At 44.1% G+C, this 57,671-nt stretch carries 54 protein-coding genes (1 of these 54 running past the window's edge); 24 read left to right on the forward strand and 30 right to left on the reverse strand.

Annotation, left to right across the window (positions count from 1 at the left end):
* Positions 1-91 precede the first annotated feature (91 nt).
* Positions 92-1,054, reverse strand: coding sequence for a radical SAM protein (locus tag ACUYLD_RS13565; RefSeq protein WP_061829785.1), 963 nt, complete (start codon positions 1,052-1,054; stop codon positions 92-94).
* 97 nt (positions 1,055-1,151) lie between these two features.
* Positions 1,152-1,880 carry a hypothetical protein gene (locus tag ACUYLD_RS13570; protein ID WP_446675278.1) on the reverse strand — a complete coding sequence of 243 codons (729 nt, stop codon included), beginning with the start codon at positions 1,878-1,880 and terminating at the stop codon, positions 1,152-1,154.
* Positions 1,881-2,091: 211 nt separating this feature from the next.
* Here ACUYLD_RS13570 and ACUYLD_RS13575 point away from each other — a divergent pair, with 211 nt between their 5' ends.
* Together ACUYLD_RS13575 and ACUYLD_RS13580 are read left to right on the forward strand one after the other, a co-directional pair.
* Positions 2,092-2,568 carry a DsrE/DsrF/DrsH-like family protein gene (locus tag ACUYLD_RS13575; RefSeq protein WP_023991039.1) on the forward strand — a complete coding sequence of 159 codons (477 nt, stop codon included), beginning with the start codon at positions 2,092-2,094 and terminating at the stop codon, positions 2,566-2,568.
* Positions 2,569-2,703: 135 nt separating this feature from the next.
* Positions 2,704-4,212, forward strand: coding sequence for an aminotransferase class V-fold PLP-dependent enzyme (locus ACUYLD_RS13580; RefSeq protein ID WP_446675279.1), 1,509 nt, complete (start codon positions 2,704-2,706; stop codon positions 4,210-4,212).
* A gap of 244 nt (positions 4,213-4,456) precedes the next feature.
* Here the strand turns inward: ACUYLD_RS13580 and ACUYLD_RS13585 are convergent, their stop codons facing one another.
* Positions 4,457-5,509 (reverse strand): LLM class flavin-dependent oxidoreductase, encoded by a 1,053-nt coding sequence (locus ACUYLD_RS13585; RefSeq protein ID WP_069012299.1) that lies wholly within the window; start codon positions 5,507-5,509, stop codon positions 4,457-4,459.
* A 250-nt stretch (positions 5,510-5,759) separates the two neighbouring features.
* Here ACUYLD_RS13585 and ACUYLD_RS13590 point away from each other — a divergent pair, with 250 nt between their 5' ends.
* Positions 5,760-6,515: an AIM24 family protein gene (locus ACUYLD_RS13590; protein ID WP_068939217.1), complete on the forward strand. Its 756-nt coding sequence runs from the start codon at positions 5,760-5,762 to the stop codon at positions 6,513-6,515.
* A 41-nt stretch (positions 6,516-6,556) separates the two neighbouring features.
* Here the strand turns inward: ACUYLD_RS13590 and ACUYLD_RS13595 are convergent, their stop codons facing one another.
* Complete coding sequence (locus ACUYLD_RS13595; RefSeq protein ID WP_013312677.1) at positions 6,557-6,895, reverse strand: zinc ribbon domain-containing protein YjdM; 339 nt, start codon at positions 6,893-6,895, stop codon at positions 6,557-6,559.
* Between the two features lie 293 nt (positions 6,896-7,188).
* Entirely contained in the window at positions 7,189-8,055 is an 867-nt protein-coding gene (locus ACUYLD_RS13600; protein WP_322159036.1) for an SDR family oxidoreductase, read from the reverse strand.
* A 138-nt stretch (positions 8,056-8,193) separates the two neighbouring features.
* On the opposite strand from ACUYLD_RS13600, the gene ACUYLD_RS13605 reads away from it, so the two are divergent.
* The gene (locus ACUYLD_RS13605; protein WP_446675280.1) at positions 8,194-9,084 is read left to right on the forward strand and encodes a diacylglycerol/lipid kinase family protein; all 891 of its coding nucleotides are present in this window, start codon (positions 8,194-8,196) and stop codon (positions 9,082-9,084) included.
* Positions 9,085-9,102: 18 nt separating this feature from the next.
* Here the strand turns inward: ACUYLD_RS13605 and ACUYLD_RS13610 are convergent, their stop codons facing one another.
* Positions 9,103-9,645 (reverse strand): hypothetical protein, encoded by a 543-nt coding sequence (locus ACUYLD_RS13610; protein WP_023991046.1) that lies wholly within the window; start codon positions 9,643-9,645, stop codon positions 9,103-9,105.
* A 95-nt stretch (positions 9,646-9,740) separates the two neighbouring features.
* Here ACUYLD_RS13610 and ACUYLD_RS13615 point away from each other — a divergent pair, with 95 nt between their 5' ends.
* Positions 9,741-10,655, forward strand: coding sequence for a phosphatidate cytidylyltransferase (locus tag ACUYLD_RS13615; RefSeq protein WP_446675281.1), 915 nt, complete (start codon positions 9,741-9,743; stop codon positions 10,653-10,655).
* Between the two features lie 116 nt (positions 10,656-10,771).
* A complete protein-coding gene (locus ACUYLD_RS13620) occupies positions 10,772-11,119 on the forward strand; it encodes a DUF3243 domain-containing protein (RefSeq protein WP_446675282.1) in 348 nt (115 codons plus the stop codon).
* A 75-nt stretch (positions 11,120-11,194) separates the two neighbouring features.
* Here the strand turns inward: ACUYLD_RS13620 and pdxR are convergent, their stop codons facing one another.
* On the reverse strand, positions 11,195-12,568 hold the full coding sequence (gene pdxR, locus ACUYLD_RS13625) for a MocR-like pyridoxine biosynthesis transcription factor PdxR (RefSeq protein WP_446675283.1): 1,374 nt from the start codon (positions 12,566-12,568) through the stop codon (positions 11,195-11,197).
* 109 nt (positions 12,569-12,677) lie between these two features.
* On the opposite strand from pdxR, the gene ACUYLD_RS13630 reads away from it, so the two are divergent.
* Entirely contained in the window at positions 12,678-13,577 is a 900-nt protein-coding gene (locus ACUYLD_RS13630) for a DMT family transporter (RefSeq protein ID WP_446675284.1), read from the forward strand.
* An 86-nt stretch (positions 13,578-13,663) separates the two neighbouring features.
* Here ACUYLD_RS13630 and ACUYLD_RS13635 read toward each other — a convergent pair whose 3' ends face one another.
* On the reverse strand, positions 13,664-15,643 hold the full coding sequence (locus tag ACUYLD_RS13635) for a fructose-specific PTS transporter subunit EIIC (RefSeq protein WP_446675285.1): 1,980 nt from the start codon (positions 15,641-15,643) through the stop codon (positions 13,664-13,666).
* 164 nt (positions 15,644-15,807) lie between these two features.
* The gene (locus ACUYLD_RS13640; protein ID WP_446675286.1) at positions 15,808-17,760 is read right to left on the reverse strand and encodes a BglG family transcription antiterminator; all 1,953 of its coding nucleotides are present in this window, start codon (positions 17,758-17,760) and stop codon (positions 15,808-15,810) included.
* Positions 17,761-17,910: 150 nt separating this feature from the next.
* Between ACUYLD_RS13640 and ACUYLD_RS13645 the strand changes: the two genes are divergently transcribed.
* The 3 genes from ACUYLD_RS13645 (at position 17,911) to ACUYLD_RS13655 (ending at position 20,065) form a co-directional block, all read left to right on the forward strand.
* Positions 17,911-18,639 carry an SDR family oxidoreductase gene (locus ACUYLD_RS13645; protein WP_446675287.1) on the forward strand — a complete coding sequence of 243 codons (729 nt, stop codon included), beginning with the start codon at positions 17,911-17,913 and terminating at the stop codon, positions 18,637-18,639.
* A 23-nt stretch (positions 18,640-18,662) separates the two neighbouring features.
* Positions 18,663-19,100 (forward strand): MerR family transcriptional regulator, encoded by a 438-nt coding sequence (locus tag ACUYLD_RS13650; protein ID WP_446675288.1) that lies wholly within the window; start codon positions 18,663-18,665, stop codon positions 19,098-19,100.
* An 89-nt stretch (positions 19,101-19,189) separates the two neighbouring features.
* Positions 19,190-20,065, forward strand: a complete 876-nt coding sequence (locus ACUYLD_RS13655) for a GNAT family N-acetyltransferase (protein WP_446675289.1) — start codon at positions 19,190-19,192, stop codon at positions 20,063-20,065.
* Positions 20,066-20,113: 48 nt separating this feature from the next.
* Here the strand turns inward: ACUYLD_RS13655 and ACUYLD_RS13660 are convergent, their stop codons facing one another.
* Positions 20,114-20,671 carry a GNAT family N-acetyltransferase gene (locus tag ACUYLD_RS13660; RefSeq protein ID WP_446675337.1) on the reverse strand — a complete coding sequence of 186 codons (558 nt, stop codon included), beginning with the start codon at positions 20,669-20,671 and terminating at the stop codon, positions 20,114-20,116.
* Positions 20,672-20,893: 222 nt separating this feature from the next.
* On the opposite strand from ACUYLD_RS13660, the gene ACUYLD_RS13665 reads away from it, so the two are divergent.
* Positions 20,894-22,024, forward strand: coding sequence for an RDD family protein (locus ACUYLD_RS13665; RefSeq protein WP_446675290.1), 1,131 nt, complete (start codon positions 20,894-20,896; stop codon positions 22,022-22,024).
* A 294-nt stretch (positions 22,025-22,318) separates the two neighbouring features.
* Positions 22,319-23,359 (forward strand): CdaR family transcriptional regulator, encoded by a 1,041-nt coding sequence (locus tag ACUYLD_RS13670; protein WP_081112444.1) that lies wholly within the window; start codon positions 22,319-22,321, stop codon positions 23,357-23,359.
* Between the two features lie 172 nt (positions 23,360-23,531).
* Here the strand turns inward: ACUYLD_RS13670 and ACUYLD_RS13675 are convergent, their stop codons facing one another.
* Entirely contained in the window at positions 23,532-24,677 is a 1,146-nt protein-coding gene (locus ACUYLD_RS13675) for a glycerate kinase (protein WP_446675291.1), read from the reverse strand.
* Positions 24,678-24,698: 21 nt separating this feature from the next.
* Positions 24,699-25,994 (reverse strand): GntP family permease, encoded by a 1,296-nt coding sequence (locus ACUYLD_RS13680; protein ID WP_254349815.1) that lies wholly within the window; start codon positions 25,992-25,994, stop codon positions 24,699-24,701.
* Positions 25,995-26,246: 252 nt separating this feature from the next.
* Between ACUYLD_RS13680 and ACUYLD_RS13685 the strand changes: the two genes are divergently transcribed.
* The 4 genes from ACUYLD_RS13685 (at position 26,247) to gnd (ending at position 31,393) form a co-directional block, all read left to right on the forward strand.
* Positions 26,247-26,978, forward strand: coding sequence for a GntR family transcriptional regulator (locus ACUYLD_RS13685; RefSeq protein ID WP_053326458.1), 732 nt, complete (start codon positions 26,247-26,249; stop codon positions 26,976-26,978).
* Complete coding sequence (gene gntK / locus ACUYLD_RS13690; RefSeq protein ID WP_446675292.1) at positions 26,971-28,530, forward strand: gluconokinase; 1,560 nt, start codon at positions 26,971-26,973, stop codon at positions 28,528-28,530. The genes ACUYLD_RS13685 and gntK overlap by 8 nt, the downstream gene beginning before the upstream one ends.
* Positions 28,531-28,535: 5 nt before the next feature.
* Positions 28,536-29,882: a GntP family permease gene (locus tag ACUYLD_RS13695; RefSeq protein ID WP_023991059.1), complete on the forward strand. Its 1,347-nt coding sequence runs from the start codon at positions 28,536-28,538 to the stop codon at positions 29,880-29,882.
* Between the two features lie 107 nt (positions 29,883-29,989).
* Entirely contained in the window at positions 29,990-31,393 is a 1,404-nt protein-coding gene (gene gnd / locus ACUYLD_RS13700) for a decarboxylating NADP(+)-dependent phosphogluconate dehydrogenase (RefSeq protein WP_446675293.1), read from the forward strand.
* A gap of 42 nt (positions 31,394-31,435) precedes the next feature.
* Here gnd and ACUYLD_RS13705 read toward each other — a convergent pair whose 3' ends face one another.
* The 4 genes from ACUYLD_RS13705 to ACUYLD_RS13720 all read right to left on the reverse strand — a co-directional run bounded on the left by ACUYLD_RS13705 (position 31,436) and on the right by ACUYLD_RS13720 (position 34,365).
* Positions 31,436-31,807: a DMT family transporter gene (locus ACUYLD_RS13705; protein WP_069290722.1), complete on the reverse strand. Its 372-nt coding sequence runs from the start codon at positions 31,805-31,807 to the stop codon at positions 31,436-31,438.
* Positions 31,807-32,358: a TetR/AcrR family transcriptional regulator gene (locus tag ACUYLD_RS13710; protein ID WP_446675294.1), complete on the reverse strand. Its 552-nt coding sequence runs from the start codon at positions 32,356-32,358 to the stop codon at positions 31,807-31,809. Before ACUYLD_RS13710 ends, ACUYLD_RS13705 begins: the two co-directional genes overlap by 1 nt.
* A 240-nt stretch (positions 32,359-32,598) precedes the next feature.
* Complete coding sequence (locus ACUYLD_RS13715; RefSeq protein WP_322159059.1) at positions 32,599-33,555, reverse strand: endo-1,4-beta-xylanase; 957 nt, start codon at positions 33,553-33,555, stop codon at positions 32,599-32,601.
* A gap of 399 nt (positions 33,556-33,954) precedes the next feature.
* Positions 33,955-34,365, reverse strand: coding sequence for a YjdF family protein (locus ACUYLD_RS13720; RefSeq protein ID WP_250267028.1), 411 nt, complete (start codon positions 34,363-34,365; stop codon positions 33,955-33,957).
* 314 nt (positions 34,366-34,679) lie between these two features.
* Between ACUYLD_RS13720 and ACUYLD_RS13725 the strand changes: the two genes are divergently transcribed.
* Positions 34,680-36,125: a DEAD/DEAH box helicase gene (locus tag ACUYLD_RS13725; protein WP_342419137.1), complete on the forward strand. Its 1,446-nt coding sequence runs from the start codon at positions 34,680-34,682 to the stop codon at positions 36,123-36,125.
* 63 nt (positions 36,126-36,188) lie between these two features.
* Here ACUYLD_RS13725 and ACUYLD_RS13730 read toward each other — a convergent pair whose 3' ends face one another.
* Entirely contained in the window at positions 36,189-36,701 is a 513-nt protein-coding gene (locus ACUYLD_RS13730; RefSeq protein ID WP_446675295.1) for a HEAT repeat domain-containing protein, read from the reverse strand.
* 253 nt (positions 36,702-36,954) lie between these two features.
* Between ACUYLD_RS13730 and ACUYLD_RS13735 the strand changes: the two genes are divergently transcribed.
* Both ACUYLD_RS13735 and ACUYLD_RS13740 read left to right on the forward strand, forming a co-directional pair.
* Positions 36,955-37,545, forward strand: a complete 591-nt coding sequence (locus ACUYLD_RS13735) for an RNA polymerase sigma factor (RefSeq protein WP_446675296.1) — start codon at positions 36,955-36,957, stop codon at positions 37,543-37,545.
* Complete coding sequence (locus ACUYLD_RS13740; protein WP_446675297.1) at positions 37,506-38,573, forward strand: DUF4367 domain-containing protein; 1,068 nt, start codon at positions 37,506-37,508, stop codon at positions 38,571-38,573. The genes ACUYLD_RS13735 and ACUYLD_RS13740 overlap by 40 nt, the downstream gene beginning before the upstream one ends.
* 91 nt (positions 38,574-38,664) lie before the next feature.
* On the opposite strand, the gene ACUYLD_RS13745 is transcribed toward ACUYLD_RS13740, so the two are convergent.
* Positions 38,665-39,240 (reverse strand): histidine phosphatase family protein, encoded by a 576-nt coding sequence (locus ACUYLD_RS13745; protein WP_348623968.1) that lies wholly within the window; start codon positions 39,238-39,240, stop codon positions 38,665-38,667.
* Positions 39,241-39,429: 189 nt separating this feature from the next.
* Here ACUYLD_RS13745 and ACUYLD_RS13750 point away from each other — a divergent pair, with 189 nt between their 5' ends.
* Together ACUYLD_RS13750 and ACUYLD_RS13755 are read left to right on the forward strand one after the other, a co-directional pair.
* Positions 39,430-39,921 (forward strand): MerR family transcriptional regulator, encoded by a 492-nt coding sequence (locus ACUYLD_RS13750; protein WP_446675298.1) that lies wholly within the window; start codon positions 39,430-39,432, stop codon positions 39,919-39,921.
* Between the two features lie 55 nt (positions 39,922-39,976).
* On the forward strand, positions 39,977-40,213 hold the full coding sequence (locus ACUYLD_RS13755) for a hypothetical protein (RefSeq protein ID WP_446675299.1): 237 nt from the start codon (positions 39,977-39,979) through the stop codon (positions 40,211-40,213).
* Positions 40,214-40,280: 67 nt separating this feature from the next.
* Here the strand turns inward: ACUYLD_RS13755 and ACUYLD_RS13760 are convergent, their stop codons facing one another.
* Positions 40,281-41,204, reverse strand: coding sequence for an AraC family transcriptional regulator N-terminal domain-containing protein (locus ACUYLD_RS13760; protein ID WP_446675300.1), 924 nt, complete (start codon positions 41,202-41,204; stop codon positions 40,281-40,283).
* A 185-nt stretch (positions 41,205-41,389) separates the two neighbouring features.
* Here ACUYLD_RS13760 and ACUYLD_RS13765 point away from each other — a divergent pair, with 185 nt between their 5' ends.
* Positions 41,390-42,136 carry an SDR family oxidoreductase gene (locus ACUYLD_RS13765; protein ID WP_061829749.1) on the forward strand — a complete coding sequence of 249 codons (747 nt, stop codon included), beginning with the start codon at positions 41,390-41,392 and terminating at the stop codon, positions 42,134-42,136.
* 60 nt (positions 42,137-42,196) lie between these two features.
* On the opposite strand, the gene ACUYLD_RS13770 is transcribed toward ACUYLD_RS13765, so the two are convergent.
* The 6 genes from ACUYLD_RS13770 to ACUYLD_RS13795 all read right to left on the reverse strand — a co-directional run bounded on the left by ACUYLD_RS13770 (position 42,197) and on the right by ACUYLD_RS13795 (position 49,117).
* Positions 42,197-42,337, reverse strand: a complete 141-nt coding sequence (locus ACUYLD_RS13770; protein WP_231109433.1) for a hypothetical protein — start codon at positions 42,335-42,337, stop codon at positions 42,197-42,199.
* Positions 42,338-42,557: 220 nt separating this feature from the next.
* Positions 42,558-44,057: a malate:quinone oxidoreductase gene (locus tag ACUYLD_RS13775; RefSeq protein WP_446675301.1), complete on the reverse strand. Its 1,500-nt coding sequence runs from the start codon at positions 44,055-44,057 to the stop codon at positions 42,558-42,560.
* A 360-nt stretch (positions 44,058-44,417) separates the two neighbouring features.
* Positions 44,418-45,203 carry a hypothetical protein gene (locus ACUYLD_RS13780; protein WP_446675302.1) on the reverse strand — a complete coding sequence of 262 codons (786 nt, stop codon included), beginning with the start codon at positions 45,201-45,203 and terminating at the stop codon, positions 44,418-44,420.
* Between the two features lie 144 nt (positions 45,204-45,347).
* Entirely contained in the window at positions 45,348-46,772 is a 1,425-nt protein-coding gene (gene araA, locus ACUYLD_RS13785; protein ID WP_446675338.1) for an L-arabinose isomerase, read from the reverse strand.
* A 34-nt stretch (positions 46,773-46,806) separates the two neighbouring features.
* A complete protein-coding gene (locus ACUYLD_RS13790; RefSeq protein ID WP_068939259.1) occupies positions 46,807-47,502 on the reverse strand; it encodes an L-ribulose-5-phosphate 4-epimerase in 696 nt (231 codons plus the stop codon).
* A 1-nt stretch (position 47,503) separates the two neighbouring features.
* On the reverse strand, positions 47,504-49,117 hold the full coding sequence (locus ACUYLD_RS13795) for a xylulokinase (RefSeq protein ID WP_446675303.1): 1,614 nt from the start codon (positions 49,115-49,117) through the stop codon (positions 47,504-47,506).
* A gap of 629 nt (positions 49,118-49,746) precedes the next feature.
* Between ACUYLD_RS13795 and ACUYLD_RS13800 the strand changes: the two genes are divergently transcribed.
* Together ACUYLD_RS13800 and ACUYLD_RS13805 are read left to right on the forward strand one after the other, a co-directional pair.
* Positions 49,747-50,835: a substrate-binding domain-containing protein gene (locus ACUYLD_RS13800; RefSeq protein ID WP_446675304.1), complete on the forward strand. Its 1,089-nt coding sequence runs from the start codon at positions 49,747-49,749 to the stop codon at positions 50,833-50,835.
* A 218-nt stretch (positions 50,836-51,053) separates the two neighbouring features.
* Positions 51,054-53,048 (forward strand): serine hydrolase, encoded by a 1,995-nt coding sequence (locus ACUYLD_RS13805; protein WP_446675305.1) that lies wholly within the window; start codon positions 51,054-51,056, stop codon positions 53,046-53,048.
* Between the two features lie 172 nt (positions 53,049-53,220).
* On the opposite strand, the gene ACUYLD_RS13810 is transcribed toward ACUYLD_RS13805, so the two are convergent.
* The 5 genes from ACUYLD_RS13810 to ACUYLD_RS13830 all read right to left on the reverse strand — a co-directional run.
* Positions 53,221-55,020, reverse strand: coding sequence for a response regulator (locus tag ACUYLD_RS13810; RefSeq protein WP_446675306.1), 1,800 nt, complete (start codon positions 55,018-55,020; stop codon positions 53,221-53,223).
* 100 nt (positions 55,021-55,120) lie between these two features.
* On the reverse strand, positions 55,121-55,708 hold the full coding sequence (locus tag ACUYLD_RS13815; protein ID WP_446675339.1) for a sensor domain-containing protein: 588 nt from the start codon (positions 55,706-55,708) through the stop codon (positions 55,121-55,123).
* Between the two features lie 272 nt (positions 55,709-55,980).
* On the reverse strand, positions 55,981-56,583 hold the full coding sequence (locus ACUYLD_RS13820) for a class I SAM-dependent methyltransferase (protein WP_254326347.1): 603 nt from the start codon (positions 56,581-56,583) through the stop codon (positions 55,981-55,983).
* A gap of 231 nt (positions 56,584-56,814) precedes the next feature.
* Positions 56,815-57,348 carry a YceI family protein gene (locus tag ACUYLD_RS13825; RefSeq protein WP_446675307.1) on the reverse strand — a complete coding sequence of 178 codons (534 nt, stop codon included), beginning with the start codon at positions 57,346-57,348 and terminating at the stop codon, positions 56,815-56,817.
* A 282-nt stretch (positions 57,349-57,630) separates the two neighbouring features.
* Positions 57,631-57,671: the final stretch of an SMI1/KNR4 family protein gene (locus ACUYLD_RS13830; RefSeq protein WP_446675308.1), read on the reverse strand. Its footprint extends 1,294 nt past the window's final position; only the last 41 of its 1,335 coding nucleotides appear in the window; the start codon falls outside the window, past its right edge; the stop codon is at positions 57,631-57,633.

Below are 57,671 nucleotides of genomic sequence, written 5' to 3' on the forward strand. Positions count from 1 at the left end.
TAATAAAGATTCATGGAGTTACATGAAGGACATCTACCATCCAACCTATTTGGATGGTAGATGCTCATAGCCTCACAATCTCAAATCATGTCTACTTGCTTCCTACAGGGAAAAGCGCATCATAGGCAGGACAAGGCAGTTTGTCGAGGAACTCCTGAAGCTGCTTCGGTTTATTTTTGTAAATATCCTTTAGGGATGTTCCATTATAAATATTGCCGATGACCACAGGATGGCATAGCTCACAGATCAGGATGTCCCCGTTCCCGTGAAGATGGAGCTGTTTTTTACCATCAACGCAGTTGGAAAAATAAACACCCGGCTGCTCCTTGAAGCCCAGTGCTTCTGCAAAACGGTCCATACAGGTGAAATACAACACAGTATCGTCCTTTTTATGTGCAATCAGGTCATGAACGGACCGAATGAGCGCTTCCTTGGTAGAAATAGCGTTCCAGTTCGTATGATCCATTACGATACTGTTTTGGATTTCATGGATGCGCACACCGAGTTCATATACCTTTTCACTAATGGCTGGCATGTTATTCTGCGTCTCTGCAAACAGCAACGTCTCCAGCACCGTTTCTAGCTTGGCTTCGGTACATAACCGAATATTCTGTACAATTTTCTCATACATGCGAGGATGTACATGATAATAGGCTGCATACTTATCGGCATCCGTGAAGTTGAAGGAGATATGAATATTGGAAAGTCCTGCATCACGCAGTTTCTCAATTCGTTCAGGGCTGAGCAAGCTGGCATTGGTATTGAGCTGGGTTGCGATGCCCTTGCTTGAACAGTGATTCACGATGTCCAGACAATCCTCATATTTCAAGGTCACTTCTCCCCCGGACAGTCGCACACGTTTTAACGTTGGAATGTCATCAATAATATCAATGACCTCTTTGCTGCTGATGCATTGCCCGTCGTTCCGCTGATACGCACAGCAGTAATCACACTTGAAGTTGCAATTGGAGGTAACCCCGACTTCCAGTCCCTCCAGCTCGTAGATGCCTGGCTTTTCCAGTTCAAGTGCTTTATATTTGTTGTCTATACTCACTTTCTCATGATCCTCCCGATCTCAGGCTTGTGTCTTGAATTCCCTTGAGATTATACAGATGGGAGCGGTTTGTAGATATGACATTGGTAACGGCGGGCTACTTGACAGAAGTAAGAAATTCTTTATCTACATACTTATAAGCCTCAAATAAACCTTGAGAGCCATAAGGTACATCTAATTCATGTCCATTCAAAGTAATATAGGATTGCCCTGTTACGGCTAACTCCTGATGAAAAGGATCTATCTTTTTAATGTTTTCTACATTTGTAAATGAAAAAACCCATGTCTCAGCATTCGTAGCCAAGTCACCCGCTGCAATGACTATCTCGTTAGTTCCATCATAATCAAAGTCGTAAACACTCGCTTGAAGCCTATAGCCTGCTTTCAATTCCCCAAACTCGTCAAAGGCTTCCGATTCTCCAGTTGAAGACAGGTCGAGCGGCCAACCTGTAGACTCGGAAGGGAATACCACCAACGTTTTCACCCCGTTAGGATGATCCATCCCTAATACGAGTTCAGCCTTAGTTGCCCCCATTTGGAGGGGTAACTCCACATCAGGTTGGCCTGACGTCCAATCTGCATGAACTAACGAATTTCCCTCTTCTGAACGTATAATAGCTTTTTCTTTAGGTACGACTACTTTCATAGATTGGCCTGCATCAGTTGCATTTCCCTTCTTCTCTTCAGAATTTATCGGTTGCTCGGAGGACAAATTTTTGGAGATCGAAGCTTTTGAAGATGAATCCAGATTCTTCTCTTGATGGGTTCCACATGCTGTCACAATCAGCAATAAAAATAAAATTATTATAGACGATGTTTTTTTCATAAATTTCAAACCCCGTTCCTTTCACATTTATCCTACTAATACTCCATAAAACAATGGTGCTATGTAATTTCCATAGATAATAATAACATATATTGAATAGTGCTCTTGAATCCGACACATGTCCTGTAATTGTGATCAATATGTGAACTGGGCATACTTCTCATTCCCAAATCCATACTGAATATATCTGTTGGTAATGGAGGCGGGAATTATGGATAAAAGGATGAATCTGCTTATGTTCAGCGGCGATTATGATAAGGCAATGGCTGGACTGATTCTGGCAAATACAGCTCGGGAGTTGGATGTGGATGTGACGATGTTTTTTGCGTTCTGGGGACTATTTCTGGTTCGTGACCCTGATAAGATGACGTTTGAAGACAAGACGATTTATGAAAAAATCATGGGCTGGATGACTCCAAAAGGACCCGAAGAGCTGCCATTATCCAAAATGAATTTTAGCGGCCTTGGCAAGCTGATGCTGACGGAAATGATCGAAGATAATGAAGCCCCGAAGCTCATTCATTTCTTGAAAGGAGCGCGAAAGAAAAATGTAAAATTTTATGCCTGTAAGCTATCGGTCGATATTATGGGTTTTAAACCGGAAGAATTTATACCTGAACTGGAAATTATCGAGGCCAAAACGTATCTAAAAGATGCGCTCGAATCCGATATGCAGTTGTTTATATAAGATAGACCTACTGCCTTATCCCGCTTTTGGATGAGGCTTTTATTGTGACTAAATGATGACACTCGCCTATTTTTTTTAACCCATTCGGGCCTACCTACGTACCCTAAGAAGACAGAACGACTTGGGAGGCGCCGTATGCTCATGGCTCGAATTGGAAGCAGTAATTGTAGGTATCAGCCTTCTAACGAGGCTTATTTCCAAAGGTATCGTGAAAGTACAATCGGATATCACCAGACCTTTGAATCTCCATACGGGCAAAAAAAGCTGATTTATGCGGATTGGGCAGCCAGTGGCCGTCTGTATGGACCCATCGAGTCGAAAATAGCAAAAGAATTAGGCCCTTTTGTGGCGAATACGCATACGGAGTCTAATTTGACAGGAACTCTGATGACCCAAGCCTATGAAGAAGCGAAACAAATCATTAAGGGCCACGTTCATGCCAATGAACATGATATCATCCTGTTCGCCGGGTCCGGTATGACAGGTGCAGTGAATAAGCTTCAGCGGCTGTTAGGATTGAAAATACATGAAAAATTAAAGCCCCTCTACCCCATCGCCGAAAAAGAACGTCCCGTTATCTTCGTTACCCACATGGAGCATCATTCCAATCATATTTCCTGGGCAGAAACCATTGGAGACGTTGTGTGTCTTCCTCCGGGTCCCGGCGGAATGGTCGATCCAACTCATCTCGAACGACTGCTGCTTCAATTCCAGCATCGCCCTATCAAAATCGGCGCCTTTACCGCTTGCTCCAATGTTACAGGGTTCGAAGTACCGATTTACCAGCTAGCCCGCAAAATGCACGAACATGGTGGCGTTTGTTTCATTGATTTTTCGGCAAGCGCACCTTACGCCGAGATCAACATGCACCCCACAGATCCGCTTGAGAAACTGGACGGGATTGTATTTTCACCCCACAAATTTCTTGGGGGTCCCGGTACAAGCGGCGTTTTAATTATGGATTCGAGGCTGTGCCTCCATTGTGCTCCAGATCAGCCCGGAGGGGGTACAGTTAGCTGGACCAATCCTTGGGGTGGATACGAGTATAAAGATAATGCTGAAGCCCGTGAGGATGGAGGGACGCCTGCCTTTCTACAGGCCGTTCGAACCGCGCTCTGCATTCGGCTGAAGGAACAAATGGGACAGAAGCGCTTGTTGGAGCGCAAAAAGGAACTGACATCATTATTACTAAAGAGCTTGAGTACCATACCAGGGCTACACATCTTAGGAGGAGGCAGCCAAGAACGAATGGGAATCGTTTCTTTCGTTGTCGGCCATATTCACTATAACCTGATTGTAAAACTATTGAATGATCGGTTTGGCATTCAGGTCCGGGGCGGCTGCTCTTGTGCAGGCCCCTACGGACATTATTTGCTGGGCATCGACCACCAAACATCTAAACAAATGACAGACCTGATCCATGCGGGAGACTTATCTCGAAAACCGGGCTGGGTGCGTCTGTCGCTCCATCCCATGATGACGAATCAGGAAGTCTCCTATATCGCCTCTTCCATACGGGCAATCGTGGAAAACATCACGACCTGGCAAAAAGATTATATCTATCAACCAGATACGAATGAATGGCGATCTATGAATGAACATCACAAAATAGACATCAGCAAATGGTTTAATTTTAGTGATTAAGAGACTCCTGTCCGTTCCCTTCTTTCAAAACTCTCATAGGAAACATACCTATCTTGCGCAGAGTTCCTGCTAAACCTAAGAGACTAAAACAAGGTAAAACCCTATTGCAAAAACGCATCGCTCATAAAAAACGGACAAAATAAAGAAATCTCATCAGCTCGCATATCGTTTTTTTAGAAGCAAAAAAGGAGCGACCTCACCCCCATGGCCTGCTCCTTTCTCTTTTATCTATGAGGTAACCCGCTTATTTACTCTCGGATTCCCACTTGGATATCTCTTCACGCACCCGTGGTGCTACCTCTGTTCCCAATAGCTCAATAGCTCTCATGACATCATCATGCGGCATCGTCCCGACGGGTACGTGGAGCAGAAAACGTGTAATGCCTACTTGTTTACGCAGATGAATAATTTTCTTGGCAACCGTGTCGGAATCACCTACATACAACGCTCCTTCAAAACTGCGTGCAGCATCGAAGCTGGAGCGAGTGTAAGGGCCCCAACCGCGTTCACGCCCAAGCACATTCATGCTCTGCTGAGTGGAAGGGAAGAACTTATCCGCTGCCAGCTCAGTCGTCTCTGCGATAAAACCATGTGAGTGTGATGCAACCGGAAGCAGCGATGCATCATGACCAGCATGCCTAGCGGCTTTTTTATACAGTTCCACCAACGGAGCAAACTGTACAGGACTACCCCCAATAATCGCCAGAACCAACGGCAATCCGAGCAAGCCTGCACGAACCACAGATTCCTGATTACCCCCACTCCCAATCCATACAGGCAACGGATTCTGAACTGGACGCGGATACACGCCCAAATTATGAATTGCAGGCCGATGTCCGCCCTTCCAGGTGACCTTCTCGGATTCTCGGATTTTCAATAACAACTCCAGCTTTTCATCGAATAACTCATCGTAGTTATCCAAATCATACCCAAATAACGGGAACGATTCGATAAAAGAACCCCGGCCTGCCATAATCTCAGCTCGTCCATTCGAAATGCCGTCCAGTGTAGCAAAATCCTGAAACACACGTACGGGATCATCCGATGAAAGCACCGTAACTGCACTGGTTAACCGAATTCGTTGGGTCTGTGCTGCTGCTGCAGCAAGGATAACAGCCGGAGCGGATGCCGCGTAATCTTTACGATGATGCTCCCCCACGCCGTACACATCCAGCCCTACCTGATCTGCAAGCACAATCTCCTCGACAACTTCACGTATTCGTTGTGCATGACTGATGACCTCACCCGTTTGGGGATCCGGCGTTGTTTCTACAAACGTGCTTATCCCTATCTCCACTTGTTCTACCCCCTATTTTCATGCCCTATTCTCATACGGCTGCTTGCGAAGCCAATCATTTTAAAAACCGATATCTTTATATTGAACCTTTTTTGCATCTTTTTCAAGCTCTCTTTTTCTGAGTCTGAAAACCAGCCAAGGGAAGTGTCTAGATTCGCCGCAGGAAAAGAAGTCTCTTTGTCGAATATTGTATGGAATAAAGAAGATTCCCATCCCACAACATGAATACAACAAGGAGGCACATACATTTATGGCTTTTGTCATTAACAATTTAAAGGATAACAGCAATGTTGCCATCACTGACCAATTAGGCGGATTTACGGTACTGGAATACATAACAGATTTGAGTTCCACCTCGGTGGAGGCTGCGAAAAACAATTACTATATGAGCAAAAGTAATATGCGCCGCAAACAACTCATGATCGAAATCAACAATAGCGAGATTATGATGAAGGCGGGAGCCATGCAATATACTGTGGGTAGCATGGAAATGACTACCGGTGTAAAAGGCGTTGGAGGCTTAATGCGAAACTTGGTGTCCGGTGCTGTAACCGGGACAGGTGCCATTAAACCACACTATAAAGGCACGGGTACCATCATGCTGGAGCCTACCTACCAATATATTTGGCTTATTGATGTGGACAATGATGATATTGCCATCGAAGACGGCTTGTTTTTGGCTTGTGACACGACGCTAGACATATCCGTCGTTGCACGTAGTAATCTTTCCTCTGCTGCACTGGGCGGAGAAGGGTTATTTAATTTAAGCGCCCGCGGAAAAGGAGTGCTGGCACTTCAAGCGCCGATCCCTTCCGAAGAAGCGGTCGTTATAGAATTGCAAAATGATGTGCTGAAGGTGGATGGTAACTTCGCCCTCATGTGGTCCAATACCTTACAGTTCACCGTCGAAAAATCCGGGAAAACCAAAATGGGCTCGGCTGCTTCCGGCGAAGGGCTGGTAAATGTGTACAGGGGAACAGGAACCGTATGGTTAGCACCATTATAAACATAAGAAAGGAGAAGCCCCGGCTTCTCCTTTCTTACATTTTAATTCTTTTTTACAAACTCCGATTTTAGCTTCATTGCTCCAAAACCATCAATTTTGCAGTCAATATCATGATCGCCATCCACCAGACGGATGTTTTTTACTTTGGTCCCGATTTTCAAGACGGATGAGCTTCCCTTCACTTTAAGGTCTTTAATGACCGTTACAGAGTCACCATCCTGCAGGATGTTACCATTCGCATCTTTGACGACCTTTACGTCTTCACTGCTTGCTTCTGACTCGGTAGACCACTCATGAGCGCATTCCGGGCAAATGAAAAGACTGCGATCCTCATAAGTGTACTCTGAATTACATTCAGGACAATTTGGTAAATTAGACATGGTATTATGTACTCCATTCATTTTCAAATTCTACTGCTATGCTAAGCTTCCTTGATAGACCAAGCCTGCTCCAAGTCTCCCTTGGAGTTCCCTACAAGTATATTGGATAAACAGTCACGATTCCACTCATGGATGAAATTAATCTGAGTTTTGTACCGATACGTAAGCGCCCTGCCTCTGAAAATACCCCGAGGGTGAACATGTAACTAAAACGGATGCTGGCCTCTCTAGGCAGCATCCGTTTTAGACATAAGCAGTATCATATGTTGAAATTGTACTCTACGGCACGTTTATTATGCTTGGGTTTGCTTGATCAGTTCACTAATTCCTTGGCTAAGCGGCGTAAGGGGGCGTTTCAACAGCTTCTCGAAATCGTTGCTTACGACATCCAGGGCTCCTTCACGAATCGCTTGTTGAATACCGACCACAATAGGGATTGCACCTTCCGGGACTCCCGCACCGAGCATAACCTCGGCATACGTAGCATCATCCACCTGCTGTACAGGAACGTCTTTGCCCAGAACCTCAGCCAGTATCGCTGCAAACTCTTCTTGGGTAATCGGCTTACCGGAGAGCTCGTATATTGTATTCTCATGCCCTTCGCCAGACAAAACAGTTGCAGCTGCTTGCGCATAATCTGCGCGGGTAGCCCAACCTACTTTACCGGACCCTGCCGAGGTTAGCCAAGGAGCTCCCGCGAGTACGGATTGGATCGTGCCTGCCTCATTTTCCAGATACCAATTATTACGCAGGAAGGAGTAAGGAATACCTGACTCACGAATGAACTCCTCCGTGATGCGATGTACGGGTGCAAGGAATAGAGTGCTGTCAGCGGCATTGGCAGCGCTAGTATAGGCGATGAAGCCTACTCCAGCACGTACAGCAGCATCAACAGCCGCTTTATGCTGACGGATTCTAGTATCATTATCCCCGTCTGCGGATATAATCAGCAACCGGTCTACTCCAGCAAACGCCTGATCCAGCGTCTCCGGTTTATCAAAGTCGCCATGACGAACGTCAACGCCACGAGACCGTAAGTTCTCTGCTTTTTCTGGATTTCTTACGCTAACAATAAGATCGTTTGCGGAGACAAATGTAAGCAACGTATCTACCACGATGGAACCAAGTTGCCCCGTTGCTCCTGTTAATGCGATTTTCATATGAAATCCTCCATTCAGATTTTATTTACTTTTATATAGTAACTAAAAATATAACACATGTCTAATCTAGAGTCTAAAGGTCTGCTTTTCGGGTAAGAGTGGGTAACCCAAACTTTCCCCAGAGAAAGGAACCTGTATATGAAGAAAGCTATGATCATTGTAAATCCCTCTTCTGGCAAAGAGGAATCCCTCCAACATGTCAGCAGCGTAGAAGAAATTCTACGTGATCAAGGATACGTTGTTACGGTTAAAGAGACCTCAAAGGAACTGGACGCCACCCGTTTTTGCGTTAATGCGTGTGAGGAAGCTTGTGACCTAGTCGTTTCCATCGGTGGGGATGGCACACTTCACGAAACCATCAACGGCTTCATTGATCAAGACCACCGTCCAAGGCTGGGTGTCATCCCCCTTGGGACAGTCAATGATTTTGCCCGTGCCTTACACATTCCGCTAAGTCCTGAGCTGGCAATCCGTACACTGACTTCTACCCGCGTGAAAAACGTAGATATGGGCCTCTTAAACGGCCGAATGTTTGCCAATGTGGTTGCCACAGGTTCGCTTGCTGAATCGCTATCAGCTGTATCATCAGACGATAAATCCATGTTTGGCACGTTTGCCTACTTCAAAGAAGGCATGAAAGAGCTTATCAGCCATCCTGCCCACTCACTTATCGTCCGCTATGGTGACAAGACCTGGGAAGGAAAATCTCCACTCTTTTTGGCCACTTTAACCAATTCAGTTGGCGGATTCGAGAAACTGGCACCCGATGCGGCTGTTGATGATGGTCTACTTCACTGCTTTATTTTCAAAAACCTCAATATATTGAACACCGTGACGGCCAGCATATCCTTATTTTTAGGCAACCTGAAGGATCATAGTGATATCGTTTACTTTACCGCAAAGCATGTAAGTGTCAGCTCCGCAGAACCGGTCAGTACGAATGTAGATGGTGAGGAAGGGGCGTCTTTGCCTATCGAGCTTGGTATTTTACCGCGTCATATCGAGGTAATTGTGCCGGAAGACGTTTAAGTAATGCGGTGCTGGTCCTCAAGCTTGAGGATCATACTCGCTCAATTTCCCCTCGTAGATCAAATGGAATCGATCACTTTGACGAAAATCATCTGGCGTAACAAGAGCGGGCAGTTTGTTCCATATTTTTATGCCGGATCGCTGTAAAATTTCCGCGACGAATTGGGAACAAAAATAAGAATTGCTGAACTCGACTGGTTCTTTGAGTGCAATACCAATCAAACCCAGTAAGTTATACATATATTTTTGACGACTTCGGATAAATACATGTAAAACTCGCTTCATTTTTTCAACTTCACGGTCGGTTACTTGAAGCTCGTAGATAACACATGTTGTATTCGGAAATCTGCTGTATGTACCTGTCTTAATATCCTCTTTCACGAAACCACCATCCAGAGGGTTATTAGGGGTCTTTCTTCCGAAGCTGTATAACTCCGAAAGTTCCCGGTTGAAGGAAATGGAGGCGTGATTGTATGGCGCTCTCGTATAGCTTTTAATGACTCTCGTAAGAAACGTTCCCGTATTCGTAAGCAAGATAAAGACGGATTGATCTGCTACCATTTACGAAATTTCCCCTTATCAAGTTTGAATTATTCCTTCATAATAACATAGGAACCCTAATGGAACCCTATTTCGCGATAAGTTGGTGAGTGGTAATGGATAGTTCGCTATTAACGTTAATCCTTATTTTTACAGCCTTATTGGTCATCCATCTGATTTACATAGTAGTAGTCAAAACACAGCCAGACAAAGACTATGCAGCTATTGGGCTTCGCATCAAGACATGGTGGGGCATGTTCTTTATCTTTTGCTTGGCAACTCTTTTCAATCCGATCGTGTCACTGCTTTCCTTGATGGCACTCACCTTTTTTGCTCTAAAAGAATACTTTTCCATGATTAGATCCAGAAAAGCTGATCGCAGATTGTTTCTATGGGCGTACTTGGCGATTCCCGTACAATTTTATTGGATTTATATCGGGTGGTACGGAATGTTTATTGTCTTTATCCCTATCTATGTATTCTTGCTGCTACCGCTCCCGCGATTGATCAACAAAGGAACGGTTGGTTTTTTGCGCAGTGTCAGCTCGACCCAATGGGGACTCATGCTGATGGTTTTCGGGTTGAGTCATCTGGCCTATTTTCAGTTTGCTACGCCGCAATACGGAGCGAAACTTGTACTTTTTCTAGTGGTACTGACGCAGCTCAATGATGTCGTACACTATCTAGCATCACTCTATTTCGGAAAGCGGAAAATCGTCCCGACATCCAATCCCAATATAACTTGGGAAGGCTTTGCATTCGCTTTTCCCGTAACTATAGCGGCCTCCTATCTCATCTATCCCTACCTGACGCCGTTTGGCCTGAAATTTGGAATTATTTTCGGCATGCTGATCAGCTTGAGCGGTTTCTTCGGCAGCTTAACAGTTTCCGTGCTGAAGCGGGATTTATTAATCGGCGATGATGATAAGTTCGATGCTTTGAAAAAAAGCTACTTAAGCCGGGTGGATAGCTTGACTTACACCTCGCCTGTCTTTTTCCACGTAATTCGTTATTTTTTTGACTTTATGTAGCGATTACCTCCGCAATACTCCGCTTCTCATCGGTTTCATTTTGGTTAGCCGGGGTAAGTACTACCGTATCGTAAGCAGTCCTTATCCTAGAAAACGATCTTGAGGAGGCGTTAGAAATGGCAGAGCACAATCATGTTGTGAATAAGGAAGGCGAAGTGGCCTTGAACAAGGTAGATGACGTATTAAATCGGATAGACGACAACAAAAAGGATGACATTCTGGGCAGCTTTGATTCATTCAAAAGTTATTTGAGCGACAAGATTGAAATGGCTCAAAATATTGGTTTGAATGAAGAATTGATCGCAAAAGCAGCTGAGAAGATAGCTGGATATCTGGCAGCCAAAGAAGAACCTCGAAACAGCGAGGAGAAGCTCCTCCAGGAGCTGTGGAAAGCGGGGGACAAGGAGCAGCAGCATGCGCTTGCCCATATGCTAGTACGCGTGGCTCAAACCTCGTATAAATAGTGATCATGGAACACGATATCTTGTTATGAAAAGGGCAGCCTATCTTCACCTAAGGATAGGCTGCTTTTGCGTGTACTACCGTAGCAGGGCATTCCTAATCCTGCTAACCCCTTCACGAATTTCATTTTCCTTTAGATGCCCGTAGCCCATTAGCAGTCGGTTTCCTTCGAGCTGTGCCGCAAATACATTTTCGCTACGGAGATGTTCTAGCAGATTCTCTCGGAGTGGGAACTGAAACTCTGCTACCAAATGTAAACCAGCCGATCGGCCACATATCCGGTATTGCCCTGTAAAATGCTGTTCCAGGCTATCAAGCAGGACCTGACGACGCTTGGCGTACACTTTTTTCATCTTATGTACATGCTTATGAAGGAGTCGCTTCCTGATATACCGACTCAACACAATTTGTTCCAGGCTCGCTGTCTGGTAATCCGCCAGTTGCTTTAAACGGATAAAATCAGCGACTCGTGACGAGGGAAGAACAATATAGCCGATCCGCAGCGCAGGGAACAATATTTTGCTAAACGTCCCGACATATAGCACCCGTTCTGGGTCCAGACTCTGCAAGGAGTGGACGGGCGCCCCGTCATACCGGAACTCACTGTCATAATCATCTTCGAGCAGAAGACATCCTGTCCGGGCTGCATACTGAATAAGCTCGATCCGCCTTTGGATCGGCAAGATACCCCCCAGCGGGAACTGGTGCGAGGGTGTCAGATATGCCAGTTTGGGGTGTCTCTTTTGCGGCAGATCGGCTGTTATAACTCCCGAATCATCAACAGGCATACTCCGCAATGTGGCTCCTGTGGCCGCCAGAATGCTTTTTAAATCTTCATTTGTCGGTTCCTCTACCAGGGCTTCGTCTCCAGCTGACAGTAACAGACGGGTGACAAGCTGAATCGCTTGTACTGCTCCGCTAGTGATTACAATATGTTCCGGGCTGGCTTTCACTCCTCTGGTGTGAACCAAATAGTCGGCCAGCTCCCTGCGTAACTCAGGCTCTCCAGCAGGATCGCCATAACCTAGTGCCAGATCAGGAGCCTCTTTGCATACGCTCTGAAGCAAGTCAGCCCATGATTTGCGCGGAAATAATTCCAATGCAGGAAGGCCTGTCCGGAAGGAAATTACCGACATCTCATTTGAATATGCAGATTCCACTGCAGACGCAAACGCCTCGATAGGCGGTGCGGATACATAACCTGGAAGGACGGCCCCTTCCGCTACATAGGTACCTGAACCCGAGCGCGCAATGGCTAAGCCTTCGGCTAGCAGCATTTCATAAGCTTCGAGGATAACATTCCGGGAAACATTCAACTGTAAGGCCAGCACCCGGGTCGAAGGAAGTTTATATCCTGCATGCAGTTCTCCGGCTAAAATACTGTCCCGTATCGCTTGATACACCTGACGCAGCATCGGAACTGTCACACTCTTATCGATAGATAACCACATAGGTTGCCCCCTCAAGCGGTACTGTCAAAAACCTCTTCAACTGGATCTACAAGTGCCCAGTTTCTATTGCTACAGTATATATCAATATCTGTACAAGAGGTGAGATGAAATGAACAAACCAACCTTTTCGACTTACATGGAATTAGTGATCGCAACCTCCATTGTTGGCAGTTCTGTAGTAGTCGGTAAACTGGTCGTGATGCAGCTGCCTGTTTTTTTATCGCAATCTGCCAGTCTGGCCGTTGCCCTTCTGTTCTTGGTACCCATTGTATTCATTAAGAAATATTCACTAAGGATCAGCAAACGGGATGCATTAATCCTGTTCATTCAGGCCCTGATCGGCATGTTTCTCTTCCGCGTCCTAATGCTGTACGGGCTGGCCTACGCCTCTGCTTCCGAAAGCGGAATTTTAACTAGCTTAACCCCAGCTATCGTTGCACTTCTTTCGTATGTGCTGCTGAGAGAAAAGATTACGCTCCGCCCCGGTCTCGGGATTGCCTGTTCTCTGATCGGTGTTTTGGCGTTGCAAGTGCCTCACATATCGGCGCTCTGGTTCAATGCTCCCAACGCAACCTCGTTCATTGGCATGCTACTTGTTCTGTCTGCTGTGTTCGGAGAAGCGGCACTGACGGTATTACGCAAGATGCTATCCAGCGACGTCTCTTCCCTGCTTGGGACTATGTATATAACACTCTTTTCATTCCTTATGTTTCTGGGTTGTTCCTTCGGGGAGGCCCGACAGTTCAACTTTAACCACGTTGGAGCAGGGGAGATGGGGCTTGTCTTATATTATGGTATCTTTGTCACAGCATTAGCCTACGTATTATGGTTTCGGGGCGTGTCAAGGGTATCGGCTAGTGCAGCAGCTGTATACACGGGTTGTATTCCCGTCAGTACACTGCTGCTGTCCTATATCATCCTCCGTGAATCCTTCTCATTTGCTCATCTGGCTGGTGCAGGCTTTGTGTTTCTGGGCATCATGCTCATGTCACGCGGTGAACGCCGCTGACTTACGCAAAGACCTTCTCAAAAAGGAGGCTCCCGGCTGAAACTTCGGGAGCCTCTTTTCTTTGATTCAAGATCTTATCGCATGAATTAATGCACCTGATCCAGCAATTGATATGCTTCTTCCTTCGTTTTAACCGCCAGGAGCGCTTCTCTGAAATGATCGTCCATCAGCTTACGCGATAACATTTGCAATACTTTCAGATGCGCATTTTCCTTGCTATTGCGCGGTACGGCAATCATGAAGATCAGTTTTGCTTCACTTCCGTCTGCACTATTCCAGTCAACACCGCCCTGCTTGATGCCGAAGACCACGCTTGGCTTCAGGACCGCTTCCGATTTGCCATGAGGAATGGCAATATTCATTCCAATGCCTGTGGAGCCTTCTTCCTCTCTGGCTAATATCGCCTGTTTGAAATCACTGGCAGAGCTTACGGCTCCAGTTCTCTCAAGTACTCCGATCATTTCATCAACCACAGCATCTCGTGTCGTTCCTTCCAGATCCAAATTAATCAGATCCATCGTTACAATATCCGTCAGTTTCTCAATGTGAATGGCTTGTGGAGAAACGGCTGGCCCATTATTTGTAACAGTTGTTGAAGCAGATGACTCCGTAGCGGCCGTTGTAGTAATCGCAGATTGTCCAGCTTCCCCAGCAACATCTGGAGTTACAGTTGCTGTAATATCTTTTTTCAGCAAGCTCACTAGGACAACCGATACGGCTGCGCCGACAATAACGGCGATGAAGAACATAAGCACATGGTCCACTGCACCAAGTACAGCTACAATCGGTCCACCGTGAGCTACCTTATCACCTACATTCCCCAACATCGCAATGACTGAACCGACCATGGATCCTACCATGATACTAGGAATAACACGTAGTGGATCTTGCGCCGCGAATGGAATTGCACCTTCGGTAATACCGAACAACCCCATTGTGAATGTTGCCTTCCCAGCCTCGCGTTCCGCAGGTGCAAATTTACGTTTGTTGATCATCGCTGCAAGTCCCATCCCAATCGGCGGAATACAAATCGCAACGGCGATTGGCCCCATAATTTCATAATTCCCTTCGCCGATCATGGCCGAACCGAATAAGAAAGCAACTTTGTTCACAGGGCCGCCCATATCAAAGGAGATCATCGCACCTAGAATCAATGCCAGTAGAATTGAACTTGTACCTTGCATACCTGCAAGCCAACCCGTTAAAGCCTCAAACAATTGTGCGACTGGAGCACCAATCACAAAGACAAAGATTAATCCAACAATTAAAGATGCCAATACAGGGATAATAATTATAGGCATGATCGGCTGTAATGCTCGGCCAACCTTGATTTTTCGAATCCCAAGTGCAACATAACCCGCCAGGAAACCAGCGATAATCCCGCCGATAAATCCAGCCCCCGCCTCACTTCCATAAAAACTGCCGTTCGCAGCAATGAATCCGCCAACCATACCCGGTGCAAGCCCCGGTCTATCTGCAATACTCATCGCGATAAATCCGGCGAGGATCGGTATCATAAAGGTAAACGAAGCCGAACCGATATCCTGAACCGTCTTCCAGAATGAACCGTCCGGTATAACCAGACCGCCTGGTGTCTTCTCACCGCCAATCGTCAACGCAATGGCAATGAGCAATCCCCCAATGACGATGAAGGGTACCATATAGGATACACCGTTCATCAAGTGGCGGTAGATGGGATTTTGTTTCGGTTTGTTCTCCTGTGAGCTACCTTCGGCAGAACGTGACTCTGCTTGGTACACAGGTACATTACCCTTCATCACCCGCTGGATCAATTCTTCTGGACGGCGAATGCCATCCTGTACGCCAACGACCAGCAGTTTCTTACCGACGAAGCGGTCTTTAACCACCGTTTTATCCGCTGCAATAATAATGCCGTCTGCCTCACGGATCTCCTGCTCGGTCAGTTGATTTTCGACTCCAATGGAGCCTTGTGTCTCGACCTTCATCTCGACGCCCATCTTTGCTGCTGCCTTTTGCAGATTCTCAGCTGCCATATACGTATGTGCAATTCCGTTAGGACATGAGGTAATCGCCAATATCTTCATAGTCATTCCCCTTCTCTCTGTTGTTTCCGCTTACATTGATAGTATAAACGCCTATCTTGCTGTTATCGGACGAACTTTTTACCGGAACTTTCGGAAAAAAGGAATTATACCGGCAAAAAACAGGACTTATCTATAAGTCCTGTTCCAGAGCACAGCTTTTTAGTTTATCCCTTCATTCTCCCTAATAATCTCATCGCATCGGTCTCCTTAGATAAGGCATGAACCAAAGCAGGCTGCTCACTGATCAGGGACAATTCCTTAAATAACTGGCGCATCTCTTCCCGCCCATCCTGTTTGACCGCAAGCAAGAACACAAGCTCTACTTTCTCGGTTCCCCAGGTAAGCGGCTGCTTCAAGGTAGCGATTACAATGGAGGACTGCCTTATCCACTCAGAACCGCCATGCGGGATGGCTATGCCTCCCCCAATCGTCGTGGCCGACATTTTTTCTCGCGCCAGTACGCTGTCCACATAACCAGGCTCCACATATCCTTTGTCCTCCAGTATTTGCGCCAGCTTGGAGATCAATTGTTCCGGATGCTGTACTTCCTGCTGGGGAAAGACCAAAAAAGGTGTTGTATATTTAAAAAATACCGATTCTTCTGCTGCCCTATGTTCCGGCTCATCCAGTCGTCGGATCACTTGCTCCAGTCGACGTTCGTCCTTGGCATCCAGCAAGGGAGAGACGAGAATGTGCGGAATGTTCATCTCTGGGAGATCTACAGTGGTAATGACGAGATCCACCTCCTGGGCTGCCAGATAGTCCTGCACTTCTGCTTTGGAAAGGGTTGTCTCCACATGTACAGCCGGAAATTTACGTTCCACCTTGGTGCGTAGCAGTTGGGACATACCGATGCCCATGTGACACACGATGATGGCTCTCTGGGGATGACTCTCTTTCTGGTGCAATCGCTCCACAGAAGCCTGAAAATGCAGCGTTAAATACGCCGCTTCCTCCTCGGGGAATGATAGCCGGGTCCATTTCCCCACCTCTTCCAGTGTAATAATAACTCGGTCGAACATGTAGGGGTACATCTTCTTGATCTCGGCCAGCATAGGATTGGACACGGTCAATCCATATTGAAGACGGTTCAGGGTCGTATATAAATGGACATTCAACCCTTTCAGTAACATCTTATCCTTGGAAAAGGCAATCATATTCAGCTCGGACATCCGCCGGACTAACTGCTCAATCAACTCAGGCAAAAGCGGGTGGCTATCTGCCAGCTCACCTTGTTTTCCTGTTTTCCCCTCCTGCTGGTAACGGAATTTCCCGCTAAGCAGATGCAGAGTTAAATACGCCGTCTCTTCCTTGGAAAAAGGCACAGCAAACAACTTTTGCAACTGCTGCAAAAAAGACGTAGCCCATGTAAATTCGCGTCTCTCCTGCAAAAAGGCAATGTCCTGCTTGGAGAGCGAAATGGGTTGTCCCATCTTGGTTCGTTTGACCATTAAGAGGATATGCAGCATTAGAGCTTCGAAAGCTTCGTCAGTAAAGCTGAGCTCATGGCGTTTTTGAAATGCTTTTAATTCATGATTTATGGTTGTAATCTCGTGCGATTCAAACTGTTTGCGCATCATCTGTCCTGTTAACTCAGGACTGTCAATCAGCTGGTTCATCCGCGCCAAAGCGATGCGCTTATTTTTCTCAGAGCCTTGAATGGTCAATCCAACGCGCTGTTTGGTAATCAAGGCCAGATCAAAGCTGTGCAGCCAGCCATCGATCTTCTCCATATCTCTACGAATCACCGTCTTGTTCACATAATACTGTGAAGCTAGATCCTGGATGGTCACAGGCTTGGCATTCATCAAGAGCCGATAGGCGACATGCAGCACCCTTTCCTCATCCGACTCATGTTGGGCTGTACTCTCGTCCGCATACAGTCGATGGAACAATTCATTCTGATCCGCTTCACCCATCTCCAGATAAATGCCGCGTCCCGGCCTTCTCACCAGATTGGCATCAGAATGCTTGACGATATAATCTTCAATTACTTTCAGATCGTTACGGATCGTCTTTTCAGAGCAGTCGGTCAGATCCGCCAGATCCTGCGCTAACCACAACCGGTCCGGTTCAGTTAACAACATGCGTAAAATTTCCATTTGCCTTTTATTCATTCCATTCTCCCATCTTCCAAAATAAAGAATGTCTAGGGCATTTCGAGCTATATTTTTGCTGGTTTTCTGTTGACTTTAAGTATACTCCAAGTAGTACATTTAAAGCATGGTGGCCGCCAAATTCAAGAATAATGAAAAGAGGAATCGCTCATGACTATTGGGAAAACAGCTCTTATTACTGGGGCCAACAAAGGCATCGGGTATGAAACAGCCAGACAATTGGGGGGTATGGGTCTTACAATCCTGATTGGCTCACGGAATGAGCAGAGCGGCCGGGAAGCGGTGGCTAAGTTGGCTAATGAGGGAGTAGAAGCCCGATTGATTTTGTTAGACGTGACGAATCAAAGTACGATTGATTCCGCAGTCCAACAGATCAAACAAGAATTCGGTTCCCTTGATGTACTCATCAACAATGCCGGCGTATCTCGGGGAGGAGCCACTCCTCCAAGTCAGTTCTCTTTGGACGATTTAAGAGAAACGTATGAAACAAACTTGTTCGGTTTGGTCGCCGTAACGCAAGCCATGCTACCTTTATTGCAAGAATCTCCATGCGGTAGAATCGTTAACTTGTCGAGTGGTCTTGGTTCGTTAACCTATAATAGCGATCCTGAGCATGAGCATGCCCAATTTAATTTGCTTGCCTACAATAGCAGCAAAGCAGCGGTTAATATGTTCACCGTCACCCTTGCCAAAGAATTCAAAGACTCACCTCTCAAAATCAATTCGGCTGACCCTGGTTTTACCGCCACTGACTTAAATGGCTTTACAGGAACGGGTTCGGTACAGCAAGCCGCTGCTGTCGTTGTTCGTTTAGCCACTTTAAATGATGGAGGGCCGACAGGAGGATTTTTCGACGCCAACGGAGAAGTACCTTGGTAACTGCTACTAAGGAGCTGAATACTTTGCAAGAAATTCCGGAGACGATAACCTCTATTAGCCAAGCCGCAGAACTAACAGGTTTAACAGAAGATACCATACGCTATTATGAGCGAATTGGCTTGCTGCCTTATGCAGAACGAAAGGCTAACGGACACAGGTTCTACAGTAGAGATCAGATTCTGGGGATTATCTTTTTGACCCGATTAAAAGCTACTGGAATGACTATAGAGGAAATGAAGCATTATCGAGAACTTTCGATGCAAGGCAACAGCACCATTCCGATCAGACACTCCTTACTTGAGAAACATAATCAGAAGATTCAACAAGAAATTTCCAGACTGATGGAAACCCAAAAAATTATTGAATATAAGCTCAACCATTATCGTGACCTCTCTACCAATCCTGATCTTAGCGATAAGAATTGCAACCCTACAACACACAGCACCAATCCCCTTTTTTAAGGGGTTTTTTTATTTTCAGCGGGAGATTGATGGAGCACCCTTAATTCCCTATAATCCAAATATAATATGAATTTCTAGGGGGAATAACGGTGATCACCTATGTGAGATGCAATGACGTCAGTATGGAACACATTTTTCAAGCGTTTTCGCTTGGGTTCTCGGATTATTCCATTCGCCTGACCATGGATCAGGACGATTTCGCAGCACGTTTTTTTGGTCCAGAGGGTAATACACGGAATCACTCTTTCCTTGCCATGGATGAGGATCAACCGATCGGCTTAATTCTCGGCGGTGTCCGGCAGTTCGACGGGTACAAGACCATGCGTTGCGGCACGCTATGCATCGCTCCGGCTTACCGCGGTCAGGGGATTAGCAACAAGTTGCTGGAATTACATAAACAAACAGCCATCTCCGCGGGTTGCCAGCAGCTATGGCTCGAAGTCATCAAGGATAATCATCGGGCCGTCAAATTATATGAAAAGCAAGGCTATCAGCCACGCTATATGCTGAAATACTACAACGGCACTCTGCCCTCCGCCCCACCCGCTGCCCTCTCATCTTCGTATATTCTTAAGGAAGTTACATTTGATGACATCGCAGCTTTTCGAAAGACCCTTATCGACTGCCACATCCATTGGCAAAGTGACACACCTTATTACGCCACCAGTACACAGGAAGCTTTTCTCGGCATCTACGAAGTAAATCAAACGTGCCTCGGCATGGTGAGCATGAGTGCTAAGGGTAAAATCAACTTTCTTTGGGTCGATCCTAAGCATCGCAACCAAGGATTAGGATGCGCCCTCCTTCATAGAGCAGCAGAGATCCAAAAGATTGAGAAGGTGTACATCTGTCTGTCTGACAATGACTCTCTTGAAGGCTTTATCCAAAAAATAGGTCTCTCGAAAGACTCCATTGAGCAATATGAAATGGGTATGCTGCTGAAGGTCGATCATGTTGTACAATGATCAACCTTCTTCCTATCCATGCTCCCCTGCTTGATTCACCTACATCTATCATTTCTGAGAACGATTGATATACTCTGATTTGACCAATGCGCACATGTAAAGATCATCATATTTCCCTAACGTAAATTCATATTGGGAGAGTAGCCCTTCTTGCCGAAAGCCTGCTTTTTCAAGCAACCGCAAGGATTGGGCATTCTCTGGCTCTACTAGCGCCTGAATGCGGTTCAATGAGAGGGTATTAAATCCATAGTCGATTACAGCTGCAAGTACCTCCGACATTAGCCCTTGGCCCCAATAGACTCTGGACAATTCATAGCCCATTTCTGCCCGGTGATGACGTTGATCCCAGTTATGAAATCCGCAAGAACCGATGATTTTACCTTCATTTGTTTGAATAGCCCAGCGGATTCCCTGATCTGTCTCAAAAATCTGATCATACCAACTAATCTCATCCAGCGCATCCTGTTCAGACTCAAACGGGCTCAGTCCATAAAACTTCATAACCTGCTCATCTGAAAAGTATTCCAACATGTCCTTGCTGTCCGTCGCTACCATTTTTCGTAATATGAGACGTTCAGTCGTTATAACCGGAAACTCACCTTTCACATTCTCACCTCTTGTTGCCTTATTCGCTTTTGCCAGTTCTTCTTGCATACCCATGCCTCCTGAGTTCAATATTCGCTTATCGTTACTTTCTTCTTCCAATTATAGAGGAAATGAGAGGAAGGGATATTTATAATAATTTCTTTGTTTATAGAATGTTTTCCTAAACATGGATTATAAAATGACCGTTAATATAAGGAGTGTGTTTTTAATTATTAAGAAGAGGTGTATTTTTTGGACGAACAGCACATATCACACATTCCGCAGGAAACTTCAAGACAGACGTACATTCAGCATGGTCAAAATTATGGGGTAGATCCAAACAGGATGGCGGCGTTATCAAAAACATACGGGAATTCTACTCTGTTTAGACGGTGGGGAGCAACAGTTTTTGATTGTATATTTTTTGTAATCGGGTATATTTGTTTTTTTATTTCTGTCATTCAAATAACGGACAGATGGTTTTTGCCTTTAGCGATTGCAACCCGTTGTATTCTGCTTATTGCTTTCTTCAGCTATTATTTACTTTTGGAAGGTTACACAGGCTATACGCTGGGTAAGTTCGTTTTTCGTATTCAGGTGGTTAACGGGGAAGGAAAGCCTCCTGGTTTTCTTAAATCACTCATTCGTACGCTGCTCAGGCTAATCGATACCAATCCATTGCTAATGGGTGGGATACCTGCTGGTATCAGTGTGTTAGTAACTGCATCAAGACAACGAATTGGTGATTTAGCTGCAGGTACATATGTTGTAAAGGTACGGGATTTAGAGCCGATTAGCAAAAAGACAATGAAACGTTCGCTCTTTATATTTTTTACCGCAATGGTGATCTTAGGAGCCTCGTTTGTAAATGCTATTTTTATACTTGCAGACAGTTACGTACCTCCTGAAGTTCCGGTGAGCAAGAAAGAGCAAAGCTATGTAAGTAAAGATGGACGATTTCAAATCACGGCCCCGCTGGACTGGTCAACAGACCCGGACCGTGAAGGAAAAGCAGAGATTGCAATATTCAATCCGTACATCCAAAAGTCCGTTGTGGTACTATCCCACTCGAAAAAGCAATTGGGCAATATAACTCTTCAACAGTACGGTAAGAAAGCTGAAAATAACTTAACCAAAGAGTGGAACCTGTCCAGTGTAGGACCTGTCTCTAACACAACCATTTATGGATATCCTGCCCTTGAGTTCGTGATTAAAGGCAAGAAAGATGTGGACAAATATGTTACCCATGTAGCGATTATTGAGACCGAAAGGAATTACTACCAGGTGCTTGGATATGCACCAGCGTCTAAAGATGTCCGTTTAAAGAAAGAACTACACGACATAACCTATAGCTTCCGCGAGGTTCGTCATTAGACAGCGTGGCTGGCAATAAAAAGGATAGACACAAAAAGCAGGTGCTCCTATGAGCCCTGTTTTTTTGCGTACAACTATACTCTTCCTTAGATTACACTCAATACAAAAATATATAACATCGTCTAATGGATTATCATAATACGTTGCAATTTCACATCTATGATAAAATTGACTGACATGTTCGGTAATCCGCCTTATCATATTGTTCAGATGCACAATGAATTGAAAACCCTTTCATTAAGGTGGTACATTAAAATACGCTATATCACTATAGATAAAGGAGGAATCCGGATTTTGTTTCAGCTCTCCGAAAAACAAGCCCAAGACATCGTAGACAAAATGATGAAGGATATTCCATACAATATCAATATTATGAATGAACGAGGCATCATCATTGGCAGCGGCGAGAGTGAACGAATCGGAACCATTCACCAAGGAGCTGTTCAGGCGCTCGAAACTGGGAAAATGGTTGAAGTGTGGCAGGACGGCCACTATGAGAAAAAAGGAACCAATGAACCGATTGTCATTCATCATGAGTTAGTTGGTGTCATTGGTATTTCAGGCAATCCCGATGAAGTGCGTCCTTTTTGCAATATTGTTAAAACTACGGTGTCTCTCCTGATTGAACAGCGGATCTCATTGGAGCATCTGGCCCATGAAGCCAATCGCAAAAAATCTGTGCTGGAAATGTTGTTAAATCATCAGGGAGCCTACACGCAAAAAATAAAAAAAGAAGCAGCTCAATATCACATTGATTTGCTTCTAAAAACTTCGGCTGTATATGTAAAGTATCTGCCTGCTGATCCAGCTCATTTAGCCGAGTTGTCCAATATATTCATGCAGCATCCGTCCTTTCGTATGGAGGAAGACTGCTATCTCATTCTGATACAAAATCAGGAGCCGACAGACAAACTGCTAGAGCCACTTGTGCGTAGCCATCCCGATGTGCTGATTACGGTCAGCAGACAGGAGCACAACATTGCGGATGTTTATATGCAAGCCAAGTCAGCTATGAATGTTTTACTGGCTTTGCGCCCGCCTGTGCAAAAAATTTCTTTTGCGGAAGTCGAGTTTCTGGTCAAATTGAGTCAAACGAACCTGACGAACACGATCTATCTGGTTAGCAAGCTGGAAGATACTGTGGATTTGCTGGATACGCTGCGAAGCTTTATTAACCATAACGGCAGTGTCTCCTTTACCGCAGATGAATTAAATATTCACCGAAATACGCTGCAATACCGCCTGAAGCGCATCCATACCTTAACCGGTAAAGATCCCCGGAACCTCCTTCAGCTTTTTGAGCTTACGCATGGCTTATTGGCACTGTATCAATGAACTGCTGTATTCACGCCAGACCATGCACCAGTAACACCATATTTTCGCTCGCCGTCTCCCAAATTTCTCAGTCAATCCAGCTTTGGCTAAGTTCGGGATTACAGGCGAGCGCTCGTATTATATCGTATTTGTATGATGCCGTTTTATGTTTATAACCCACTTCTCCATCTGTTCATTTCTCGCTGAACTGAAGTACTCTTGCGATATTCTCGCACGTACGCTCTACGTTTTGCGGCCCTTCGGCCAGCAGCTTACCGAGCTCCGAGGCTCCCGGCACGATGCCAAACACCGCATCTATCCCTTCCTTGTACAACGTGTCGATCCCTTCCCCAATATAACCTGCGACCGCAATGACCTTTTTACCAGACTGTTTTGCCGCCTGAGCTACTCCATAAGGAGTTTTACCGAATTTGGTCTGAAAATCAATACCGCCTTCCCCCGTCAAAACGATATCGGCAGTGGCGAGCTTTTGTTTTAAACCGGTGTATTCAATCACAATTTCAATGCCTTTTTGCAGCGCTGCCTGAGTGAAAATTAATAAGCCCGCACCCAATCCACCTGCTGCGCCTGCGCCTGGAAGATCGCGCACATCCTTCCCCAGCTGCTGCTTCACCACATCGGCGTAATGAGCAAGATTGGCATCCAATTGCTGCACCATCTCCGGGGTTGCCCCTTTTTGTGGCCCGAATACTTGAGATGCCCCATGCTCTCCGCACAGCGGATTTGTCACATCACAGGCTACAATCAGTTGTACCTGCGACAAGCGGTCATCCAGTGATGAAATATCAACGCTGGCCAGCTCGCCCAGACTACCGCCGCCGCGCGGAAGAGTATTGCCTGTTGCATCCAAAAATCTGACGCCCAGCGCTTCCGCCATTCCTGTACCGCCATCATTCGTTGCGCTTCCACCAATGCCGATGATAATTTTTCGAATTCCCTGGTTCAGACATTCACGGATTATCTCCCCTGTGCCGTAGGTTGTTGTCTTTAACGGGTTTTTGTTATCCTTGTTAACCAGATGGATTCCACTGGCGGATGCCATCTCGATTGCCGCTGTGGTGCCGTCTCCCAGCAAGCCGTATGCAGCAGTTACAGGTTCTCCAAGCGGTCCTGTCACCTCGATATAACGAATCTGCCCGCCTGTCGCATCCACCAGTGACTGCACCGTTCCTTCACCGCCGTCCGCCATCGGTACGTGGACATAATTCGCCGCCGGATAGACCTTGCGCAGTCCTTTCTCCATCGCGATACACACTTCTTTAGCCGTCATGCTTTCTTTAAAAGAATCTGGTGCCAGCACAAATGTTTTCTCTCTCATCTTCTCACCCCATCGTGAATATTAAAGTAAAAATCCATACATGATTGTCGCTACAATTGCCATCGTTCCACCCACAATAGCTTCGTAAGGAATCAATCCCATCCGTTGTTTAATGCTCATTTTCATGCTGTCTGCCGTGACGTGAAAATAGTTGCCCTGCGGCAAGGAATCAATGACTGTAGCTCCTGTATGCACCATCACAGCTGCAGCGAGTGGGGCCGTTCCCATGTTCAGAATGGCTTCCCCAAACGAGCCTGTCGCCAAAATAACGCCAGTCGAGGTGGACGCCGTAGCAGCTGCCATCAGAATACCTGCAAGCGGTGCCAAAAATGTACCGGAAACTCCCGAAGCTTCAATCAGGCCAACCACCTGAGCAGACAAGTTGGAGGCAGAGATCAGACCCGCAATCCCACCTGCACCGATCAAAATCAGCACGGTCGCCGTCATTTTATTCAAACCGGAGGCCGAATACTTCAGGATATTGCGCCCTTGTCCCATGGCCAGCATACCCACAATCCCAGCGATCGGCAAAATGTACATCGCATCCACCTTGAAATTCGAAAGTGCTTCAATACCAGAGATGGAACCAATCGGGTTAATCATCAGCAAAATAACAGCTACCAGCGGGGCTACAATCGCCCGTCCCAACGGCGGGTATTTCGATGTATCGACATCACTGTCCATGATATCCTGGTCGGACACCTTCACACCTTTGGTTTTCAACATAGATGCCACCAAAACAGTCATGATTAAACCGCATATCGCAGGAACCACTCCTGCCAACATCACGTGGCTTAAATCCAGATTAAATCCGCGCGCCGCTGCAATCGTATTAGGATTGGGAGAGATGATGTTCCCCGCTTTTCCGCCTCCAGACAAAGCCAACAGGAGCGCCAGCTTGGAAATCCCCATTTTGTTACCGACCGACAATGCAATAGGTGCCACAATCAGCACGGCAACGGGAATAAATACACCTACCGCCGTAATAATCATCGTCGCCAAGGCTAGTGCGAGTATCGCTTTACTGCCGCCGAACTTCTTTACAATAGCCTGCGCAATCGTCTCCGCTGCCCCGGATTCCATCATTACACCTGCCAATACACCTGCGGCAAGCACACGAATGACCGTCCCCATCACACTTTGCGTACCGCTTATTAACACGCTGATCGTCTGTTCCAAATTGGCTCCGCCCAATAAAGCGCCTACAATAGCTCCCAAAAATAAAGCGTAAACCGGATTCAGCTTTCTTAATATCAGAATAATTGCAATAGCCAGCCCTGCCAGAGCTCCTATCCAACTGATCGTCAATCCTTCCATCTGTCTAACCCCCCGGGCAATTTTTGATTACGCTTTCATTATATCGATTGCCGCACGTTAAAAATATTGAAGAACAGACGAAATTGATTGTGCATTTGAACAAAAAATCCGAACAGATCTATGTCTTAATATGCCATTTTCATTCTATGTGTCGGAGTGTCACAAAACAAATTCAATGAATACGCTTGCAAATTTAAAATTTCAGATTATAATACCTGTATACAAGTATACTTGATTAATTGAGAAGGTGAAATGATGGTCGAATCAGAATTCCTATATCCCTCCAAATGGCTTTTAAAAGCCTCAGCTGGTGATCGCGTAACATCCGAGCTTAGAATGCGCATTATTTCTGGCGGAATTGAAAGCGGTACCATATTATCTGAAAATAAACTAGCTGCTGATTTCACTGTAAGTCGCTCACCCATTCGTGAAGCGTTAAAAATACTGGCATCCGAAAATATCATTCGATTAGAAAGAATGGGAGCCGTTGTTATTGGTTTATCAGAAAAAGAAATAGAAGAAATTTATGATGTCCGTCTGCTCATAGAATCCTTCGTATTTGAACGTCTTGTAAAGATGGACACTAATGATTTGGCGAAGGAACTTAGTAAAATACTCGAAATGATGAAAGTCGCCGTCAAATATAGTGATGCTGATGAGTTTTCGTATCAAGATGTCTTGTTCCATGAAACGATTATTCGTGCAGTCAACCATTCACATATTCTGATGATTTGGAATAATTTAAAGCCTGTTATGGAAAGTCTCATTCTTTTGTCGATGCGTATGCGTTTCACAGAAAAGTATGAAGATTTTACACGGATTATAAACAATCACGAACTTTATATTGAAGCAATCAAAGTAAAAGATAGAGACCTCATGATCAAGTCTTTACATGAAAACTTTGATGATGTTCAAGGTAAAGTAGAAGACCTATGGATGTCACAACAAATGCTATCTAAAGGAGTCGTGCAACAAAATGACTAACTATATGTTGGGTGTAGATATCGGGACCACAAGTACAAAAGCCGTTCTATTTAGCGAAAAAGGTGAAGTCATCCAACAAGAGAATATTGGATACCCGCTTTATACACCGGACATAGCGACAGCTGAACAAAACCCAGAAGAGATATTTCAGGCTGTCCTACAGGCCATTTCGAATATCATGAAACATCACTCACAAAAAAAGCTATCGTTTGTTTCATTTAGCAGTGCCATGCATAGTGTCATTGCGATGGATGAAAATGACCGCCCACTGACGTCTTGTATCACTTGGGCAGATAATCGAAGTGAAGCATGGGCACATAAAATAAAAGATGAGCTGAATGGCCATGAAGTCTATAAACGAACAGGAACACCCATTCACCCCATGTCACCCTTAACGAAAATAGCCTGGATTGTGAATGACCTTCCTGAAACCGCTGTCAAGGTTAAAAAGTATATCGGAATTAAAGAATATATTTTTAAAAAGTTCTTTGATCAGTATGTAGTGGATTATTCCCTAGCTTCTGCCATGGGCATGATGAATCTAGAAAAATTAGATTGGGATGAAGAGGCATTAAAAATTGCTGGTATAACCCCTTCTCAATTATCTGAGCTCGTGCCAACAACCAGGATATTTACCAACTGTGATTCAGATTTAGCAAAAAAGATGGGGATCGATCCACAAACATCGTTTGTCATTGGAGCTAGCGATGGAGTCCTTTCTAATCTAGGTGTAAATGCGATACGAAAAGGCGAAGTTGCCGTCACAATCGGGACAAGCGGTGCCATTCGAACCATTATAGACAAGCCTCAAACAGACGAAAAGGGAAGAATATTTTGTTATGCCTTAACAGAAAAGCACTGGGTTATTGGGGGGCCGGTGAACAATGGCGGGATGGTCCTTCGCTGGATCCGTGACGAACTTGCCTCATCAGAAGTAGAAACAGCGAAAAGACTAGGAATTGATCCATATGATGTACTAACCAAGATTGCTGAACGTGTAAGACCAGGATCTGACGGATTGTTATTCCATCCATACCTGGCTGGTGAACGTGCGCCATTATGGAACCCAGACGTACGTGGCTCATTCTTCGGTTTAACGATGTCACATAAGAAAGAACATATGATTCGCGCAGCCCTAGAAGGAGTCATTTACAATTTGTACACCGTATTTTTAGCATTAACCGAATGTATGGACGGTCCTGTGACCCGAATTCAAGCTACTGGAGGCTTCGCAAGATCAGATGTTTGGCGGCAAATGATGTCTGACATATTCTCATCTGAAGTCGTCGTTCCAGAAAGCTACGAAAGTTCTTGTCTAGGAGCTTGTATTTTAGGCTTGTATGCCACCGGACAAATCCAGTCCTTTGAAGTCGTTTCTGAAATGATTGGCAGTACCAACAAACATACACCAAAAGAAGAAGCGACCAAGGAATATAGGAAATTACTGCCGATTTTCATTAACCTATCCAGAGTATTAGAAGATGATTATACACGGATTTCCAATTATCAAAGAAGCTTAATTAACACTAAAAAGATAAAAAGCAGGGGGTAATTACAATGCCATTAGTTATCGTAGCGATTGGAATTTTAGCATTATTAGTTTTAATAATGGGCTTCAAATTGAATACCTTTATTTCATTAATCATTGTATCGTTCGGCGTCGCTTTAGCACTTGGAATGCCATTAGAGGAAATTGTCAAAACCATCGAAGCCGGATTAGGCGGAACCCTTGGTCACTTAGCGTTAATCTTTGGACTTGGAGCGATGTTAGGTAAGTTGATCGCCGATTCTGGTGGTGCTCAACGAATTGCCATGACTCTCGTAGACAAATTTGGTGAAAAAAATATCCAATGGGCAGTCGTAGCTGCTTCATTCATTATCGGTGTCGCGTTATTTTTTGAAGTAGGATTAGTATTGTTAATTCCAATCATATTTGCCATTTCAAAAGAATTAAAAGTTTCTATTTTATATCTCGGGATTCCGATGGTTGCAGCTTTATCCGTAACACATGGTTTCTTACCTCCACATCCAGGGCCAACAGTTATTGCTGGTGAATATGGCGCGAACCTTGGTGAGGTTTTACTTTACGGTTTCATTATTGCCATTCCAACCGTTATTTTAGCTGGACCTGTATTTACTAAGCTTGCCAAAAAACTCGTACCTGCATCATTTACGAAAACCGGTAATATCGCCTCTTTAGGTGAACAAAAAGTATTTAAATCCGAGGAAACTCCGGGATTTGGTATCAGTGTATTTACTGCAATGCTTCCTGTTATTTTAATGTCTATTGCTACGGTTATTACTTTGCTTCAAAAAACAATGGGATTTGAAGATAGCAGTTTACTAGCAGCGATCCGTTTTATTGGTGATGCATCAACTTCCATGTTAATTTCCTTACTGGTAGCTGTCTACACCATGGGAATAGCACGAAAAATTCCAATCAAAAATGTAATGGCATCTTGTACAACGGCTATTACTCATATTGGGATGATGCTCTTAATCATTGGGGGTGGCGGAGCCTTCAAACAAGTACTGATTAATGGCGGCGTAGGTGACTATGTGGCTGAATTATTCAATGGAACTACATTATCACCCATCTTACTTGCCTGGATTATCGCTGCAATATTACGTATTTCCTTAGGTTCTGCAACTGTTGCAGCTTTAACAACCGCTGGTTTAGTTATTCCGATGTTAGGACAATCCGACGTTAATCTTGCTTTAGTTGTGCTTGCAACGGGAGCGGGTAGTTTAATAGCTTCACATGTTAACGATGCTGGTTTCTGGATGTTTAAAGAATATTTTGGTTTAAGCATGAAAGAAACATTTGCAACATGGACATTGCTTGAGACCATCATTTCTGTAGCTGGATTAGGATTTATTTTAGTACTAAGTTTATTCGTATAAACCATGATTCCCGGGCGGTAGATCCCCCACTTATTTTTCTTAGAATCTTCTAAGCCTATAAGTGAGGATCTATGGCCTATTCATTTCAAATAAAAGGAGCAGAAAAAATGTCCAACACAATTGGTGTCATTGGTTTAGGGGTAATGGGCCGTAATATCGCTTTAAATATGGCTGGTAAGGGTGAGCAAGTCGCTGTCTATAATTATACGAGGGATTTAACGGATGATCTTGTTAAAAAAAGTGAAGGTCACTCCATCCATCCCTACTACGAAATTCAAAATTTTGTTTACTCCTTAAAAACTCCAAGGAAAATCTTCCTTATGGTAACAGCGGGCAAACCGGTCGATTCGGTAATAGGTACATTAGTACCCTTCCTTGAAGCAGGCGATGTGATCATGGACGGTGGTAACTCCCATTACAAAGATACGGAACGTAGATATGATGAATTGAAGTCAAAAGGAATCGGTTATTTAGGAATCGGTATTTCCGGCGGCGAAGTTGGGGCTTTAAATGGACCTTCGATCATGCCTGGTGGAGATAAAAACGTATATGAAAAAGCAGCTTCTATTCTAACAAAAATAGCGGCCCACGTGGACGGAGACCCTTGTTGTGTTTATATGGGTCCAAAAGGTTCCGGTCACTTTGTAAAAATGGTACATAACGGAATCGAGTATGCAGATATGCAATTAATCGCAGAAACCTATACATTTTTAAGAAAAAGGTTACGTTTATCTGTGAATGAAATTGCTGATATCTTTGAAATATGGAATCAAGGGGAACTGAAAAGTTATTTAATCCAAATCACAGCAGAGATTTTACGGAAAAAGGATGATGTAACAGGCTTACCACTAATCGATGTGATTCTTGATAAAACAGGGCAAAAGGGCACAGGTAAATGGACAAGCATTCAAGCAATTGACAATGGGATCCCATCATCCATTATTACAGAGTCATTGTTTGCCCGTTACATCTCCTCTTTAAAAGAAGAACGAGTTTATGCAGAAAATATTCTAACAGGACCAGGGATTGATCAGCGAAGTTTAGATAAAGATGTGTGGATTGAGTACATTAGACAAGCTTTTTATATGGGTAAGATCTGTGCCTACGCGCAAGGATTTATACAATATAAAATGACTTCTGAACTTTACGGATGGAATTTACCTTTAAAGGATATAGCCCTTATTTTCCGTGGTGGTTGCATCATTCGTGCTGAATTCTTAAACGTAATAAGCGAAACATATCAAGAACAGCCGAATTTGGCTAATCTGTTAATCGCCCCGTATTTTGCTGAAAAAGTTAAAGAGTATCAAAAAGGATTACGAAAAGTTGTCTGTGAGGGTATTAATTCTGGCACTTCGTTTCCATGTTTAAGTGCTTCACTTACTTATTATGATAGTTACCGGACAGGCATTTCGAATGCTAACCTTTTGCAAGCACAAAGGGATTATTTTGGTGCCCATACTTATGAACGAAATGATGCAGCAGGGTCCTTTCACACAAACTGGCAGTGATCGATAGTGATAGTAAATCTCCAGTGTCTATGCTATTTCATCTCATTTTTGAACGATTGAACTCGTTGCTTCTGTCGTACCTTTTGCCTCACCATGTCCTGCACCAAATAGGTTCAGTACCACCACGCCAATAACAATTAAAGCAATACCTGCGATACTTCCTGTATTGATTTTTTCTTTCCAAATCAATACTGAAATAAGCGTTGTAGCAACAGCTCCTACACCTGACCAGATGGCATAAGTCATATTTAAGGGGAGCGTCTTAAGGGATAAGGAGATAAAGAAGAAAGAGATCACGAACGCCACAATTGTGAATAGAGTCGGATACAGTCTGGTGAAACCTTCTGAAGCTTTAAGCATTGAAGTTCCAACAAGTTCACCAACAATAGAGATTGCCAAGAAAAGATAAGCCATTATTCATTCTCCTTTATATATGTTTTCAATTCTTCCATCATTTTTTGCCTCATTTCTTCATTGGGAGGAGCAAGCCCAAACATTTCAGCAAACCACAAACCGTCTATAGCTAATCGGACTATCGTGGAACGAACGGGGTCCAATTCGTCGTTTTCAATTTTATTTTGGATATTCTCATACTCGTCCTGAAGTAATTTTAGCATGTGAGGGTTCGTAAACTGTGCTGCTGAGAGAGCGGTATACAGGTCACTTGCATTCCGATCGCCAGAAAATGATGTATTCATATACGCGCGAGTCCATCTTCCTTTGGAATGCATATCGTTTTCTGCTCTCTCATTAAATTCGGAGACAAAGCTGGTCGATAGTTGTTCAACCATTCCCAAAATCAATTCATCTTTATTCGGAAAATGGTAAAGCAATCCTCCTTTACTTATTCCCGCTTTCTTAGCCACCGCTTCTAACGTTAATCTCTCTACTCCTTCTTCGTGCACAATCATCGAGGCCGCTTTAAGAATTAATTCTCTTTTTAATGCTTTTTTAGTTGTATTCATATGGATCACCCCTCTTTACTATACCGTCCAGACGGTTTTATTTCAAGTGGGTTAAAGTTATGGATTGGGTATGTAAGCCCAATTGAGTTGGATTAGGTTTTAATACGTTACGTTTAAGCTAAATAAAAAGAAGCCTTGGGCTTATAACATTTCAGCCAAGACTTCGTCAAATAAACATCTACCCAGCCCAGACATTTGGCAAAAGTTCGCATCTGTTGGGTTTTAAGTGCCACCTATAGTTTAACTCTGCACATATTGTCTCAGCCATTGGAGCGCGGGACGTTCCGTGCCGTTAGAATTCAGCAGATGTGTGTTCGGCTTCCAAGTTTGTCCCTGGATATACCCCCAGAGCGTAACTCCCTTCACCGCAGAATGCTTCCATAATACCGGAAATTTCTCCTTGTATCTGGCAAGCTGGGTGTTGTCGTCTCCAGTTATATCCAGTTCAGACACATAGATTGGCAATCCTGTTGCCGCCAGCTTGTTCAGTACAGTGTTCATCGTGTTAACTGAAACAGTGTCCATGCTAAACTGGTGGCACTGAATACCAATTCCGTCAATCAGGCCTCTGCTCTTGAGCTGATTAATAATATTGACATATTGGTCGGTTAACGAGGGATCGTTGATAATTCCATATTCATTAATCATCAGCTTGGCATTTGGAAAGGCTTGTCTTGCCTGTTGGAACGACCATATAACCCAATCCCATCCGGTCGATCCGTCACCGCCTATGGCATTGCGGAAGGATGGCTTCTGATGCAGGGGCTCATTCACCACATCTATAAACTCCGCATTCGAATAGCGTTGACCTGCTGCTTTAATCCACTGGGTCACTTCCGCCTTCTGATCAGCAGCCGACAGTCCGCTAATCCAACCTGGCTCCTGAGCACCCCATACCAATGTATGGAACTTGAACGGGAAGCCATTGTTACGGGCATAATTGTAGGCGGTATCCGCCTGCGACCAGTTCATGTTGTTACGGCTGCCTTCAACCGACCCCCATTTGGTCGAATTCTCTGGCGTCACCTGGTTCCAGTATGTTCCGAAACTTGCAGGGACACTACCAGCAATGATATTCCCGAGGAATTTGCCACCGTTCGCCATACTGGCACTAGCCGGGTTTATCAGAACTGATGATAACAACACACCCGCCAACGCCAAGCTGCTTACCAACTTGCCCACTTTAAATTTCGACATACAATCTCCTCCTCATACGTATAGTTTTTAATATTCCTACCTCTAAATAAATCGCTTACATTTCCAATTATAAGAATGAAAGGTTATTGTCTGCTACATGTAAAAGTAAAGATTTTACCCGAAAAACTTTACATCATTGCGGGGCGACTGAACACCTGGTGCTCCTTTAACACATCGTTTCGATTAAAATCTAGCCAGAACGATCATTTATTGATAACACGATAGAAGTGACACTTACACTGCTTAAGTAATCCGGAGTGAATTCAATTTTTACGAACGGGAATCACTATACGACAGTTTAAAGGGCACCCAATCGGGTGCCCTTTGTGTGTAACACATGTTTTCACATATGCTGATATAAAACATGCGTAACAATTGCGGATAAGGATGGAAGTTTTATTAATGCCCGCGATGTTTTTCTTTCGCTTTTTTCTCCTTTAATTCCCTTATCCGTGCCTTCATGGATTCCCTTTGCTGTTTAGAGTAAGCATGTTTCTCCAACTTGCGCTTCTCATACTCTAACTTTAAGGCCTCTTGTGCGTTGGAAGAGACCCCCTTCTGCCTTAATTCATACGCTGCCTGTCTTGCTAGCCGCTTCGGATTGACCTTCTTCGTTTCAGACCACTTTATAGCCACCTCTTGTGAGAGCCGACTAACAAGTTCCCACATTTCCTCACGGATAAAATGGAGAATTTCCTCGTCCTTAGGCTCTGTACCAAAGATGTGCCTAGCTGCCTTCAATTTCCCTTGGTCCTGCTCTTCCACGACTCCAACCCAATACTGTCCATCATGATAAACTGTAAGCTTCATTTTAATCCCCCTCATTTTAAATCGAAACGATGGACATCCCGAGGGGGGAAGGTTACTGACATGGTACTCTTGGAATCTGAGAGTCATTCATGCGTCTGGACTACCAACCAGACTGTGTTTTTTCGTCCCAGAAAAAGTATAGTTGCCTTACTGGAAAACAGCAAGACGAAAAGATTAATTCTGTATGAAATTGTAAACCGCTGATATGTATTAGAGTGAACCTGGATATAGAGTATACTATATGAGTATAAGTTCGATACACGATGACATTATATATGTAATGGTATTCAAATACAGCGCAGAAGAGGTTGAAAATGAGTCAGAAGCATTTTACAGATTACGCATTAAGTGAAGAAATTGTAAGAGCGCTGAATAGCTTGGGCTATGAGACGCCAACAGAGATTCAGACGGAAGTCATTCCAGTTGCGCTTGAGAAGAAGGACCTTGTCGCCAAATCGCAAACAGGTAGCGGCAAAACAGCGGCATACGGTATTCCACTTTGTGAGCTAGTAGATTGGAATGAGAATAAGCCCCAAGCCTTAATCCTGACGCCAACCCGTGAACTCGCGTTACAGGTCACCGAAGACATCACGAATATTGGACGCTTTAAGCGGATAAAAGCAACGCCCCTTTATGGAAAACATCCTTTTCATATACAAAAGGCCGAGTTAAAACAAAGAACACATATGGCTGTAGGTACGCCAGGACGTGTACTGGACCATATTGAACGAGGCACGCTATCGTTAGATCGAATGGCCTACCTCGTGATTGATGAAGCTGACGAGATGCTGAATATGGGCTTTATCGAGCAAGTTCAGTCAATCATTCAGGCCCTGCCTAGTGACCGGGTTACCATGTTATTCTCCGCTACTTTTCCTGAGGATGTAGCCAGACTGTCACACAAGTATATGAAGGATCCTGTTGAAATTGAAATAAAAGCAACCGGTATAACGACCGCTACAATTGATCACTCTCTTATTCAGGTGAAGGAGTCAGACAAGCTGGCACTACTGCAAGATCTGCTCATTGTTGAGAATCCTGACAGCTGCATTATTTTCTGTCGTACGCAGGAGAATGTAGATACATTATTCAGAGCATTGGCTGATCTTGAATATCCATGTGATCGCATTCATGGTGGCATGGAGCAAGACGAGCGATTTGAGGTAATGAATGCATTCAGAAGGGGTCAATTCCGTTACTTGATCGCGACAGATGTTGCCGCCAGAGGAATTGATATCACGAACATCACCCATGTCATTAACTACGATATTCCCCTTGAGAAGGAAAGCTATGTTCACCGCACAGGACGTACGGGACGTGCTGGCAAAACGGGGAAAGCCATTTCCCTCATCACTCCTAAGGATGGCCGAAGATTAGCTGATATTGAAGCATATATTGGATTCGCAATTCCGCAGGTAAAGGCTCCCTCAGAAGAGGCTGTTGATCTGCGTAGAGAAGATTTTGAGCAGAAACTGCATGTAAAAACCGCACTCAAAAAAGATAAGCGCGAGCAATTAAACCAACAGATTATGAAGCTGAATTTTAACGGCGGTAAGAAGAAAAAACTTAGAGCTGTCGACTTCGTGGGGACCATCGCTAAGCTTGACGGGGTCACCGCAGATGATATCGGGATTATTACGATTCTGGATTATGCGACAGATGTTGAGATTCTGAATGGTAAAGGTCCACTGGTGCTCGAGATTATGAAGAATACAACCGTAAAGGGTAAGCTGTTAAAGGTACGCAAAGGGAATAAGTAGAAGATACGCAGCATAAAAGAGTGTGAGGCAATCCCGCCCAGCATAGCCGATGGTTTTCGTTAGCTATACGGGCGGGATTGCCGAGTTTATCTCTTGATCATTTAATTCATCTTTCCATTTTTTCTGCAATGCAATTAATGCCCTTCTTCTGACATATTCGTGTTCATCATTCGAGAGCTTAGACAAAAGACTATTTACTTCATCCCTCATTCCTTTTACTTCACCTAATCCATAGGCTATTTGCCATCTGGCTTCGTAATCAGAGTATGTAATTGCACTGTAGGCTAAAGACAAAAATATTTTGGGTTGTACAATTAACAACTGCAATACATTCTCAACCTCATTATCCCTTGCCAATGTGTATAAGATCAGTTCATAAACCTCTGTCTGCCATTCAGCTAATAAGGTATGTTCTAAGACTTCCTCAACAGCATTATAAAGCTTATCCCAATAAAGATAATTCGCTTCCCATTCTCCATGTTTTTCAGCTATGCTAGCTTCCCATTGTTTGAATGTTATGACTTGCTCTTGAAGAGTGCGGAATAAAGCATTTTCTCTATTATCATAAAACCCCATTTCCCATCTCCTTTTTTCTTTACAATCTATTATCACTTTTTTGATAGGTATATTTATTATTCTATTTATTTCCATAATAAAAATCCAAGCTCTATGAAATCAACAACGTTGGTGATAATTGTTCTGCTTTATCGTATTCTCTTAGAGGGTTGATTTAATACTTAAAAAATTTTAGAAAAGATGTCCCTTTGGTTCAGCTTCATTTGTTATACAGATATAGTTTTCTTTTTAATCAGAGGGGGTGCCTAAATCTTTGAATGAGGAAATCGAATATAGAATTAAACGGGTCCAAGCTGGCGAGATCCAGGATTACGCCTACATTGTAAAGGAGTATCAGCGTCAGATTTTTGTGTACTGCTGGCGGATATTAGGAAGTGAGCAGGAAGCTGAAGAGGCTGTACAGGATATTTTCGTTAGTGCTTTCGAGAAAATCAGTATGTACAAGCCCACAGTGGGCTTCTCCTCCTGGCTGTATAAAATGGCTTATCATCACTGCTTGAACCTGATTCGCAGGAAAAATCTACAGCGCAAATTTAAAATGACCCTGTTCAACTCAACTAACATGACTTCAGACAGCGCTGCGCAGGTTATGGAACGTCAGCTTTTCAGTGAACCGCTAAGCCGGGCATTAGGCCAACTGAATGCAGAAGAACGAAACCTGCTGGTGCTACGCATTTTTGAAGAAAAATCGTTTGGAGGAATCGGGGAAATTATGAACAAAAGCGAGGAAGCTATCAAGAAAAAATACGGCAGAACAAAAACAAAGCTCAAAAAAATGATGGAGCCCATAAAGGAGGATCCAAAATGCGTGAATTACAAGACAGAACTCAGGAACAAGGTCTGAAATACACCGATCTGAAAGACAAAGGCTTAAAAAATATGGACATGTTGACGGAGCCAGAGAACGTCTTAAAAATACAAGCCTTTGACGTCTCTGACAAAGTGATGGAACAGGTCTACCAAAAGGGGAAACCCAAAAAGGGACTCATCGTAAAAATGCGTCTTCAACCGCGCATCACCGCTCCTATTATGATCTTACTTTTTGTATTGGGCGCCTCTGTGACTGGGTACGCCGCTTCGCAATATCTGGAATTACGTAACGGCAAAGGCGATGTCGTATTAAATACCGCCAAAACACCTGCCGAAACGGACGCTTCCCAAACGTATACAACCACCTACACACAGTGGAACGAAAAGGTGAGAGACCGTCTACAGCCTGGAGAGTATGCCGCCTATTACGTTAAGGACGATTCTATGAATCCAAGAAATTCGTCTAATCCTGTCCTGTTTGCATACAAACCTACTGAACTTTCTAGCTTCAGCAGTCTGCAGGATGAAATCAAGCGTACAGAAGCCCCACTATTCCACAATCCTACTCATCTGCCAGATGGCTACCGATTTGATTTCGGATACGTCTATCCAGTCGCTGCATATCCTGGGATGATGAACAAAGAGGAATATCGGGCTTTAACGGATAAACTGATGCAACAGGCCAAAGCTGCACCGAAAGGTGAAAATCTGTTTATTCAAAAGCTGAGCTGGGACAAGTCAGACTTCACCTTTGCCCGGTATGCAAGAGGAAATGACTATGTAAACATCACCGTCACCAAGTACGCTCCCGAAGTCACAAAGACGACCGTGATGCAAAATGAACAGGATTCGGCTGAGGAACTGATGATCAAAGGAACCAAGGCCTATTACATCAGGGCAAGCGAAACAAGCACGCCCTTGGAGGTAGGGAAAAATCGACTGGGATGGCTCGATGAAAAAAGGCGTTTACACTACAACATATCTGATAACCAGGACAGCCCGCTGAGCAAAGAAGACCTGGTAAAAATAGCCGAGGATTTGCTTAACGGTTCACCGCAATAGCTATAAAGGAAAAGCTTTGAAGAGAGACCATCCTTTTTTAAGGGTGGTCTCTTTTTGGAGAATAGTCCTTATACCTTTTCCTCACAAACTATTACGGCATGTTCCACAATCTTTTTACCTCAACTAATTCCTGATCATTGAATTCCATTCTGTATACGTCTGGTTTGGATGTGTGTAGTAAAAAATTCAAATCGTACTGCTTGTCATAATACCCCATCATTAAAGTCATCACAGCTCCATGAGTGCCTAATGCGACTTTCCGTCCTCGGTAGATTTTTAACAATTCCTTTAAGACCGTTATACTTCGGTTCTGACAAACTGCATTAGACTCTCCTCCCGTTAAAGCAAAGTTGGGATCAGAAAATGACTTATCTAACAAAGGGAATAATTCATCATCGGGCATTCGGTTGTCTTCACTAGAAAAAATTCTTTCTTTAAGATCCTCAAATATTAAAACTTCTTGTCCTGAGCATTGAGCTAATTCTTGAATGGTTAGGATTGCCCGTTGATATGGACTTGAAACGAAAACCTCGATCCCCTCTTCTCTTAATAATTCAGTTATTTGAAAAGCATCTGACTTGCCTTTATCAGTCAAACCTCTTGTTCTTTCATTTCCTTCCGTCTTCGGTGATTCGCCATGTCTCACCATATAAATGAAAGTTTTCATAGTATCCTCCATGAAGAGCTGATGAATTTTTATTACATGATATTCGTGACTAACTACCAAGTCACCTTTTGCTAGGGTAGTTTTCTCTTGTTTCTTATTGCATAAGTTTTTCTTGAAGGTGACGTTACGTCATTTGCTATACTGACTGAGAACGACATGCTAGAGCAATCAATTGGATGTGAGCAATGAATGGCCAAAGAGAACTGTCTGACGACAGGACAGCTTGCCAAACGTACAGGGATAACGGTCAGGACATTGCGATATTACGATCAAATTGGACTTCTGAGTCCAGGAGGTCACCACACTGGATCCATAAGACTGTACAACATGAAAGATATGGAAAGATTACAGCGAATTCAGATGTTGAAGTATCTAGGGGTATCGCTTCAAAAAATAATGGACATTTTAGATGCAGAATCGCCATCCAACGGAGAGATCAGACATTCGTTGCAAGCACAACTCGATGTTTTACAAAAGAAAATTGCCCATACGGAGCACGTAGTGCATGCAATACGAGATGCTATGGAAATGTCGGCCTTTGGCTCCGATTGGAACCATTTGGCGGATGTTATCCAAACCGTGCAGAGTGAGCAAAATTGGGGGGAGCAATATCGGACGGCGAACCGTCTGCAAACGCGGATACATCTTTACGACAAGTACAGTACGAATCCCCAGGTCTGAAAAGAACGTCAACTACATGAATGAAATTGCTCTTCAAGTTTACGAGGCTGGTCATATGCCGGTGCTGGGAGAATGGTATGCTTTGCCCCTTATCGCGACATCCGGTTCCACTGCTCTGGGAGACAAGACCTTTAACAAAATCTTTCACCCGTCTTCCATTCGCCTGCTTGATTACTGTAACGCCGTGCTTCGGGTTGGAGGACCCTCTCAGGGTGCCGATGAAATGGTAAGGGTGGCGAAAGAGAAAGGATTGTTGATTTACGAGCGGCTCGACGAACTTCCGTTGGTGTGATATATCCTCTTTGACCAGACCAAAGACAACTTGCTCTGGGCCTCCTCCAGATCACCCGAAGAATCTCTCAATCAACTGAGACACTAAGGGAATTGCGCAAATGTTTAACATCACTCATCGGTGGACGCCCAAACATGCGTCCATATTCTCGGCTGAACTGCGAAGGGCTCTCATAGCCAACGCGAAAGCCTGCATTGGCCGCTTCCAATCCCTCCGAGAGCAGCAAGCGGCGTGCAGTCTGCAGTCGAATGGCCTTCTGATACTGCAGAGGACTTATAGCCGTTACCTTTTTAAAATGCTTGTGTAAGGAAGAAGGGCTCATGTTTACTTCCTTCGCCAATTCTTCAATCACAAGAGGCTTAGAGTAATCGCGGGTTATCAGATGGATCGCTTGGGAGATGCTATGTGCATAGCTACCAACTACGGCAAATTGCCTGATTAAAGCCCCCTGCTCACCTTGTAATACACGATAAAGGATCTCGTGCGTGATAAGCGGCGCAAGAAACTGAATATCCGCAGGCGTATCCGAAAGTCTGACAAGCCGAAGCAGCGCATCAAGCAGCAGAGGGTCAAATTGGCTCACTAGTATGCCGCGTCCAGTCTTTACGGTACCTTGAGGAGGACTCTTCTTGATAATGTCCAGGATGACGTCTGGACTAATGGATAATTGAAGACTTAGATAAGGAAGCTCCGACGAGGCTTGAGTTATTTTACCAATTACGGGAAGTTGAACTGATGTGACCATGTAGGTTGTTGGATCGTAGACATAGTTTTCTCCAGCCAGCATTGCTGTCTTTGAGCCTTGTGCAACCACGTACAGGGAGGGCATATGGACCGTATGATTCAGCTCGGACACATGGCTTGCACGTCTGAAATAAAGTCCTGGCACAGACGAGACAAACGTACCATCCGAAGACGCATGTTGATGAATTAGATGAATCAGTTCTTGTAGATTCGTAGAAATATCAGAGGGGGGAGGAGACGAAATCATTCATGCTTCACCTTCCTTTCCGTTGAACGCTAATATTGATGTGCTAATTATATGCGCGCCGAATAGGATTAGGCAAGAATTGGACTTGATCGGTCTACCTGTCTCAATCGAATTCTACTTAAAATTTACTTGCAAGGCCAACAGAGGGCCTAAGGCAAATAGATCAAAGGAAGAAGGATTGGGCTATGCATTTGGAAGGAAGAATAGAGAACAAAGTCGTCGTGATTACAGGTGCAAGCAGCGGAATTGGAGAAGCAACAGCACTGTTGCTTGCCGAGCGTGGAGCAAAAGTCGTACTTGGAGCACGCGGAGCGGAGCGCCTTGAAGCGCTGGCGACACGCATTTCCAATGGAGGTGGCGAAGCTGTTTATGCACGCACTGACGTGAGACGGCGCGAGGATCTGTGCAATCTCGTTAATTTGGCTTGCGAACGGTACGGGAAGCTGGATGTTCTCGTCAGCAACGCTGGCGTTATGCCTATTTCCCCTCTCGAAGATCTGTGTGTCGAGGACTGGGAGGATATGATTGATGTCAACATTAAAGGCGTTTTGTACGGTATAGCCGCAGCGTTGCCTATCTTTCGCAAGCAGGGTTCCGGACATTTCGTAAACATCGCTTCTGTAGCAGGACATAAGACTGTGCCGAACCAGTCGGTCTACTCCGGTACGAAGTTCGCCGTGCGCGCCATCTCAGAGGGATTGCGCCAGGAGGCTGGCGACAAGCTGCGCGTGACCATCATTTCGCCTGGTATTGTGCAGACAAATTTCACAGAGGGTATGACCAATCCAGCATTGAGAGATCAACTCGCTGCCATTCGGGATAAACTAGCCATGACACCTGACGCGATAGCCCGTGCAATTGGATTCGCAATTGAACAACCGGCCGATATTGATGTGAACGAAATCGTAATCCGTCCAACCGCACAAATGTAATATAAATAGATAGGGGCACCTCCTCTTGTGAGTGCGTCCCTATCTATTTAGCATAAAGCTTTACCATGGAAGCTGTTCATCCATGTAATAGAATCCGCCCGTTGGACCATCCTCCGAGAGGGTCGCCAGTCGGACCGCCGTTTTCGCTCCATCCTCCACCGACAGCTCTGCCTTTTCCCCGCCCATCTGCGTTTTAACCAAGCCGGGGTAGCAATCCGCTGCACCAGTTCATTGGACAACTGGAACTGAATAGAGTCTATAGGGCGCTACATAATTACTGTGATCACTGTGCAGACAAAGAAAATGTAGAAGGATTGTAAAATTTTGTATTGTTGCTTATTCGACTTTAAAATATATCGTAAGATTACTGTACATTTTATTAAAAAGTAGTGGGATGATCCAGTTACCAGCCATGCAAAAATTAACGATGAAGCGGTTCTTTTTCGCCCAGACCCAGCACCTCCGTTGTGGAATTGTAAATTTCTTGGTAAAGCTCTGGGTTTTCCGCTAGTGACACCCCATAAGAAGGAATCATCTCTTTGATTTTTGGTTCCCACTCTTCCATATGTTGTGGGAAGCATTTTTCCAATACTTCCAGCATAACGTGAACAGCAGTAGAAGCACCCGGAGAAGCGCCGAGCAGTGCAGCTACCGAACCATCTGCGGCACTAACCACTTCCGTACCAAATTGAAGTGTTCCTTTTCCACCCTCCGTATCTTTGATCACCTGCACACGTTGGCCTGCTACCACGATTCCCCAGTCCTCGATTTTGGCGTTCGGAATAAACTCGCGTAATTCTTCCAGACGCTTTTCATTCGATAACATCACTTGCTGGATCAGATATTTGGTCAATGCCATCTCTTTTGCGCCTGCGGCCAACATCGTAATGAGATTATTAGGTTTTACAGAACCGATCAAATCCAAATTTGAGCCCGTTTTCAAGAACTTCGGTGAGAAGCCGGCAAACGGTCCAAATAGCAGTGCTTTTTGGTTACCGATATATCTTGTATCCAGATGCGGAACAGACATGGGGGGAGCACCAACCTTAGCTTTACCATATACTTTTGCATGATGCTGGGCGACAACCTTAGGATTGTTACATACCATAAATAGTCCACTTACCGGGAATCCCCCGATATATTTGGACTCAGGAATACCGGTTCTTTGTAGCAAAGGTAGACTTCCACCCCCACCACCGATAAAGACAAATTTGGCATTATGGTATTCGATTTTACCGTTATCCAGATTATGAACCTTGACCTTCCACGAGCCGTCGCTCGCACGTTTAATATCCTTTACACTATGTTTGTAATTAATCTCGACGTTTTTACTTTTTAAATGCTCAAACAACATGCGTGTTAAAGCACCAAAGTTGACATCTGTTCCAGAGTCGATTTTGGTTGCCGCGATGGGTTCATTCAATGTACGGCCTTCCATAATCAGCGGAATCCATTCCTTCAGCTTTTCAGGGTCGTCGGAAAATTCCATGCCTTGAAACAGAGAAATAGTTGAAAGCGCTTTAAACCTTTTTTTCAAAAAAGCTACATTTTTCTCTCCTGTTACCAAGCTCATATGAGGTATTGGTTTGATAAAGTCCTGTGGATTACGAATCAAATTGCTGTTTACAAGAAAAGACCAAAACTGTCTTGAAAGCTGAAACTGCTCATTAATGTCTACAGCTTTACGAATATCTATAGATCCATCAGCTTTCTCGGATGTATAGTTCAGTTCGCACAGTGCAGCATGGCCTGTACCTGCATTATTCCATTCGTTAGAGCTTTCTTCTCCCGCGTTTGCGAGTTTCTCAAACACTTGAATTTCCCACTCCGGTGCTAACTCTTTCAGCAATGATCCCAGAGTCGCGCTCATGACTCCGGCACCAATTAAGATAACGTCTGTATTTTTCTGAATGCTATTCATAAAAACCTTCCTTATCTCTTATATTTGCAAAAAAGAGCAGGCCCTCCTGCTTAGGTGATACAAGAAGCAAGGCTCCACTCAGGATCATATCTTTTCTGTCTCTATTATAACTAAAATATAATCTTTTAAAAATTATATTGTCTATTATCTGATAATTATAAATCATTTCTGCTAAAAAGTGAGAATTTTCTTTGCAGAAATAATAAGAATGGATCTCAACACGCTGTATTATTTGGGCTTCACTTACTAGCAGTAATAACAGACACCAAAAACGCGTTTAGAAGCAAATGATATAGAGTACGAATTTCCAATGATTGAATCAACAGTCCATGTATATGAATAATTAGGTAAAATATGTCTTTACGGGATAGACCCTAATAAATACTTCATTATGATATTCGAAACGGTCTGTTGTTGATTCCCCCAATCATAATCGGAGTTATCCATAATAAACGATTGAAAAGGGAGTTGCTCAATAATTTGTAATTCTAGCTCTCGTCGATGTTCAAGGAACTGAATATACCCCTCATATCCGTAAAGCCCCTTGTTCTTTCCATAATCTTGCTCCGTATGGTACCAAATCGCAAAATCTAACCATTCTTGAGATCTCATTGTTTTAACTCGCTCAATCGTCTCATGCACATTCGGTTGCTTCAAATAGAACAAAATTGGGTTTAACTCCTGAATTTGCTCCGCAATCTGTAATATATGCTGAGTAAAACGATCTTCTCCAGCATCATGCCGGGCAAGTAATGCACACCCTGGGTTCTGTAAAAAACAGCATTCGATTATTATCAACTTTTCTTTTTCTCGCTGATCTTTAACAAAAGACTTCCAACGTTGAATCATCAACTCGCAGTGCTTTTCTACGGGTACTCCATCGTAAATTTCATAACGCCGGATTTCCTCATACAAACTAGAAGGGATTCCATTTGGAGCTGGTTGCTGTGCAAGTGCATATGCGATTAAAGAGTCGTTGCCATTCACAGATACAAACGGATCAATGTAATGAAACACCTCGGAGTAGATAGATCGGAGCCGATCAAGTTCTTCGTGCGGCATACATGCAACCGATTCATAATCAGCGGGATGTCGTAAGTTCCCTTCTAAAAATAGTTCCGATTCTATTTGATGTGTGTTTAACATGTCATGTATGTGTCTAGATAATGTGGATTTGCCAGAGCCAGGTAGCTTAGGAACCTTCCCATATCTATACATTCTTAGAAAACCAATAAAAAGCACTGGGTCCTGAGGACTGACCCAATGCTTTTATAGATGACTATCTTCTAGTTACTTAATAAGTACGTATTCCAGGTTAACCAGTTTTGCATAAGTAACAATTTGGTCTGTGGTTAGATTCAAGGAAACCACGGTATGGTGACCACCGCCGTTCTCAATCCATGCTTTAACCCCATCTTGGAAGTTTGGCTTCACGTTCCACAGTACACGGGCCACTGGAAGATTTGGAGCAGGAACTGTCGGTTCAAATGCAGTAACCTCATTGATCAACAGTTTATAATGCGTGCCAAAGTCAGCCATGGAAACAACTACACCGTCTCCTGCCTTGCCGTCAAACACCAGACGAGCTGGATCTTCACGATCGCCGATACCTAACGGAGAAACGATGATTTTAGGCTTGTTGCTTGCCAACGTTGGGTCAACTTCAAGCATATGGGATTGAAGGATCGATTCCTGACCAGCCGCTAATTCATAGGTGTAGTCTTCCATAAAGCCAGTGGATTGGTTATGGCTCATGACTTTAAGCAGACGATCGAGCGCTGCAGTCTTCCAATCTCCTTCACCGGCGAAGCCGTATCCTTGTGCCATCAAACGTTGAACGGCAAGACCAGGGAGTTGTTTCATACCATAGAGGTCTTCGAAGTTCGTAGTGAAGGCAGTATAGCCGCCATGATCCAGGAACCGTTTAAGAGCAATTTCATAGCTTGCTTGCACTTTTACGCTGGCTTCCCAAGCTTCCTTGCTGTAAGTACCATAATCAAATTCATAGAGTTTGGCGTATTCCGCGAACAAAGCATCAATTTCTTCTTCCTTCACAGCATTGACGTACTGAACAAGGTCGCCAATTCCGAAGTAGTCAACGGTCCATCCAAATTGGATTTGAGCTTCCACCTTATCGCCTTCCGTAACACCAACGTTACGCATGTTGTCGCCAAAACGGGCAACTTTGATATTGAAGCTTTCGTTATAAGCAACCGCTACATCCATCCACTCTGCGATTTGCTTTTGCACTTCTGCGCGTTCCCAGTAACCTACGACCACTTTATTCTGTTTCTTCAGGCGAGCATTGATAAATCCATATTCACGGTCACCATGAGCTGCCTGATTGAGGTTCATGAAGTCCATATCAATCGTAGCCCAAGGAATGCTTTCATTATACTGTGTAGCCAAATGAAGTAGCGGCTTTTGCAGCAATTTAGTACCACGAATCCACATTTTTGCAGGCGAGAAGGTATGCATCCAAGTGATGACACCAGCAACCTCGTCACGATAGTTGACTTCTTTCATGAGATTGGTGATTTTGTCTGCACTAACCGCCAGATCCTGCAATACAAGCGGATAAGACAGAACGCCACTCTTATTTAAGGCATCGGTCATTTCTTGTGCGTGTGCTTTAACTTCTGCTAATGCTTCTTCTCCATACAGATGTTGTGAACCTACGACAAACCAGAACTGTTTTGTACCTACTGTTGACATCATTCATCCTCTTTTCTTAATTTTTTAATTTATATTACTTTTGCCCGTAGTACGCGTCTTTCCCATGTTTGCGTAAATAGTGTTTATCTAGAATGCGCTGCGGCAATTCTTCAGCAAAATGATTCAATTCTCGTGCGAATAAATTCATTTTCGAAACTTCTTCCAACACGACGCTATTCATGACTGCCGATTTTGCATCTTTGCCCCAAGTGAAGGGAGCATGACCCTTAAGCAGAACACCCGGCACTGCTAAAATATCCAGCCCGCGCTGCTCAAAAGTTTCGATGATGACACGTCCGGTTTCCGCTTCGTAACCACGATCAATCTCCTCTTGTGTCAAGAAACGGGCACAAGGAACAGAACCATAGAAGGTGTCTGCATGAGTAGTCCCCATTACAGGTACATCCAAGCCTGCTTGAGCCCAAATGGTCGCCCAAGTCGAATGCGTGTGTACAATACCGCCGATCTCTGCATAATGCTTATAAAGTACGGCGTGAGTCGGTGTATCTGACGAAGGTCTCATTTCTCCTTCAACAACATTGCCATCAAAATCAACAACCACCATATCGCTAGGTTTCATCGTGTCATAACTAACACCACTTGGTTTGATAACGAATAAGCGGCTCTCACGATCAACAGCGCTTACGTTACCCCAGGTGTATTTCACGAGTCCATGTTTAGGCAAATCCAGATTGGCTTGATATACTTCTTCTTTCAGTTGCTCTAACACGTCAATTCCTCCAGTTTTCCACTAGATTATCTACAGCAGCCTGTTCAATCGCCAGGCCTTGTGTGTAGCGTTCCATGAATGCTTCAAATCCCTTAACGTCGGAACTGTCGGGAGAAATTTCTTGCCCCTCAACATCTCTAAATACTTTTTGGTCGAGGAAGTCTTCCAGACTTTCTTGTTGATCCTTGTTCATCATGTAAGAAGCCAGAATAGCAATCCCCCACGCCCCGCCTTCTCCGGCTGTTGACATCACGGATACCGGGACATTCATGGCAGCCGCAACAATTTTTTGTCCGACGATAGGGGTTTTAAATAAACCACCGTGAGCCAGAATGCTGTCAATTGCGACATTTTCTTTCTTTGTCAAAATATCCATTCCGATTTTCAAAGCAGCAAACGCAGTGAAAAGATGAGTCCGCATGAAATTGGCCAAATTGAAACGGCTTTCAGGAGAGCGGACAAACAATGGCCGGCCTTTCTCTATTCCGGTGATATTCTCCCCTGACAAATAGCCATAGCTGAGTAAACCGCCGCCATCTGGATCTGCTTCCAAAGCCTTGTTCAGCAGCACACTGAACAATTGATTCGGATCCGCCTTTTGCCCCATTGCCTCAGAGAATTCACGGAACAATCCCAGCCAAGCATTGATATCACTTGAACAGTTGTTGGCATGAACCATTCCGACCGGATTACCATTCGGTGTAGTCACCAGATCAATTTCCGGATATACCGCTGAAAGGTCCTTCTCTAATACAAGCATGGCAAAAACCGAGGTTCCCACAGAGACGTTGCCCGTCCGTTTTCTCACACTATTCGTAGCGACCATCCCTGTTCCCGCATCACCTTCTGGAGGACAAAGCGGAATACCTGGTTGTAAATCTTCAGATTTATCTAAGATTTTAGCTCCCGCGGCGGTTAGTACACCTGCCTGCTCGCCTGAAATATAAACTTTAGGGAGAATTGCTTCTAGCTTCCAATCGTAACCTTTGGCTGCAATGAGTTCATCGAACTGCTTAACCATCGATTCGTTATAATCATGTGTAGTCTCATCAATGGGGAATATGCCCGAAGCATCTCCGACGCCAATAGCCTTATTGCCAGTCAGCAGCCAGTGAATATATCCAGCTAACGTCGTCATAAAATCAATCTGAGGGACATGTTGCTCTTCGTTCAATATCGCTTGATACAGGTGAGCAATACTCCATCGCTCAGGGATGTTGAATTGGAATTTATCAGTTAACACTTTTGCGGCAGCACCGGTTGTCGCATTCCGCCAAGTCCGGAACGGAACAAGCAACTCGCCCTTGCTGTCAAAAGCCATATAGCCGTGCATCATTGCAGAGAATCCTATAGAACCAACGGTACGAAGGGTAATCCCATATTTTCGTTCAACCTCTTGCTTCATTTCACTATAGGCCTCTTGCAGACCCGTAATAATACTCTCTAAGTTGTACGTCCAATAACCGTCCACCAAGAGATTTTCCCACTCATAGCTTCCAGATGCGATGGTTTCAAAATGATGATCAATCAGCACTGCCTTGATACGTGTGGATCCAAATTCGATACCAAGTGAGGTTTCTCCCTTAGTAATCGCTTGTTTAATGTCTTGATCCATGCTCACGTTACTCCTCTCTCTGAACAACTGTTATAATCGCAATAATTGAAAGAAGGCGCTTTCTTTAATTTACAACCTTAGTATATTTTTTGTTCGTACATTTGTCAACGTGAATACATAGTTATACCTACAAATATTCTCATGAACCCATTATTAGTGCTACAGCGAGCCGTTGACCGAGGAGAGGTGTCAGACGATTGCTGAGATTGTGGACGAAGTATTCTTGCCACTTGTGTTAAAGCGGCGATTAGCAATTCCGCCCTTTGAGAAGCATATTATACAAATGCCTACCATTGTTTTTTAATGTTTTTTCAGTTTTTGTTAATAGGAATTTGTATTTATGAATGTAGGTTGAGCAAGATAAAATCTGCTCAACCTTTTTTCGCCTTTTAGGTTTATTAGGTGTGTGACAATAACGTAATATGGGCTTCAAGCAGCTTCTGATATAAAACATCGTTGGCAAACCCAGGACCGCATCTCCTTCGGGTACAACTTGCCCCACTTGGCCTTCAGTATTTATACATGTTAGGCTATGGATTATAATAGTTCATAATTATGCTAAGATATGTACATACAAATATTATGGGTAGGTAAATTAGTATTAGGACAACCAGGAAAGAAGGAATAAAGTGAAACCAAAGTATCAGGTCATCCTTGAGGATATAAAGAGCAACATTCTATCAGGAGCATACAGCGTAGGAGAACAAATTCCAACGGAATCGGCTTTGCAGGATATGTATAAAGTTAGCCGCCAGACGGTACGTAAGGCAATTTTAGAACTATCCAACGAGGGTTTTTTAAGAAGTGAAAAAGGATCGGGCACTTATGTCAGTAACCAATTTCGATCAAAAAACGGCGGAAATTCCAGTAATAAAACCATCGGAGTCATCACAACCTACATTTCCGATTACATCTTCCCTTCTATTATTCGCGGGATTGAAGCCAGATTGAATGAAGATAATTATTCATTGCTATTAGCTAGTACAAATAATGATGTCGCACAGGAAAAGAAAGCTTTAGAGATGATGTTGTCCTTTGGTGTGGATGGCTTGATCATTGAGCCTACGAAGAGCAATCTATATAATCCCAATATCTCTTACTATCTGACGTTCAAGGAGCAGGATGTTCCGTTTATCATGATTAATGCTTATTATGAAGAGTTGGAAGTTCCCTTCTTTTGTCTCGATGACGTACAGTCCAGCTATCTGGCAACAAAAGAATTGATTGCTAACGGACACACACACATTGGTATCATTGCCAAAATGGACGATTTACAAGGAAAGCATCGAATGAAGGGCTATATCAAGGCGCTGGGAGAAGCCAAATTACGGTTTTACCCAGAGCAAGTGCTCTCATTCTATACAGAGACGAAGCAAGACCTGTCCACCAACTTAAAAAAATTCCTAACCGAACAAAGAGACGGGTTATCCGCAATTGTCTGCTATAACGACGAGGTAGGATTAGAAGTTGTACATGTATGCAGACAACTTGGTATATCTGTTCCTGAAGACATATCCATTATTGGTCAAGATAATTCCTATATTTCCAAGAATGCAAACATCAAACTAACGACATTAACACACCCACAGGAACAAATGGGACGTGATGCCGCCGATTGGGTTATCAAGAAACTGCAAGGGAAGAAAGATCTACGCAAACACACCTATTATCAACCTGTGTTAATTGAAGGAGAAACGGTAAAGAAGAAACTGAAGTGAAGGGGTCCAACATTCATTGTGAACAATCAAATGGACACACCCAAAAACGATATTACCATTGAACACTAGGCACCTAGTGCCTAATTGTCATATGACACTTTGAAGTGACTGGTATGGGTCGGTGACGAAATGTAACTTGTTGGTATGACAAGTCCTTTGCCATACTTGGTTTTGCCGGACGCTATGAGGCAAAAATACATTTCAAGGAGAAATCATTCATGAAAAAAATGATTCACACCAATCTCGCGATTCTACTGTTATCTGCTACGATAACTACCGCCTGTATGGCACCCAACGGCGCGTCAGTTGCCGCACCCGTTAACGCACCAGTTGCATCTGAAAAGGCTAGCTTGGAGGGGCCGCGAAATGTCAAGGAACTAGAAGCTTTTGCAGATGGTGTTTTTGCGGACAAGATGAAGAAGTTTAATACAGTTGGTTCTAATTTTGTGGTCGTCACGGGTGGGAAAGTGATGCTAAGCAAAGGTTACGGTTATGCCGACAGGGAAAAAAGAATTCCTGTTGATAAAAATACCGTTTTCCAAATCGGCTCTGTTACAAAGTCATTCACTGCATTGGCAGCTATGCAGTTGGTCGATAAGGGGAAAATGGATTTAAAACACGATATCCAAGAGTATTTAGGAGGAATAAAGGTTCCGAATAAAACAGGAAAAAAACTGACGATGTTTGATCTACTTACATATTCAAGTGGATTTGATGAACCAGATATTCTCATGGAAATGCATCCAGAATACGCGGACAAATATTTTCCAATGAAGAAGTACATTGCAGCAAATATGCCAACTGTTGTCAGGCCTCCAGGAGAAGCGTACACTTATGACAATTTTGGTTTCATGCTAGCCGGATATGCAGTAGCAAACGTAACGGGCATGTCATATTCCCGATACATGGAAAAGAATATTTTCAAACCGTTAGGCATGACTTCGACGAATGTGCGGTTTACCCCCCAATTGTTAAGCAGAATGGCTGCTCACTATGGACCAACAGGTGAACTGATACCCTTGGACGGGTTTAAACCAACGGAAAAACCTGAAGGCGGTATGGTTTCAACAGCAGATGACATGGCGAAGTACCTCATGATGCACCTGAACAAAGGCAAGTACAAAGGTAAAGAAGTGGTGAGTCCAAAGAGCATAGAGCAAATGCACACATACCAATTATTCCCTGACAAGGAGTTCCCGGTTACAACAATTGGATTCGAAGGCTACTTCAAAGAGAAGATGAATAATCAGCATGTGATTCTAAAAGGAGGAAATGTTACAGGGCATTCTTCCTTGATTGTTATTCTGCCTGAGAAGAATACAGCGATGTACATGTCCTACAATAACGACTCCATGATGAGTCTTGACGTGTATGAGGAATTTATGAACCATTATTATCCGAGAAAATCAGAAGTTCCAAAGTCAACCTACGCAAAAATAAGTGAGCAGCAGGCTCAAGACTACGTGGGATTATACCAAAACACGCGTATCGCTGCCTTAAGGACGAAGGTTTCGTATTCGGACGGGAAATTAATAATGGAGACAGGAACATCAGGCAAACATACACTAAAAATGATCCACCCTTTATTATTTGAAGATGAATCAGGTAATAAATTGACGTTTAATAAAAATGAAGCAGGCCATATTACATATTTGTATTACATGCAGCTCCCAGATCTCGTTGCTTATGCGCAAAAAATAAACATTGATTCACCATTTTCTGATGTACCTGCGGGTAGTAAATATATTTCATATATAAACAACCTTAATGCTTTGAAAGTCATGAGCGGAAAGTCAGCCAACCTCTTCGATCCGAAAGGAACGATGACTCAGGGAGAATTCTCAGAAGTGCTGCTGCGCGCCCATGGGTGGTATAAGCAACCTTTCATGATTGAACCGAATAAGAAGCAGATGATGGCCGGACTACGTAATTATCAGCCTAATTCTCCTATCACTAGACAAATGGCGGCGGTAATGATCCAGAACCTGAAACAGGTTGAGCCTGGAACTAAGGTTAAATGGAGTGGCGAAACGGATGCTTGGGCAGTTAAAGCAGTCACAGCTCTTGTTTCCCAAGGTATCATGGACCCGGATACCAAGATCAATTCAGACGGCTCCATAGATTTCCGCTCCAAACAGCTTTTGAAGCGTCAAGAAGCCAGTGCCTTGTTGGATCAAGCATTTAATTACTATACGTTGCCAATCAGTCACTAATTCAAAAGGTTAACCGGAAAAAGTAAGATAATGATACTTTATATAAGGTTTCCTGAACCCCCGATCAAACTGGGGGTTTTCTTGTACAATAAGAAACAAGCGGCTGCTGATGCTGCCGCTTGTTTCTTAGCTTTCTCCATATTCAACGGAAATCCGCATAGAGCCGTAAGGTTTATTCCAGAAGCCCTGCCTCCCGGGCTTTTTGCACCGCTTCCTCCCGGTTGCGAACCCCCAGCTTCAGATAGACTGATGACGCATAGTTTCTAACCGTACCATCAGATAAATACAATTTGGAGGCAATGGTTTTATATCGCAGTCCTTTCGACACGGACTGTAAAATTTCAAGCTCCCGTGGAGTTAAATCATAGGTCGCGGCCACTTGAGTTGTCGACGGATCTTCCCCGCTCTTGGCGGCTTGCAGCTGTGCAAACAATTTGTGCGACATCTCCTGATCGATCAGCGTGCCTCCGCGATAGACCGTGCGTATTGTTTCGGCGAGCTCTACCGGCTTCATCGACTTCAATAAGTATCCGTCCGCTCCGCTTCGCAGCGCTTCCAGAGCCTGTCCAGTATCTTCGAACATGGTGAGAATCAAGATGCGGATGTGGGGCCATGTTTGTTTTATGGTACGGGATGCGGAGATTCCGTTCAGGTTCGGCATGTCCAAATCCATAAGCACCAGCTGAGGCTGAACCTGCCTGCACAGTTCGATGGCTTGCTCGCCATCTTCTGCTACCCCTACGACTTGCAAATCTTGCTGCTCCTCGAGAAGAGTCCGCAGACTTTCACGGATAAAAGGCTGGTCATCGACGACCAACAGACGGATGACTTCATCCTTAAGCTCCGTTTGCCGTGGTAGGGTGCAGGTAACGAGGGTGCCTTCGCCCGGTTGGGTATAGATGCCAACATAACCTTGCAAATTCATCGCTCGCTCTTTCATGGCGTTCAAGCCGAAACCATCCCGTCCATGTTCCATCCCGCGGCCGTTATCCTTAATTTCGAGCCTCGTCTGCTGAGGCTCAAATTGCACCAAAACCGTAATCTCCGTCGAGTGTCCATGACGCACGGCATTCGTCAATGATTCTTGCAAGCAGCGATACAGTGCTATCTTCGCTTGCTTCGTTACAGGGTATTCCTCTCCGAAGGCCTGGAAACGAACCGACACCTTAGCATGCTCCTGAAACTCCTCTGCCAGCTTCCGCAAAGACTGAAGCAGTGGGAGTTCTTCATGCGGCGATTCGATTTGATGCACATAGCCTCTCACTTCATCCATATTCTTCCGGGCCAGGTTCAATAGGGAATCGAGCCGTTTCGTTCCTGTATCCGTCTCTAGCTCAAAGCGCAAGGTTTCCAATCCCATAATGAGGGAAGTGTAGGCATGACCGACAGTATCATGAAGCTCTTTGGAGAGCCGATTCCGCTCTTCGGCCAGCGTGATGCGCTCGATTTGGGACAAGTACTGCTCCAGCACCGCATTTTGCTCGCGTATAATTTCGCTTTGACGATGATTGACCATCAATAAATGGAAGGAAAATCCGAATGCATAAGCCGTCCCGAATTGAATGGTCATAACCCAAAAATCAGTCTGCTCTACAAGCAGCTTAATTATAGTGGGTAGGAGCAATACCGATAAAGGACCTGACCAAAGATATGTTCTTTGTTTGCTGTTAGCGGCAATTAAAAATGGATACAACAGGAATGTGAGGTAGGCTTCCGGAAAAAACGAAGCTAAATACAAGCACAGCCCGCCCGGGATCACAATCTCGGTAAGCAGGTAGTATCTATAATTGAGCTGCAAGCACAGCCAGGGAACGGAAAAAGCAATAAGCTGCCAAAACACAAGAACCCCAAGCGGCAGCGTGAAATGAGCTTGCCGCTCTATGATAGTGAGCAGGAGAGAAGTACTGCAAATCAGGCGGATCATAAGCATGAACCAGTCGTACCAGAACCACTGCTTTACCATATCGAACAAAAACATCAACCCCTAAGAACTATCAGTATGACATTACGTAACTATTATAGAGCAGAACATCATCCAACAATACTTTTAAATCCAGACCGGGACATTCCGGTTAACGGTTCACACTCTTGATCATAAGACGGGTGTAGCCGCCTAGCATACGCGTCAAGCTGTTCGCAAGCCTATAGCTCACCATAGTGAATACGACTCCTGAGGCCGAAACCAGTATGGATTTTATCACAGTATCTATAAGAAAACCCATAAAATAATAATTAAATAGCGGAAAGAGGAGCGGGGTCGCAATCATTGCGAGTGGAGTTATATAAAGCAAGGCCGCACTAATGAGGCTAAAAATACCCACCGGAAGCTTCAGCATCAGCCAGCCGATAGCAATCCAGTTGCGCCGATTTAGCAGCTCCTTCCTTGCTTGAAGCCAGATAGAGGCATCGGTGTTTATTGGTTTAACGTAAAGCTCGGTGGTAATGTCCGTATAGATCTTGGTCTGTGTGCGTTCAAATTGCAGGAAGGCGTATGTAGTTCGCAAAATGCGAGTAATCAGAGGAACACCCACGACGGTAAACGAAAGACTCAAGCCTAATGTAAGAGCGACCAGATAAAAGCAAAAGTAAAACAATCCGGTAGCGAAAGTAAGCAGTAGGAAATAGCCATTTTGAATAAAGCTGACGACGGTTCTTGTCATCAAAGAGCCCACATCCTTTACAAGTAGTAGTCGTATCCTACGGCTCTTGATGTCAAATCTACCAGTGCCATAATGTCATATGACACAAGGCGAAAGCGGTCTGCAAACCTAATGAGGAAAAACAACTGGTTCTTCGCCATTTTTTAAATATCGCATAGTAATGGTAATCGTCTTTGCAGAGCCAAGCGGCTTTTGATCCAATCCCTCTGCGATGCATGAGAAGACACAAAACATGGTTTCCGGTAAGGAGAGCTGATTTCTGCCTAAAAGTTTTATTTTTGAGAATCAAGAATAAACATAGATGCATCTTGTCCCATGAATATTTTACTTCCGTTAAAAAAAGTTTTCGACTGAATATCTCTATATCCTATTTTAGTCATAATGTCAGTCAGCTCTTCTTGATTAAATCCGTTATGAACTATATCTGAAACTACTTTTTCATTTTTATTAAAATCTACGATTAGTAAATGTCCTCCTTCATTTAGAACATCAAATAGCCTTGATAAAACGAATTCAACATCATGAATATGGAGTAGAACCTGAGCCATAAAAATATAGTCAGCATGTAAATCCGTTAGACCTTCCTTTTCAAAATCAAAACATAATGTATCTGCATTCTGAATATGAAGATCAGTAATTTTTTGCTTTATTTGATTAATCATGTTTTGTGAAGTATCCAGAAAAAGCATTGAATTAAAATCATTTAACAAGCTCATTCCGACAAGACCCGTTCCACACCCAAAATCAATAGCATTCTTACTATTAGCGTCAACTACATATTCACGAATGGCATCAGATGATACCTTTGCAATTTGAATTCTTTCAGAAGTGTCATATATATTAGCTATCATTTCAAACTTATCCGTATTTCCCATGATTACTTCTCCAATCCGCCTTAATAAAATCCTGAATACAACAATATAGAATGATATTCTATCGAAGCATTAGCATTTAGTCCACATTCTTATTAGTAAGCTCTTAGTCTTGGTTCGTTTCTGAACGATTTTGCTTCAACATTTTCGCCCTTATTTGTGATATGGTCCACCACCCTACCTGTAACGACAAGTTTAAAGACCACCCCGCTAAAAGGATGGCCTTTAGGACTGCTAATCTATTCTAATTGCCTCGATATAAAGCTCGATTCTCACTTCATTTCCGACAACAACCCCACCTTTTTCCAGAGGCGAGTTGAATGTCAAGCCAAATTCATTGCGTTCGATACTGGCTGTTGAATGAAATCCTCCACGTTCCCGGCCGCGAGGGTCCTTGTTAAGTCCTTCAAAAACGGTATGAAAAGTGATGGGTTTGGTTACTCCATGCAGAGTTAGATTGCCCGTAAGTTCATATTGCCTTTCGCCAGCAAGGACGCAGCTGGTGCTTTGAAACGTAATGGTTGGATACTTGGCTGCATGAAGGAAGTCGTCGCTCTTCAGGTGTTCATCTCGTTGCGATTGGCGAGTTGTAATACTATTTGCATCTATGGAAGCCTGAATACCCATGGTTGTTAAATCGTTGGGGTCAAAACTCAAGATCGCTTGGAAATGCTCGAATACTCCTTTAATTCTACTAATCATTAAATGCGTCACCGAAAACTCGACGGAACTGTGGTCCGGATCCACTTCCCAATTGATATTGCTCATAAATAAATTCCACCTCTATGATAAGATTTTGAGAAAGGTCGCCCCATCTCCAAACACTGCGCTATTCGCATACTCCTAATGTACAAAAAAGCTACTGACAACGGGATGTCAGTAGCTCTTTTTCATTTTTTTGGTTTCCTCGTAAATCCGATTTCGGAATGTTCAGGCTCCGCCACGTCAAAATTAAATCGAAGGTGAGCTCGCAGGTGCCGATCATCAATCTGAGGGTGGTACTCTAAACCTTATTGGTTACATTTTATAGATAATTCATGTACACCTTCTTCACCATTCGTCTTTGTTGAAATAATCATCTGGCAAATGCA

This window comes from Paenibacillus sp. SER-28, from assembly GCF_052906305.1.

What these genes read in the sequence shown, in the direction of transcription:
- ACUYLD_RS13570 (WP_446675278.1), bottom strand. Translation starts at nt 1,880, where the DNA reads ATGAAAAAAACATCGTCTATAATAATTTTATTTTTATTGCTGATTGTG.
- ACUYLD_RS13575 (WP_023991039.1), top strand. Translation starts at nt 2,092, where the DNA reads ATGGATAAAAGGATGAATCTGCTTATGTTCAGCGGCGATTATGATAAG.
- ACUYLD_RS13580 (WP_446675279.1), top strand. Translation starts at nt 2,704, where the DNA reads ATGCTCATGGCTCGAATTGGAAGCAGTAATTGTAGGTATCAGCCTTCT.
- ACUYLD_RS13590 (WP_068939217.1), top strand. Translation starts at nt 5,760, where the DNA reads ATGGCTTTTGTCATTAACAATTTAAAGGATAACAGCAATGTTGCCATC.
- ACUYLD_RS13595 (WP_013312677.1), bottom strand. Translation starts at nt 6,895, where the DNA reads ATGTCTAATTTACCAAATTGTCCTGAATGTAATTCAGAGTACACTTAT.
- ACUYLD_RS13600 (WP_322159036.1), bottom strand. Translation starts at nt 8,055, where the DNA reads ATGAAAATCGCATTAACAGGAGCAACGGGGCAACTTGGTTCCATCGTG.
- ACUYLD_RS13605 (WP_446675280.1), top strand. Translation starts at nt 8,194, where the DNA reads ATGAAGAAAGCTATGATCATTGTAAATCCCTCTTCTGGCAAAGAGGAA.
- ACUYLD_RS13610 (WP_023991046.1), bottom strand. Translation starts at nt 9,645, where the DNA reads ATGGTAGCAGATCAATCCGTCTTTATCTTGCTTACGAATACGGGAACG.
- ACUYLD_RS13615 (WP_446675281.1), top strand. Translation starts at nt 9,741, where the DNA reads ATGGATAGTTCGCTATTAACGTTAATCCTTATTTTTACAGCCTTATTG.
- ACUYLD_RS13620 (WP_446675282.1), top strand. Translation starts at nt 10,772, where the DNA reads ATGGCAGAGCACAATCATGTTGTGAATAAGGAAGGCGAAGTGGCCTTG.
- pdxR (WP_446675283.1), bottom strand. Translation starts at nt 12,568, where the DNA reads ATGTGGTTATCTATCGATAAGAGTGTGACAGTTCCGATGCTGCGTCAG.
- ACUYLD_RS13630 (WP_446675284.1), top strand. Translation starts at nt 12,678, where the DNA reads ATGAACAAACCAACCTTTTCGACTTACATGGAATTAGTGATCGCAACC.
- ACUYLD_RS13635 (WP_446675285.1), bottom strand. Translation starts at nt 15,643, where the DNA reads ATGAAGATATTGGCGATTACCTCATGTCCTAACGGAATTGCACATACG.
- ACUYLD_RS13640 (WP_446675286.1), bottom strand. Translation starts at nt 17,760, where the DNA reads ATGAATAAAAGGCAAATGGAAATTTTACGCATGTTGTTAACTGAACCG.
- ACUYLD_RS13645 (WP_446675287.1), top strand. Translation starts at nt 17,911, where the DNA reads ATGACTATTGGGAAAACAGCTCTTATTACTGGGGCCAACAAAGGCATC.
- ACUYLD_RS13675 (WP_446675291.1), bottom strand. Translation starts at nt 24,677, where the DNA reads ATGAGAGAGAAAACATTTGTGCTGGCACCAGATTCTTTTAAAGAAAGC.
- ACUYLD_RS13680 (WP_254349815.1), bottom strand. Translation starts at nt 25,994, where the DNA reads ATGGAAGGATTGACGATCAGTTGGATAGGAGCTCTGGCAGGGCTGGCT.
- ACUYLD_RS13685 (WP_053326458.1), top strand. Translation starts at nt 26,247, where the DNA reads ATGATGGTCGAATCAGAATTCCTATATCCCTCCAAATGGCTTTTAAAA.
- gntK (WP_446675292.1), top strand. Translation starts at nt 26,971, where the DNA reads ATGACTAACTATATGTTGGGTGTAGATATCGGGACCACAAGTACAAAA.
- ACUYLD_RS13695 (WP_023991059.1), top strand. Translation starts at nt 28,536, where the DNA reads ATGCCATTAGTTATCGTAGCGATTGGAATTTTAGCATTATTAGTTTTA.
- gnd (WP_446675293.1), top strand. Translation starts at nt 29,990, where the DNA reads ATGTCCAACACAATTGGTGTCATTGGTTTAGGGGTAATGGGCCGTAAT.
- ACUYLD_RS13705 (WP_069290722.1), bottom strand. Translation starts at nt 31,807, where the DNA reads ATGGCTTATCTTTTCTTGGCAATCTCTATTGTTGGTGAACTTGTTGGA.
- ACUYLD_RS13710 (WP_446675294.1), bottom strand. Translation starts at nt 32,358, where the DNA reads ATGAATACAACTAAAAAAGCATTAAAAAGAGAATTAATTCTTAAAGCG.
- ACUYLD_RS13715 (WP_322159059.1), bottom strand. Translation starts at nt 33,555, where the DNA reads ATGTCGAAATTTAAAGTGGGCAAGTTGGTAAGCAGCTTGGCGTTGGCG.
- ACUYLD_RS13720 (WP_250267028.1), bottom strand. Translation starts at nt 34,365, where the DNA reads ATGAAGCTTACAGTTTATCATGATGGACAGTATTGGGTTGGAGTCGTG.
- ACUYLD_RS13725 (WP_342419137.1), top strand. Translation starts at nt 34,680, where the DNA reads ATGAGTCAGAAGCATTTTACAGATTACGCATTAAGTGAAGAAATTGTA.
- ACUYLD_RS13730 (WP_446675295.1), bottom strand. Translation starts at nt 36,701, where the DNA reads ATGGGGTTTTATGATAATAGAGAAAATGCTTTATTCCGCACTCTTCAA.
- ACUYLD_RS13740 (WP_446675297.1), top strand. Translation starts at nt 37,506, where the DNA reads ATGCGTGAATTACAAGACAGAACTCAGGAACAAGGTCTGAAATACACC.
- ACUYLD_RS13745 (WP_348623968.1), bottom strand. Translation starts at nt 39,240, where the DNA reads ATGAAAACTTTCATTTATATGGTGAGACATGGCGAATCACCGAAGACG.
- ACUYLD_RS13750 (WP_446675298.1), top strand. Translation starts at nt 39,430, where the DNA reads ATGGCCAAAGAGAACTGTCTGACGACAGGACAGCTTGCCAAACGTACA.
- ACUYLD_RS13755 (WP_446675299.1), top strand. Translation starts at nt 39,977, where the DNA reads ATGCCGGTGCTGGGAGAATGGTATGCTTTGCCCCTTATCGCGACATCC.
- ACUYLD_RS13760 (WP_446675300.1), bottom strand. Translation starts at nt 41,204, where the DNA reads ATGATTTCGTCTCCTCCCCCCTCTGATATTTCTACGAATCTACAAGAA.
- ACUYLD_RS13765 (WP_061829749.1), top strand. Translation starts at nt 41,390, where the DNA reads ATGCATTTGGAAGGAAGAATAGAGAACAAAGTCGTCGTGATTACAGGT.
- ACUYLD_RS13775 (WP_446675301.1), bottom strand. Translation starts at nt 44,057, where the DNA reads ATGAATAGCATTCAGAAAAATACAGACGTTATCTTAATTGGTGCCGGA.
- ACUYLD_RS13780 (WP_446675302.1), bottom strand. Translation starts at nt 45,203, where the DNA reads ATGTTAAACACACATCAAATAGAATCGGAACTATTTTTAGAAGGGAAC.
- araA (WP_446675338.1), bottom strand. Translation starts at nt 46,772, where the DNA reads ATGTCAACAGTAGGTACAAAACAGTTCTGGTTTGTCGTAGGTTCACAA.
- ACUYLD_RS13795 (WP_446675303.1), bottom strand. Translation starts at nt 49,117, where the DNA reads ATGGATCAAGACATTAAACAAGCGATTACTAAGGGAGAAACCTCACTT.
- ACUYLD_RS13805 (WP_446675305.1), top strand. Translation starts at nt 51,054, where the DNA reads ATGAAAAAAATGATTCACACCAATCTCGCGATTCTACTGTTATCTGCT.
- ACUYLD_RS13815 (WP_446675339.1), bottom strand. Translation starts at nt 55,708, where the DNA reads ATGACAAGAACCGTCGTCAGCTTTATTCAAAATGGCTATTTCCTACTG.
- ACUYLD_RS13820 (WP_254326347.1), bottom strand. Translation starts at nt 56,583, where the DNA reads ATGGGAAATACGGATAAGTTTGAAATGATAGCTAATATATATGACACT.
- ACUYLD_RS13825 (WP_446675307.1), bottom strand. Translation starts at nt 57,348, where the DNA reads ATGAGCAATATCAATTGGGAAGTGGATCCGGACCACAGTTCCGTCGAG.